The organism is Mycobacterium sp. IDUB_24 (genome assembly GCF_055419385.1).
In genome coordinates this window covers 1-53,677 of the sequence record NZ_JBVAXO010000005.1, presented here as the reverse complement: position 1 = coordinate 53,677, position 53,677 = coordinate 1, and the positions used below count along the sequence as shown (strand labels likewise).

At 66.3% G+C, this 53,677-nt stretch carries 64 protein-coding genes, 4 tRNA genes and 1 pseudogene (1 of these 69 cut by a window edge); 33 read left to right on the top strand and 36 right to left on the bottom strand.

The window, feature by feature from the left end:
- Both ACZYZF_RS18250 and ACZYZF_RS18245 read right to left on the bottom strand, forming a co-directional pair.
- On the bottom strand, positions 1-275 hold the beginning of the coding sequence (locus ACZYZF_RS18250) for a propanediol/glycerol family dehydratase large subunit (RefSeq protein WP_463836621.1). It extends 1,945 nt beyond the left edge of the window; only the first 275 of its 2,220 coding nucleotides appear in the window; the start codon lies at positions 273-275; the stop codon falls past the left edge of the window.
- 87 nt (positions 276-362) lie between these two features.
- A complete protein-coding gene (locus ACZYZF_RS18245; protein WP_463743760.1) occupies positions 363-1,718 on the bottom strand; it encodes a WS/DGAT/MGAT family O-acyltransferase in 1,356 nt (451 codons plus the stop codon).
- Positions 1,719-1,840: 122 nt separating this feature from the next.
- On the opposite strand from ACZYZF_RS18245, the gene ACZYZF_RS18240 reads away from it, so the two are divergent.
- From ACZYZF_RS18240 to ACZYZF_RS18210, 7 genes are all read left to right on the top strand, one after another.
- On the top strand, positions 1,841-2,251 hold the full coding sequence (locus tag ACZYZF_RS18240; protein WP_463836411.1) for a hypothetical protein: 411 nt from the start codon (positions 1,841-1,843) through the stop codon (positions 2,249-2,251).
- The gene (locus ACZYZF_RS18235) at positions 2,211-4,004 is read left to right on the top strand and encodes a peroxidase family protein (RefSeq protein WP_463836410.1); all 1,794 of its coding nucleotides are present in this window, start codon (positions 2,211-2,213) and stop codon (positions 4,002-4,004) included. Before ACZYZF_RS18240 ends, ACZYZF_RS18235 begins: the two co-directional genes overlap by 41 nt.
- Positions 4,001-4,471, top strand: a complete 471-nt coding sequence (locus ACZYZF_RS18230) for a hypothetical protein (protein ID WP_463743757.1) — start codon at positions 4,001-4,003, stop codon at positions 4,469-4,471. The genes ACZYZF_RS18235 and ACZYZF_RS18230 overlap by 4 nt, the downstream gene beginning before the upstream one ends.
- 5 nt (positions 4,472-4,476) lie before the next feature.
- The gene (locus ACZYZF_RS18225; protein ID WP_463836409.1) at positions 4,477-5,826 is read left to right on the top strand and encodes a hypothetical protein; all 1,350 of its coding nucleotides are present in this window, start codon (positions 4,477-4,479) and stop codon (positions 5,824-5,826) included.
- Positions 5,823-7,238, top strand: coding sequence for a Dyp-type peroxidase (locus ACZYZF_RS18220; protein ID WP_463836408.1), 1,416 nt, complete (start codon positions 5,823-5,825; stop codon positions 7,236-7,238). The genes ACZYZF_RS18225 and ACZYZF_RS18220 overlap by 4 nt, the downstream gene beginning before the upstream one ends.
- Positions 7,235-7,672, top strand: coding sequence for a DoxX family membrane protein (locus tag ACZYZF_RS18215; protein ID WP_463836407.1), 438 nt, complete (start codon positions 7,235-7,237; stop codon positions 7,670-7,672). The genes ACZYZF_RS18220 and ACZYZF_RS18215 overlap by 4 nt, the downstream gene beginning before the upstream one ends.
- Before the next feature lie 164 nt (positions 7,673-7,836).
- A complete protein-coding gene (locus ACZYZF_RS18210; protein ID WP_463836406.1) occupies positions 7,837-8,709 on the top strand; it encodes an SAM-dependent methyltransferase in 873 nt (290 codons plus the stop codon).
- A 179-nt stretch (positions 8,710-8,888) separates the two neighbouring features.
- Here ACZYZF_RS18210 and ACZYZF_RS18205 read toward each other — a convergent pair.
- From ACZYZF_RS18205 to ACZYZF_RS18195, 3 genes are all read right to left on the bottom strand, one after another.
- A tRNA-Ser gene (locus tag ACZYZF_RS18205) sits at positions 8,889-8,979 on the bottom strand.
- A 71-nt stretch (positions 8,980-9,050) separates the two neighbouring features.
- Positions 9,051-9,506, bottom strand: a complete 456-nt coding sequence (locus ACZYZF_RS18200; RefSeq protein WP_463836405.1) for a nucleoside deaminase — start codon at positions 9,504-9,506, stop codon at positions 9,051-9,053.
- Complete coding sequence (locus tag ACZYZF_RS18195; RefSeq protein WP_463743750.1) at positions 9,503-10,009, bottom strand: tRNA adenosine deaminase-associated protein; 507 nt, start codon at positions 10,007-10,009, stop codon at positions 9,503-9,505. Before ACZYZF_RS18195 ends, ACZYZF_RS18200 begins: the two co-directional genes overlap by 4 nt.
- A 98-nt stretch (positions 10,010-10,107) precedes the next feature.
- Between ACZYZF_RS18195 and ACZYZF_RS18190 the strand changes: the two genes are divergently transcribed.
- Positions 10,108-11,052: a prephenate dehydrogenase gene (locus ACZYZF_RS18190; protein WP_463836620.1), complete on the top strand. Its 945-nt coding sequence runs from the start codon at positions 10,108-10,110 to the stop codon at positions 11,050-11,052.
- Here the strand turns inward: ACZYZF_RS18190 and ACZYZF_RS18185 are convergent.
- The 5 genes from ACZYZF_RS18185 to ACZYZF_RS18165 are packed head-to-tail and all read right to left on the bottom strand — an operon-like array spanning position 11,015 to position 15,091.
- A complete protein-coding gene (locus ACZYZF_RS18185) occupies positions 11,015-11,605 on the bottom strand; it encodes a putative glycolipid-binding domain-containing protein (protein ID WP_463743749.1) in 591 nt (196 codons plus the stop codon). The two genes, ACZYZF_RS18190 and ACZYZF_RS18185, sit on opposite strands and share 38 nt — an antisense overlap.
- Positions 11,602-12,384: an ABC transporter permease gene (locus ACZYZF_RS18180; protein WP_463743748.1), complete on the bottom strand. Its 783-nt coding sequence runs from the start codon at positions 12,382-12,384 to the stop codon at positions 11,602-11,604. The genes ACZYZF_RS18185 and ACZYZF_RS18180 overlap by 4 nt, the downstream gene beginning before the upstream one ends.
- Entirely contained in the window at positions 12,381-13,052 is a 672-nt protein-coding gene (locus ACZYZF_RS18175; RefSeq protein WP_463743747.1) for an ABC transporter permease, read from the bottom strand. The genes ACZYZF_RS18180 and ACZYZF_RS18175 overlap by 4 nt, the downstream gene beginning before the upstream one ends.
- Before the next feature lie 3 nt (positions 13,053-13,055).
- Positions 13,056-14,162 carry an ABC transporter ATP-binding protein gene (locus ACZYZF_RS18170; RefSeq protein WP_463836404.1) on the bottom strand — a complete coding sequence of 369 codons (1,107 nt, stop codon included), beginning with the start codon at positions 14,160-14,162 and terminating at the stop codon, positions 13,056-13,058.
- Positions 14,159-15,091 carry an ABC transporter substrate-binding protein gene (locus ACZYZF_RS18165; RefSeq protein WP_463836403.1) on the bottom strand — a complete coding sequence of 311 codons (933 nt, stop codon included), beginning with the start codon at positions 15,089-15,091 and terminating at the stop codon, positions 14,159-14,161. Before ACZYZF_RS18165 ends, ACZYZF_RS18170 begins: the two co-directional genes overlap by 4 nt.
- A gap of 118 nt (positions 15,092-15,209) precedes the next feature.
- Between ACZYZF_RS18165 and ACZYZF_RS18160 the strand changes: the two genes are divergently transcribed.
- Complete coding sequence (locus ACZYZF_RS18160) at positions 15,210-15,608, top strand: LapA family protein (RefSeq protein WP_463743744.1); 399 nt, start codon at positions 15,210-15,212, stop codon at positions 15,606-15,608.
- A gap of 4 nt (positions 15,609-15,612) precedes the next feature.
- On the opposite strand, the gene ACZYZF_RS18155 is transcribed toward ACZYZF_RS18160, so the two are convergent.
- Positions 15,613-16,635 carry a phosphotransferase family protein gene (locus ACZYZF_RS18155; protein ID WP_463743743.1) on the bottom strand — a complete coding sequence of 341 codons (1,023 nt, stop codon included), beginning with the start codon at positions 16,633-16,635 and terminating at the stop codon, positions 15,613-15,615.
- Positions 16,636-16,644: 9 nt separating this feature from the next.
- Positions 16,645-17,286: a histidine phosphatase family protein gene (locus ACZYZF_RS18150; protein ID WP_463743742.1), complete on the bottom strand. Its 642-nt coding sequence runs from the start codon at positions 17,284-17,286 to the stop codon at positions 16,645-16,647.
- Between the two features lie 48 nt (positions 17,287-17,334).
- Here ACZYZF_RS18150 and ACZYZF_RS18145 point away from each other — a divergent pair, with 48 nt between their 5' ends.
- Together ACZYZF_RS18145 and ACZYZF_RS18140 are read left to right on the top strand one after the other, a co-directional pair.
- Positions 17,335-18,090, top strand: coding sequence for an SDR family NAD(P)-dependent oxidoreductase (locus tag ACZYZF_RS18145; RefSeq protein ID WP_463836619.1), 756 nt, complete (start codon positions 17,335-17,337; stop codon positions 18,088-18,090).
- 59 nt (positions 18,091-18,149) lie between these two features.
- Positions 18,150-18,896, top strand: coding sequence for a GntR family transcriptional regulator (locus tag ACZYZF_RS18140; protein ID WP_463743741.1), 747 nt, complete (start codon positions 18,150-18,152; stop codon positions 18,894-18,896).
- Between the two features lie 50 nt (positions 18,897-18,946).
- Here ACZYZF_RS18140 and ACZYZF_RS18135 read toward each other — a convergent pair whose 3' ends face one another.
- The 5 genes from ACZYZF_RS18135 to ACZYZF_RS18115 all read right to left on the bottom strand — a co-directional run bounded on the left by ACZYZF_RS18135 (position 18,947) and on the right by ACZYZF_RS18115 (position 24,164).
- Positions 18,947-20,281: an MFS transporter gene (locus ACZYZF_RS18135; RefSeq protein ID WP_463836402.1), complete on the bottom strand. Its 1,335-nt coding sequence runs from the start codon at positions 20,279-20,281 to the stop codon at positions 18,947-18,949.
- 176 nt (positions 20,282-20,457) lie between these two features.
- Positions 20,458-21,156, bottom strand: coding sequence for a phosphonatase-like hydrolase (locus ACZYZF_RS18130; RefSeq protein ID WP_463836401.1), 699 nt, complete (start codon positions 21,154-21,156; stop codon positions 20,458-20,460).
- A gap of 29 nt (positions 21,157-21,185) precedes the next feature.
- A complete protein-coding gene (locus ACZYZF_RS18125; protein ID WP_463836400.1) occupies positions 21,186-22,328 on the bottom strand; it encodes a TIGR03364 family FAD-dependent oxidoreductase in 1,143 nt (380 codons plus the stop codon).
- Between the two features lie 88 nt (positions 22,329-22,416).
- A complete protein-coding gene (locus tag ACZYZF_RS18120; protein WP_463836399.1) occupies positions 22,417-23,292 on the bottom strand; it encodes an NAD(P)-dependent oxidoreductase in 876 nt (291 codons plus the stop codon).
- Entirely contained in the window at positions 23,289-24,164 is an 876-nt protein-coding gene (locus ACZYZF_RS18115) for an NAD(P)-dependent oxidoreductase (protein WP_463836398.1), read from the bottom strand. Before ACZYZF_RS18115 ends, ACZYZF_RS18120 begins: the two co-directional genes overlap by 4 nt.
- Before the next feature lie 103 nt (positions 24,165-24,267).
- On the opposite strand from ACZYZF_RS18115, the gene ACZYZF_RS18110 reads away from it, so the two are divergent.
- Positions 24,268-24,606: a winged helix-turn-helix transcriptional regulator gene (locus ACZYZF_RS18110; protein ID WP_454792813.1), complete on the top strand. Its 339-nt coding sequence runs from the start codon at positions 24,268-24,270 to the stop codon at positions 24,604-24,606.
- A 17-nt stretch (positions 24,607-24,623) separates the two neighbouring features.
- Here the strand turns inward: ACZYZF_RS18110 and ACZYZF_RS18105 are convergent, their stop codons facing one another.
- Positions 24,624-25,124, bottom strand: coding sequence for a metallophosphoesterase family protein (locus ACZYZF_RS18105; protein ID WP_463743735.1), 501 nt, complete (start codon positions 25,122-25,124; stop codon positions 24,624-24,626).
- 94 nt (positions 25,125-25,218) lie between these two features.
- Here ACZYZF_RS18105 and ACZYZF_RS18100 point away from each other — a divergent pair, with 94 nt between their 5' ends.
- Positions 25,219-25,575, top strand: a complete 357-nt coding sequence (locus ACZYZF_RS18100; protein ID WP_463836397.1) for a Fe-S protein — start codon at positions 25,219-25,221, stop codon at positions 25,573-25,575.
- A gap of 107 nt (positions 25,576-25,682) precedes the next feature.
- Positions 25,683-26,096, top strand: coding sequence for a hypothetical protein (locus tag ACZYZF_RS18095; protein WP_463743733.1), 414 nt, complete (start codon positions 25,683-25,685; stop codon positions 26,094-26,096).
- Between the two features lie 149 nt (positions 26,097-26,245).
- Here the strand turns inward: ACZYZF_RS18095 and ACZYZF_RS18090 are convergent.
- Together ACZYZF_RS18090 and ACZYZF_RS18085 are read right to left on the bottom strand one after the other, a co-directional pair.
- Positions 26,246-26,318 (bottom strand) — tRNA-Arg (locus ACZYZF_RS18090).
- 37 nt (positions 26,319-26,355) lie between these two features.
- A tRNA-Ser gene (locus ACZYZF_RS18085) sits at positions 26,356-26,447 on the bottom strand.
- An 88-nt stretch (positions 26,448-26,535) separates the two neighbouring features.
- Here ACZYZF_RS18085 and hisC point away from each other — a divergent pair.
- Both hisC and ACZYZF_RS18075 read left to right on the top strand, forming a co-directional pair.
- Positions 26,536-27,618 carry a histidinol-phosphate transaminase gene (gene hisC, locus ACZYZF_RS18080; protein ID WP_463836396.1) on the top strand — a complete coding sequence of 361 codons (1,083 nt, stop codon included), beginning with the start codon at positions 26,536-26,538 and terminating at the stop codon, positions 27,616-27,618.
- On the top strand, positions 27,615-28,076 hold the full coding sequence (locus ACZYZF_RS18075) for a DUF4334 domain-containing protein (RefSeq protein ID WP_463836395.1): 462 nt from the start codon (positions 27,615-27,617) through the stop codon (positions 28,074-28,076). Before hisC ends, ACZYZF_RS18075 begins: the two co-directional genes overlap by 4 nt.
- Here the strand turns inward: ACZYZF_RS18075 and ACZYZF_RS18070 are convergent.
- Positions 28,073-28,618 (bottom strand): TIGR03086 family metal-binding protein, encoded by a 546-nt coding sequence (locus ACZYZF_RS18070; RefSeq protein ID WP_463836394.1) that lies wholly within the window; start codon positions 28,616-28,618, stop codon positions 28,073-28,075. The two genes, ACZYZF_RS18075 and ACZYZF_RS18070, sit on opposite strands and share 4 nt — an antisense overlap.
- 19 nt (positions 28,619-28,637) lie before the next feature.
- Between ACZYZF_RS18070 and ACZYZF_RS18065 the strand changes: the two genes are divergently transcribed.
- Positions 28,638-29,453 (top strand): crotonase/enoyl-CoA hydratase family protein, encoded by an 816-nt coding sequence (locus ACZYZF_RS18065; RefSeq protein WP_463743729.1) that lies wholly within the window; start codon positions 28,638-28,640, stop codon positions 29,451-29,453.
- On the opposite strand, the gene ACZYZF_RS18060 is transcribed toward ACZYZF_RS18065, so the two are convergent.
- Positions 29,440-30,348: an NAD-dependent epimerase/dehydratase family protein gene (locus ACZYZF_RS18060; RefSeq protein WP_463836393.1), complete on the bottom strand. Its 909-nt coding sequence runs from the start codon at positions 30,346-30,348 to the stop codon at positions 29,440-29,442. The genes ACZYZF_RS18065 and ACZYZF_RS18060 overlap by 14 nt on opposite strands.
- Entirely contained in the window at positions 30,349-30,771 is a 423-nt protein-coding gene (locus tag ACZYZF_RS18055; RefSeq protein WP_463836392.1) for a hypothetical protein, read from the bottom strand. It abuts the gene before it with no gap.
- 46 nt (positions 30,772-30,817) lie between these two features.
- Here ACZYZF_RS18055 and pdxR point away from each other — a divergent pair, with 46 nt between their 5' ends.
- Positions 30,818-32,215: a MocR-like pyridoxine biosynthesis transcription factor PdxR gene (pdxR, locus tag ACZYZF_RS18050; RefSeq protein WP_463836391.1), complete on the top strand. Its 1,398-nt coding sequence runs from the start codon at positions 30,818-30,820 to the stop codon at positions 32,213-32,215.
- 13 nt (positions 32,216-32,228) lie between these two features.
- On the opposite strand, the gene ACZYZF_RS18045 is transcribed toward pdxR, so the two are convergent.
- The 3 genes from ACZYZF_RS18045 to ACZYZF_RS18035 all read right to left on the bottom strand — a co-directional run bounded on the left by ACZYZF_RS18045 (position 32,229) and on the right by ACZYZF_RS18035 (position 34,220).
- Positions 32,229-32,378, bottom strand: a complete 150-nt coding sequence (locus ACZYZF_RS18045) for a hypothetical protein (RefSeq protein ID WP_463743725.1) — start codon at positions 32,376-32,378, stop codon at positions 32,229-32,231.
- Positions 32,379-32,436: 58 nt separating this feature from the next.
- A complete protein-coding gene (locus tag ACZYZF_RS18040) occupies positions 32,437-33,162 on the bottom strand; it encodes a cutinase family protein (RefSeq protein ID WP_463836390.1) in 726 nt (241 codons plus the stop codon).
- A gap of 140 nt (positions 33,163-33,302) precedes the next feature.
- Positions 33,303-34,220, bottom strand: a complete 918-nt coding sequence (locus ACZYZF_RS18035) for an acyl-ACP desaturase (protein ID WP_463836389.1) — start codon at positions 34,218-34,220, stop codon at positions 33,303-33,305.
- A gap of 229 nt (positions 34,221-34,449) precedes the next feature.
- On the opposite strand from ACZYZF_RS18035, the gene ACZYZF_RS18030 reads away from it, so the two are divergent.
- Positions 34,450-35,472 carry a linear amide C-N hydrolase gene (locus ACZYZF_RS18030; protein WP_463836388.1) on the top strand — a complete coding sequence of 341 codons (1,023 nt, stop codon included), beginning with the start codon at positions 34,450-34,452 and terminating at the stop codon, positions 35,470-35,472.
- 8 nt (positions 35,473-35,480) lie between these two features.
- Positions 35,481-35,980, top strand: a pseudogene (locus ACZYZF_RS18025) (DUF1990 family protein).
- Between the two features lie 6 nt (positions 35,981-35,986).
- Here ACZYZF_RS18025 and ACZYZF_RS18020 read toward each other — a convergent pair.
- Positions 35,987-36,616 carry a hypothetical protein gene (locus ACZYZF_RS18020; protein WP_463743720.1) on the bottom strand — a complete coding sequence of 210 codons (630 nt, stop codon included), beginning with the start codon at positions 36,614-36,616 and terminating at the stop codon, positions 35,987-35,989.
- A 115-nt stretch (positions 36,617-36,731) separates the two neighbouring features.
- Here ACZYZF_RS18020 and ACZYZF_RS18015 point away from each other — a divergent pair, with 115 nt between their 5' ends.
- The 4 genes from ACZYZF_RS18015 to ACZYZF_RS18000 all read left to right on the top strand — a co-directional run bounded on the left by ACZYZF_RS18015 (position 36,732) and on the right by ACZYZF_RS18000 (position 38,669).
- Entirely contained in the window at positions 36,732-37,040 is a 309-nt protein-coding gene (locus ACZYZF_RS18015) for a hypothetical protein (protein ID WP_463836387.1), read from the top strand.
- Positions 37,041-37,182: 142 nt separating this feature from the next.
- Positions 37,183-37,461, top strand: a complete 279-nt coding sequence (locus ACZYZF_RS18010) for a hypothetical protein (RefSeq protein WP_463836386.1) — start codon at positions 37,183-37,185, stop codon at positions 37,459-37,461.
- Between the two features lie 52 nt (positions 37,462-37,513).
- Positions 37,514-37,795 (top strand): hypothetical protein, encoded by a 282-nt coding sequence (locus ACZYZF_RS18005; protein ID WP_463836385.1) that lies wholly within the window; start codon positions 37,514-37,516, stop codon positions 37,793-37,795.
- A gap of 103 nt (positions 37,796-37,898) precedes the next feature.
- Positions 37,899-38,669 carry a hypothetical protein gene (locus ACZYZF_RS18000; protein ID WP_463836618.1) on the top strand — a complete coding sequence of 257 codons (771 nt, stop codon included), beginning with the start codon at positions 37,899-37,901 and terminating at the stop codon, positions 38,667-38,669.
- Positions 38,670-38,828: 159 nt separating this feature from the next.
- On the opposite strand, the gene ACZYZF_RS17995 is transcribed toward ACZYZF_RS18000, so the two are convergent.
- Complete coding sequence (locus ACZYZF_RS17995) at positions 38,829-39,080, bottom strand: hypothetical protein (RefSeq protein ID WP_463836384.1); 252 nt, start codon at positions 39,078-39,080, stop codon at positions 38,829-38,831.
- Between the two features lie 255 nt (positions 39,081-39,335).
- Here ACZYZF_RS17995 and ACZYZF_RS17990 point away from each other — a divergent pair, with 255 nt between their 5' ends.
- From ACZYZF_RS17990 to ACZYZF_RS17980, 3 genes are read left to right on the top strand one after another with little or no spacing between them, the layout of a single operon-like run.
- The gene (locus ACZYZF_RS17990; RefSeq protein ID WP_463836383.1) at positions 39,336-39,461 is read left to right on the top strand and encodes a hypothetical protein; all 126 of its coding nucleotides are present in this window, start codon (positions 39,336-39,338) and stop codon (positions 39,459-39,461) included.
- Between the two features lie 4 nt (positions 39,462-39,465).
- The gene (locus ACZYZF_RS17985) at positions 39,466-39,699 is read left to right on the top strand and encodes a hypothetical protein (RefSeq protein ID WP_463836382.1); all 234 of its coding nucleotides are present in this window, start codon (positions 39,466-39,468) and stop codon (positions 39,697-39,699) included.
- Positions 39,699-40,157, top strand: a complete 459-nt coding sequence (locus tag ACZYZF_RS17980; RefSeq protein ID WP_463836381.1) for a hypothetical protein — start codon at positions 39,699-39,701, stop codon at positions 40,155-40,157. Before ACZYZF_RS17985 ends, ACZYZF_RS17980 begins: the two co-directional genes overlap by 1 nt.
- 162 nt (positions 40,158-40,319) lie before the next feature.
- On the opposite strand, the gene ACZYZF_RS17975 is transcribed toward ACZYZF_RS17980, so the two are convergent.
- From ACZYZF_RS17975 to ACZYZF_RS17950, 6 genes are all read right to left on the bottom strand, one after another.
- Positions 40,320-41,234: a tetratricopeptide repeat protein gene (locus tag ACZYZF_RS17975; protein ID WP_463836380.1), complete on the bottom strand. Its 915-nt coding sequence runs from the start codon at positions 41,232-41,234 to the stop codon at positions 40,320-40,322.
- A 7-nt stretch (positions 41,235-41,241) separates the two neighbouring features.
- Positions 41,242-41,379, bottom strand: a complete 138-nt coding sequence (locus tag ACZYZF_RS17970) for a hypothetical protein (RefSeq protein WP_463836379.1) — start codon at positions 41,377-41,379, stop codon at positions 41,242-41,244.
- 21 nt (positions 41,380-41,400) lie between these two features.
- Positions 41,401-42,123 (bottom strand): hypothetical protein, encoded by a 723-nt coding sequence (locus ACZYZF_RS17965; protein ID WP_463743715.1) that lies wholly within the window; start codon positions 42,121-42,123, stop codon positions 41,401-41,403.
- Between the two features lie 17 nt (positions 42,124-42,140).
- Positions 42,141-44,696, bottom strand: a complete 2,556-nt coding sequence (locus ACZYZF_RS17960; protein WP_463836378.1) for a hypothetical protein — start codon at positions 44,694-44,696, stop codon at positions 42,141-42,143.
- Positions 44,697-45,016: 320 nt separating this feature from the next.
- Positions 45,017-45,106 (bottom strand) — tRNA-Ser (locus tag ACZYZF_RS17955).
- A 19-nt stretch (positions 45,107-45,125) separates the two neighbouring features.
- A complete protein-coding gene (locus ACZYZF_RS17950) occupies positions 45,126-45,638 on the bottom strand; it encodes a MarR family winged helix-turn-helix transcriptional regulator (RefSeq protein WP_463743712.1) in 513 nt (170 codons plus the stop codon).
- Positions 45,639-45,705: 67 nt separating this feature from the next.
- Here ACZYZF_RS17950 and ACZYZF_RS17945 point away from each other — a divergent pair, with 67 nt between their 5' ends.
- A complete protein-coding gene (locus tag ACZYZF_RS17945; protein ID WP_463836377.1) occupies positions 45,706-46,713 on the top strand; it encodes an NAD(P)H-quinone oxidoreductase in 1,008 nt (335 codons plus the stop codon).
- On the opposite strand, the gene ACZYZF_RS17940 is transcribed toward ACZYZF_RS17945, so the two are convergent.
- Positions 46,680-47,876 (bottom strand): cysteine desulfurase-like protein, encoded by a 1,197-nt coding sequence (locus ACZYZF_RS17940; RefSeq protein WP_463743710.1) that lies wholly within the window; start codon positions 47,874-47,876, stop codon positions 46,680-46,682. The two genes, ACZYZF_RS17945 and ACZYZF_RS17940, sit on opposite strands and share 34 nt — an antisense overlap.
- 125 nt (positions 47,877-48,001) lie before the next feature.
- Here ACZYZF_RS17940 and ACZYZF_RS17935 point away from each other — a divergent pair, with 125 nt between their 5' ends.
- Genes ACZYZF_RS17935 through wzm form a run of 5 tightly spaced genes read left to right on the top strand, consistent with a single transcriptional unit; the run spans position 48,002 to position 53,067 of the window.
- On the top strand, positions 48,002-49,963 hold the full coding sequence (locus ACZYZF_RS17935; RefSeq protein WP_463836376.1) for a DUF6541 family protein: 1,962 nt from the start codon (positions 48,002-48,004) through the stop codon (positions 49,961-49,963).
- Between the two features lie 30 nt (positions 49,964-49,993).
- Positions 49,994-50,512 carry a bacterial proteasome activator family protein gene (locus ACZYZF_RS17930; protein WP_463743708.1) on the top strand — a complete coding sequence of 173 codons (519 nt, stop codon included), beginning with the start codon at positions 49,994-49,996 and terminating at the stop codon, positions 50,510-50,512.
- 8 nt (positions 50,513-50,520) lie between these two features.
- Positions 50,521-51,315, top strand: a complete 795-nt coding sequence (gene wzt, locus ACZYZF_RS17925) for a galactan export ABC transporter ATP-binding subunit Wzt/RfbE (RefSeq protein WP_463743707.1) — start codon at positions 50,521-50,523, stop codon at positions 51,313-51,315.
- A gap of 22 nt (positions 51,316-51,337) precedes the next feature.
- A complete protein-coding gene (gene glfT1 / locus ACZYZF_RS17920) occupies positions 51,338-52,240 on the top strand; it encodes a galactofuranosyltransferase GlfT1 (protein ID WP_463836617.1) in 903 nt (300 codons plus the stop codon).
- On the top strand, positions 52,237-53,067 hold the full coding sequence (wzm, locus tag ACZYZF_RS17915) for a galactan export ABC transporter permease subunit Wzm/RfbD (protein WP_463743706.1): 831 nt from the start codon (positions 52,237-52,239) through the stop codon (positions 53,065-53,067). Before glfT1 ends, wzm begins: the two co-directional genes overlap by 4 nt.
- 4 nt (positions 53,068-53,071) lie before the next feature.
- Here wzm and ACZYZF_RS17910 read toward each other — a convergent pair whose 3' ends face one another.
- Positions 53,072-53,491, bottom strand: coding sequence for a pyridoxamine 5'-phosphate oxidase family protein (locus ACZYZF_RS17910; RefSeq protein ID WP_463836375.1), 420 nt, complete (start codon positions 53,489-53,491; stop codon positions 53,072-53,074).
- Positions 53,492-53,677: the final 186 nt, after the last annotated feature.

The following is a 53,677-nucleotide window of genomic DNA, read 5'->3' as shown; positions in this document are numbered from 1 at the left end:
GGCACGTTGAGGTCGACGGTCTTGCGCGCGAGTTCGACGTCGGAGCAGGCCATGGCCTCGGCCGCGACGTCGAGGTCCAGGCCGTAGCGGGCGATGAACTCGTCGATCACGTCGAAGTCGGCGGCGGCCTTGCCGTCCAGCTCCACGACCTTTCCGTCACAGATGACCAGCGACGGTTCCGGATCGTTCGGACTGCGCATCGCGACCAGGCCGAGCTCAGGGTTCGCGACACTGAACCCGTCGAGGTTCACCGGTTTCGCATCGAGGATCCGCATCCTGCCGAGGTAGGCCCCGCCGTCATCCGTCACGGCGACCATTTTGCGGGACGAACGCTATTTGGTCTACCCATTACGCCTTTTGGATCAGGCCCCGGACGCGACCTCAAGCGCCTTGAGGGAGTCCTCGAGATGGCTGAGCATGCGTTGCAGATGCGGCACACTGCGCCGGCAGCCGACCAAACCGAAATCCAGGTTGTCGGCGTTGTTGGCCAAGGTGATGTTCATGGCCTGGCCATCCAGGGCGATCGACAGCGGGTAGTTGCCGTCCAGCCGAGCGCCCTTCCAGTACAACGGTTGTCGTGGCCCGGGCACATTGGAGATGACCAGGTTGAACGGCGGCGCCGTGGCCCTGACGAACCCGGGGACCGCAGCAAGGCCCAGCGGGGCGATCATCATCGCCGACAGCGCCAGAGCCTGAACCCGCGGCAGCTCGGAGAACACCTTCTTGTTGCCCCGCATCGACTCAGCGACCGCGTTCAGCCGATCCGCTGGATCTTCGATGTCGGTACCCAAATTGCACAGCACCGTGCCGACCAGATTACCGCCGGCGTCCGCCTCGTGTTCGGTGCGCAGGCTCACCGGAACCATCGCAATCAACGGCTGGTCCGGCAGTGCCTCCTGCTCCAACAGGTAGGCGCGCAACGCACCGGCGCACACCGCGAGCACCACATCGTTGACCGTGAACCCGGCCGCCCGTGAGATCCGCTGGAACCGCTCCAGCGGCCAGGACTGCGCCGCGACCCGACGGGCACCGCCGATCTTCACGTTGAACATGGTCTTGGGTGCCGCGAACGGCAAGGTGAGCTGCTGTTCGAGCAGCGCCGACCGGGCCAGCCGCAGCGTCGACGGCGCCAGCCCCGCGACCGACCCGGCCGCATCGGTGACCGTCCGCAGCAGCGACGAACTCTGACGCGGACGCTTCCTGCGCGGCAGCGCCCACGGCACCCGCACCTCGGTGTCACCGGGATCCTCCGACAGCGTGCGCGTCAACAGTTTGAGCGCCGACACCCCGTCGATCAGCGAGTGGTGCATCTTTGTGTAGACCGCGAACCGGCCGTCGGCAAGCCCCTCGATCAGATGCGCCTCCCACAGTGGACGGTGCCGGTCGAGCAGGCTGCCGTGCAGGCGCGAGGTCAGCTCGAGCAGGTCACGGACCCGGCCCGGCGACGGCAGCCCCGAGCGGCGCAGGTGGTAGTCCAGATCGACCTCGTTGTCGTAGGTCCAGCCGACGTTCGCGATGCCGCCCAGAATCGTCGCCGGGTGCTTGCGGAACACCGGTTCGACGTCGGTGTGGGCGACCATCTCGTCGTACAACTCCCGCACGAATTCGCGGCCCGCACCCGCCGGTGGTTCATAGAGCGCGAGGCCGCCGACGTGAAACGGGTGCTCCCGTGTCTCGGCGATCAGAAACATCGAATCGGTCGGCGACATCAGGTCCATGGACCCATTCAACGCGCACCCGGGTCGCGGGGCGACAAAACAAGTAGCCGACTACTCGCGCACGCACCCGGAATCAGCAGCACGATCTATCCACAGCCCCGTCGTTGAGTGGAGGTGTCACGGTGCAGGTCCCAACCGCAGCACGCAAGGCGCTCGCCGTGATCCGAATCGTCAACGGAGCGGCCGGATTGTTCGCGCCCGAGAAACTGCTCGGCCGCCTGGGCGTCGATACGGCCCAGGATCGTTCTGGCACCTACCCCTTCCGGATGTTCGGAATCCGAACCGTCCTCATCGGGCTCGACCTCCTGGTGCTGCACGGCAAGGAACTGCGTCGCGCCGAAAGGCTCGCGGTTCTCATCCACGCCGCCGACACCGTCTCGGCCACCGTCACCGCCGCCCGCGGCGACCTGCCCCGCAAACAAGGGCTGATGACCATCGTCATCTCCGCGATCAACACCACACTTGCCGTCACCGCATGGAAAGGAGGCCGGGATGCCGTCACTACTCACGAGGTGGTTCCTCAAAGCCACTGAGGTCGTCGACCGCCGGATCGGGTGGGACAAGCTCCCGCCCTGGCTCGGACTCGGCGTTCTGATCGGGGTTCGCGACGCACTGCGCGAACACAACCTCTACGACGCGTATCGGGGCAAACCCCCGGCGGCGCCGAGCCACACCCCAGCCGAGTACCTCACCGTCCGGACAGTCGACGGCTCCTACAACGACCTGTCCGCCCCCTCGATGGGTATGGCCACGACCCGGTTCGGCCGCAACGTGCCGCTCGACGAGGGGCACGCCGAGCAACCGCCACACCTGATGGATCCGAACCCGCGCACCATCAGCAACGAGTTGCTGCGCCGCGACACGTTCAAGCCGGCCACCACACTCAACGTCCTGGCGGCGGCCTGGCTGCAGTTCGAGACCCGCGACTGGTTCAGCCACGACACCGACCCCAGCAAGATGATCGAGATCCCCGTGCCCGAGGGCGACGACTGGGACGAGGCGACAATCCGGATTCCGTCCACACCCGCGGACCCGAACCCGACACCCGGCGAGACCACGTTCATCAACACCGAGACCCATTGGTGGGATGCGTCGCAGATCTACGGCAGCAACCAGCCGTTCCAGGACGCGATCCGCACGCAGAACTCGAATGACGGCAAGGTACGTATCGACGCCGACGGCTTCATCGATCTGGATCCGGCGATGCTCGGTGCCTCCGGCGGTGCGGACGGATGGTGGCTCGGCCTGGAGCTCATGGGCACGATCTTCCTGCGTGAACACAACGCCATCTGTGACCGGCTGAAGGCCGCCTACCCGACGTGGACCGGCGACCAGATCTTCAACAAGGCGCGGATGATCAACGCCGCATTGATCGCCAAGATCCACACCATCGAGTGGACGCCGGCGATCCTCGGCCACCCGACGCTGCAGATCGGTATGCGGGCCAACTGGTTCGGGCTCGCCGGCGAACGCGTCAAGCAACTGTTCGGGCGGATCAGCTCGAGCGAGGCGATCAGCGGCGTCGTCGGATCGGCCACCGATCACCACACCGCGCCGTACTCCATCACCGAAGACTTCGTCACCGTCTATCGCATGCACCCACTGGTGCCCGACGACTACGAATTTCTCAACCTCGCCGGAAATGCCGAGCCGCAGCAGCTTTCGTTCGACAGCATCCACGGCGGCGCCAACTCGCGCGGCGCACTCAAGAGCATGGGGGTGTCGAACTGCATCTACTCGCTGGGCGTCGCGCATCCCGGCGCGGTCACCTTGCACAACAGCCCGAACTTCATGCGCCGCTTGGACCGCACCGACGGCCACGTCATCGACATGATCTCGACCGACATCATCCGCTCCCGCGAGCGGGGCGTGCCGCGCTACAACGAGTTCCGCCGCAGGCTGCGGTTGAACCCGGCGACATCGTTCGATGAGGTCAGCGGAGGGGACCGCGACACCGCCCTCAAGATGAGCGAGATCTACGGCGGTGACATCGAGAAGGTCGATGCCATGGTCGGCATGTTCGGTGAGAAGCTGCCGGCCGGATTCGGCTTCAGCGACACCGCATTCCGCATCTTCGTGCTGATGGCGACCCGGCGACTGAAGAGTGACCGGTTCTTCACGACCGACTTCACCCCGCGGGTCTACACACCAGAGGGCATCGCGTGGATTGCCGACAACGATATGTGCTCGGTGCTCATCCGCCACTATCCCGAGCTGGAACCGGTGCTGCGCGGGCACGGCAACGCATTCGCACCGTGGCCCCGCCTGAGTCAGGAACGACGATGACACGACCCGATCCGGAGCTGAGCCGGGCGGCGAGCCTCGACGAGTCGCTGTTGCTCGCCTACCCCAACAGCGCGTTGGACCTGCTGTTCCGGCAGTCGAAGGCCGGACCCATCCCCGACGGGGATACCCGGGGCACGCTGCTGGCCTGGCCGGGGACGTGGCTGGCGAAGCCACTTGCCCGGCTGGTCCGCGTGCTCATCTGGCAGGGCAAGGTGCTCGACCGTCGCGAGGGGGTACTGCGCAACAAGGTCACCCCGTTCGGCCTGCGGCTTGTCAAAGCCCGGCTCTCGATCGCTTCGAGCTGGGTGGACTGCGGTGACTGCGTGCTCATCGACTACTCCGAGACGTCGTTCCTGGCCCGCATGGTGCGCGACGAGATCCGCCAGGTCGGTCCCGGCTTCTACCTCGGCGTCGTATGGCTGGGGCGGAAACGCATCGGGTGGTTCACCATTGCATCGACCGGGTGATCCCGATGCCACACCAGGAAGCTTTCACCGTGCTCGCCGAGGTGAGCGGCGACCGGCTGGCATCACTGCGAGACCTGCTGGGACGCATCCCCGACCACGTCGAACGGTGGGACGTGCTGCCGTTCGAGAAGCTGAGTGGTCTGCACTTCGCCAGACTCGTCCTGTTCGACCCAGCTGAGGATCTCGACGGCCGTCCGGTACCTGCTCAACTCGCATTGCTGACCGATGTCGACGCGCCACTGCGCGGGCATCTCGACGAACTCACGACCCTCTGCGGCGCCGGGCTCGACGCGGTGTTCTCCCACTGCGTCGGATACCCGGACGTCACGTCAGAATCTGCGCGGCGGGCGTTCCTGCGGGGGCACCAGGTCAAAACCGCTGCGGCACACATCAACCGACGGGGCAGATCAGTCAGCCAGATCCGGCAGGAGGATCTGCTGCAGCGTGAGATCAACCGGTTCCTGGATGCAGGCGACCTCGGGTCGCTGGATCCGGGGAAGATCAAGAGCGCGATCGTCGACTTTGTGCGCGACCGCAAGGATCTGGCCTGGGCTTTGACACAGGCGGAGGGGCCGTCCTTACGGTGGCGGGCCAAAGAGGCTGTGCACAAGTACTTCTGGATTGCCGTACTGGCGGTGGTGACGGTGCTGTTCCTGCCGCTCGTGGCGCTCGGCCTCGGATTGTTCACGCTCGTGCTCCGCTACCACGAGAAGCGCGACATCCCCGACACCCGCGGGGCCGCACCCGAGGTGGTCCGGGCCTATCGCGACGACGAGGACTACTGGGCGCACAACCAGATCGTGGCCGTCGGATTTCTCAAACCCGGGATGTTCCGGCGGCTGACCACGACCGCCATCCTGTTTCTCACCGACTACGCAACCCGCCATATCTACAACCGCGGAACGCTGTCCGGGCTCAACACAATTCATTTCGCGCGGTGGGTACGGATGAACGGCAACCGCGGCCTGTTCTTCTCGAGCAACTATGACGGCAGCCTGGAAAGCTACATGAACGACTTCATCGACAAGGCGTTCTGGGGGCTCAACGCCATCTTCAGCAACGGCGACGGTTTCCCGCGCACACGATTCTTGTTCCTCGGCGGCATCACCGACGAGAAGGCCTACAAGAAGCTGCTGCCCACCCGTCAAGCCCCGAGCAATGTCTGGTACAGCGCCTACCCACATCTGACCACCAAGAACATCGCCAACAACGAAGCCATCCGACAGGGCCTCTCCGACCACATGGACGATGCCGGGACGCGGCGCTGGTTGCGCCGGTTCGGTTGCGGCAATGACCTTCCCGAGTCCAACTGGGCGGCCCGAAAGCTCGACAGCATTCCCTGGGACCGGCTATGACACTCCAACTGGACGACATTCAGGGCGTCATCCTGCATGGCTATGGCGCGCTGGACGACGCGGCGTTCCTGCTTATGACGATCGACGACGTCGCGGCGGCCAAACGGTGGCTGTCGAGCTTGGAGTTGCGCAACAGCACAGTCCGGCCCGAGGTTACCGACACGTGCACCAACATCGCCTTCACGCCGTCGGGCCTGGCGCGGCTGGGGCTGGGGCCCGAACACCTCGGAATGCTGGCCGGTGAGTTCCGCGAGGGGATGTCCGGCACCGAGCATCGCCGTCGCATTCTCGGCGACCACGGTGACAGCTCCCCGTCGACTTGGCGATGGAACGGCGACGACATCCACGCGCTGTTGCTGCTCTATGCGCGTGACGCTGCCGCGGTCGGGGCGCTCGAAGACAGCCACGACCTGCCCGGCTCAGGGATGCGCGTCGTCAGGCGGCTCGATTCGGTGACGCTCCCTGGACGCAAGGAGCACTTCGGTTTTCGAGACGGCATTTCGCAACCCCTGATCGACGGCTACGACGAGAGCGGACCGGCGGGAAACACGGTGGCCCCAGGCGAATTCGTGCTCGGGTATCCCAACGCCTATGGGCAGTACACCGACCGGGTTTTGGTCGATCCGTCCGCCGACCCGCAAGACCTGTTGCCCGCCGCGGCCGACGTGCCGGCGCAGCGCGACCTCGGCAAGAGCGGAAGCTACCTGGTCTTCCGGCAGCTCGAGCAGGATGTGGCCGGATTCTGGAACAGCCTCGCCGAACGATCCGGCGATACGCTCGACCGGGTGCCGGCCTGCGTGGGGTTGGCGACCAAGATGGTGGGTCGCTGGCCGAGCGGCGCGCCGCTGGTGAAGGCGCCCACCGCCGACAATCCGGCACTTGCCGACGACAACGACTTCATGTACTTCCGGTCTGGAGATTCCGACGGTCTGAGCTGCCCGATCGGCTCGCACCTGCGGCGGTCCAACCCACGCGATGCGCTCGATCCCGTACCCGGATCCGACCGCTCGATCGATGTGGGCAAGCGCCACCGCATCATTCGCCGCGGCCGGGCCTACGGGCCGCCGTTGGCGCCTTCCATGGAGCCCGCCGACATGATCGGGGCGGCTGACGACGGCGTCGAGCGCGGTCTGCACTTCATCTGTTTCAACACCCAACTCGGGCGCCAGTTCGAGTTCATCCAGCACACCTGGGTGAACAGCACCAAGTTCGACGGCGGCTACACCGAGGACGATCCGATCATCGGCGCCCGCGGGAATGGAAACGGTAACGGCAACGGGACATTCACGGTCCAGCAGGAGCCGATCCGCCGGCGCGTCACCGGCTTGCCCCGCTTTGTTCACACCGTCGGCGGCGCGTACTTCTTCATGCCCGGTGTGGCCGCCACACGCTATCTCGCGGCCCTGCCATGACGTCCTGGCGGGAATGGGCTCCGCTGCCTTTGCGATTGTTCCTCGGTGGCGGGCTGATCCTGCACGGCGGCATCAAACTCTTCGCGTCCGGTGGGCACGCCAACATCGCCTACCTCGTCGGGCAGCTCGGAGTGCCGTTCGCCGATTTTGTCGGCTGGATCGTGGGCGTCGTCGAGTTCGGCGGCGGGCTCGGCATCCTGCTGGGTGTTTTCTTCCGGCTCGCCACGGTGGTCAACGCTCTCAACGTCGCGGGCCTGCTGGTGCTCGGGTTCAGTGCCGGCGGCATTCCCGAACCGCTACCGGGCGGTGACCCGCTGCCCGGTTTCCGCGAGGCACTGCTGATCCTCGCGGGCGTGGCCAGCCTGTTGCTCAGTGGACCGGGCCGGCTTTCGCTGACCGGGACGTCGGAACGTCACCAATTGCTGCGCTCGTAGATGTCCGACGCGATCCCGCCAGATCACCCCGTCATCGCCACGCTCCACGAGATCGTCAGCGGCCACGACCCGAATCTTGTCGCCCGGTAAGGGATGAGCTTAGCGTGGTCGCACGATTACTTACCGGCCGTCAAGTAATGAATACGCCGCATCGAGGGGGATCAATGCACGGATCACAGCTGCCCACAACCCTGACTGGCCCCCCGCTCACCGCCGTTGGGGTCGCCGTCATCCGGGCTCGGGAAACCGAACGGGACGACCGCCTCTACGCCGATCCGTATGCCGCCCGGTTCGTCGAGGCGGCACAGCAGGCATATCTCGCCCCGACCGCGCCGGAGGGCGCCGCCGATACCTGGGCGACCGTGATGCAGCTGGCCGATGTGATGTACGAATCCCGCACCGTCGGCGTCCGCCTCGTCGACGACGCCCTGACCGAAGCCGCAGCGGCCGGGCGCCCCCAGATCGTGTTGATCGGGGCCGGGCTGGACACCCACGCGTTCCGGCTGACCTGGCCCGAACCCGTGCGCCTGTTCGAGGTCGACCTACCCCAGCTGTTCGCATTCAAGGAGCCGCTACTGCGCGACGCCGTCGCCACGTGCGAACGCCACATCATCGAAGCCGACCTCTCCGACGAGGGTTGGGCGGAATCCCTGGTGTCCAACGGGTTTGATCCCGCCATCCCGACGCACTGGGTCGACCATGCACTGATGACACTGCCGAGGGCCGCGGCTCGCGCCGGGGTCGAGTCGGTCACGCGCCTGTCCGCACCGGGCAGTCGCTACGAATACCCCACGATGGGCGGCCAGAGCTTCAACACCACCCTGAAATCGGTCGAGGGGGCCGCCGAGCTCTACCGGAACATGCCCAACGTGGACCGCGGCCTCGGTGATGACGCCCGGCAATGGATCGAAAGCCTGGGATGGGCAACGTCTTTCAACAGCTTTGCCGATCTTGCCGCGCTCTATCCCCGCAACGTCGGTTCAGACACCGGCAGCGGAACCGTCACCGCCCTGCGGTTGGAGGCGCCGGCGCGATAACGGGCTCTTCTGTGATGTCGTGCTCGGGTCCCTGTGACGAGCGTGCAGCTTATTATCGCGATTTCTGGGTCTGAGGCGGCAAAGACTGCACGTTCGACACAGTGCGCCGGACGATGGTTGCGATCCACATCCGTCGGCATGAAAAAACCCGCTACCTGCGATAACAGGAAGCGGGTTTATGGCGGTGGCGGAGGGATTTGAACCCTCGGACGGGGGTTACCCGTCACACGCTTTCGAGGCGTGCTCCTTAGGCCGCTCGGACACGCCACCGTGTGGCAGCTTACCGGGCGAGCGCCGCAAGCCCTAATCGTGCTCGGCACGGGTGCTGCGACGCACAGAACTCACCGCTGGGCGGCGAAGAACTCCTCCAGCAGGGCCGCGCACTCGTCGGCCAGCACTCCCCCGACCACCTCGGGGCGGTGGTTGAGCCGGCGATCGCGGACCACATCCCACAGCGAGCCGACCGCCCCGGTCTTGGGCTCCCATGCGCCGAACACCACCCTCGCCACCCGGGCCAGCACCAGCGCGCCCGCACACATCGTGCACGGCTCGACGGTCACGGCCAGCGTCGCGCCTTCCAGCCGCCACCCGTCTCCGAGCACCCGAGCGGCCTCCCGTATCGCGACGATCTCGGCATGCCCGGCGGGATCGCCGGACGCCTCGCGGACATTGGCGGCCCGGGCCAGTTCGGTGCCGTCGGCGGCGAACACCACTGCGCCGATCGGTACGTCACGCGGACCGGCCATCCGGGCAGCATCAAGCGCAGCGCGGATCAGGGTTTCGTCGGAAGAACTCACCGACCGAGCCGGTCGAGCACCGCCGACAGCTCATCGGCGAAGCCCATCTCGCGGGCGATCCGCCCGATCTGCTCGTCGGCATACAGATCGGTTTCGGACAGGATCACGCCGAGCACGTCCTCGTGCAGACCGATATCGGACAGCACCGACATGTCGCCCTCCTCGAACGGGTCCGCGTCCTCAAGATCCTCTTCGTCGAGGTCAGCGTCCAGATTCTCCAACGCCTCGGCGGCGATGTCGTAGTCCAGGGCCGCCGTGGCGTCCGACAGCAGCAGCCGGGTTCCGGCCGGCGCGGGCCGAACGATCACGAAAAACTCGTCGTCCACATCGAGCAGCCCGAAGACCGCCCCGGCGCTGCGCAGCTCACGAAGCTCGGTCTCGGCCGCGGTCAAACTCTTCAACGAGGACGACCGCATGGGGGCGCACCGCCACTTGCCGTCCTCCCGGACAACGGCCACCCCGAAGCCATCGGGAAGGTCTGCCGGTGCACGCTGTGCCTCCATGCCCGCCTACGGTAGTCGCCGACCAGCGATTTTGACAGGGATCACCCTCGGCCCCGGCTGGGCCGGTGTGCCAACCTTGATGCGTGACGAACACACCCGTGTGCGTGGTGGGCCTCGGCCTGATCGGTGGCTCGCTGATGCGTGCCGCCGCCGGGGCCGGCCGTGAAGTCTTCGGCTACAACCGGTCGATGGAGGCTGTCGCGGCCGCCAAGTTCGACGGGTTCGACGCCACGGCGAACCTCGACGAGGCGCTGCGCCGGGCCGCCGACTGCAACGCGCTGATCGTGCTGGCGGTGCCGATGCCCGCGCTGCCGCAGATGCTCGACCACATCCGCAGCATCGCACCCCGGTGCCCGTTGACCGACGTCACCAGCGTCAAGGGCGCGGTGCTCACCGAAGTAGGCAACTTCGGGTTGCTGCAGAACTTCGTCGGCGGGCATCCGATGGCCGGGACCGCGCACTCCGGCTGGTCCGCCGGGGATGCCGCCCTGTTCACCGGCGCCGCGTGGGTGGTCAGCGTGGACGACCACGTCGACGCGGACATCTGGTCACAGGTGGCCCAGCTGGCCCTGGACTGCCATGCCGTTGTGGTGCCGGCCCGCTCAGATGAGCACGATGCCGCCGCGGCCACGATCTCGCACCTGCCCCACCTGTTCGCCGAAACCCTGGCCGTGATCGCCGGCGAGGTGCCGCTGGCCTTCGCCCTGGCCGCCGGATCTTTCCGCGACGGCACCCGGGTCGCAGCCACCGCGCCGGACCTGGTGCGGGCGATGTGTGAGGCCAACGCCGACCAACTGCTGCCCGCGCTCGAGCACAGCATCGAACTGCTGACCCGTGCCAAGAAGACACTGGCGGCCACGGGATCGGTGGCCGAGCTGGTCGACACCGGCCACGCCGCGCGGATGCGCTACGACAGCTTCAGCCGCCCCGAGATCATCACCACCGTCGTGGGCACGGACAACTGGCGGGCCGAGCTCGCTGCCGCCGGACGAGCCGGCGGGGTGATCAGATCCGCTCTGCCAGTCCTGGGTAATCAAGGATGAAACCGTCGGAATCCACCGTGACGGTGGTGTCGGAGAGCGGTGAGCGCAACTTCACCCCGGGAACGTCGGGTCCACCACTCGTATAGCTGATGCTCGCGGTCTCCACCGCGAAGTCGGGCAACCGCACATAGACCACCGGCACGGTGATCGACGTCGCGATCTCATGCAGGCCGGTCCGCCGGATCGGCAGGGCATTGAAGAACGGGCTGAACACCACATCGACATCGAGCGCACCACCGAAGTCCGAGCGCTTGGTCTGGGTGTGATCCTGAACCAGCCACATGTTCTCCTCGTCGCGGGCGATGGAGAGCTGGCGTTCCCGCTCGGCCAGGGTGACGGTGAGCGAAAGCCGCTTGGTGGCGCCGGTCTCGTCGGTGACCAGGTCATAGGAGGCCGAGAACGCCGGGTGGGATTCGGTGGCGGCGGCCACGATCCGGCCGTAGGCCTTGATCCTTTTGCCCGACAGCTGAACCCGCGCGGACTCCATCCGGGGTTCATCGTGCGCCTGCCACGTCAACACCGCTGGCCAGGCACCGTCCTTCTGGTCGCTCACCCTTCTACCGTATGCGACGACGCTCGGCGTTCGTAGCCGACTCCGGAACTCCCCGCCGAGCGTGACTCGAGCTCCACCTCGTCACCGAGCAACGGCTGCGGAATCCGTCGTCGACCGCTCAAACGGCCACTCCCGGGCACCGACAGCCACACGGCGAACGCCAGCGCGGCATCGAGAATCAACGCCAACGCCGTGACCATCAGCGCACCCACCAGCGCGATGTGAAACTGCCGCACCTTGATGCCGTCGATCAGATAGCGGCCCAGCCCACCGAGGCTCGCGTATGCGGCCACCGTCGCCGTCGCCACGATCTGCAGCGTCGCGGTGCGCAGGCCGCCGACGATCAACGGCAGCGCGTTGGGCACCTCGACCCGCAGCAGAACCCGCCGCTCGGTCATCCCCATCGACCGGGCCGCGTCCACGACGGCGCGGTCGACGTTCGCGATTCCGGCGTAGGTCCCGGCCAGCAGCGGTGGAATGCCCAGCAGCATCAGGGCGACCGTCGGCGGCACCAACCCCAGCCCCCACAACAGCACCCCGAGCAGCAGCACCCCGAGCGTGGGCAGGGCACGCAACGCATTGACCCCGGTGACGACGAGGAAGGTACCGCGCCCGGTGTGCCCGATCAGCAGTCCGACCGGGATCGCGATCACCGCGGAGGCCACCACCGCGATGACCGTGTACTGCAGGTGCTCGACGATGCGGGCGGTCAGGCCGGCTGGCCCGGCCCAGTTGGCGGCGGTGAAGATGAAGTCGAGTGCCTGCTGCAGGAAGTTCATGCGGCCGCCTTCAGCCGGGAGATCCTCGGTGCGTGAGACGCCCGGGTCCAGGGTGTGATGGCCCTGCCGGCCAACATGATCAGGGTGTCGATGACGACAGCGAGCACGAAGATCGCGATGATCCCGGCGATGATCTGGTCACTCTTGTTGGACTGATAACCCTCGGTGAACCAGGTACCGAGGCCGCCGATACCGATCACCGAACCCACCGACACCATCGAGATGTTGGTGACCGCGACGACCCGCAGGCCCGCCACCAACACCGGGATGGCCAGCGGGAGTTCCACCTTGAGCATCCGCACCAGCGGCCGGTATCCGATCGCCGTCGCCGCGTCACGCACGTGCTCGGGCACCGCGTCGAGCGCCTCGGGCACCGCCCGCACCAACAGTGCAGTGGTGTAGAGCGTCAGGGCGACAATGACATTCGCCTCATCCAGGATGCGGGTCGGAATGATCAACGGCAGCACCACGAACAATGCGAGCGACGGAATGGTGAAGATGATGCTCGCGGTGAGCGTGGTCATCCGACGCAGTGCCGTGGTGCGCTGAACCGCCGCGCCCAGCGGAACGGCGATCAACAACCCCAGCACGATCGGCACCAGTGACAACCGCAGGTGCACGATGGTCAGCACCCACAGGTCGTCGAGGTGGTTCAGCAGATATCGCACGAGCTACCTCAGCTCCGGGACGCGGCGCTGCTCCTTGAGTGCCGCGAGCACGTCGTCGGCACGCACGCCCCCGACGAGCTTGCCGTCTTCGTCGACCGCCACCCCGAGCCCGCTCGGTGAGGACAGTGCGGAGTCCAGCGCCTGCCGCAGGTTGCCGTCGGGTGGAAAGAACGAACCGCCGCCGATGGTGCTGTCGTAGAGCTCGTTGCCCTTGCGATACACCTCGACACCCTCGGCGTTGATCCACGCGAACGGCGTGCCGGATTTGATGACCAGCCGCCACTCCCCCGGGCTCAGGTTCAGCGCATCGATGTCGTTCTCGTCGACGTGTTGAATCTGGTGCAGTGGCAGGCCGGTTGCGTGGAAGAACTGCAGCCCGCGATACCCGCGGTCGGCGCCCACGAACCCCGATACGAGTTCGTTGGCCGGATTCGACAACACAAAGGCGGGATCGGCATATTGCAGTAACGCTCCGCCACGGCCGAACACCGCGACCTTGTCCCCGAGCTTGATCGCCTCGTCGACATCGTGGGTGACGAACACGATGGTCTTCTGCAATTCGCTCTGTAATCGCAGGATTTCGGCCTGCAGATCCTCCCGCACGACCGGGTCGACCGCACTGAACGGCTCGTCCATCAACAGGATCGGCGGGTCCGCGGCCAACGCGCGGGCCACCCCGACCCGCTGCTGCTGCCCGCCAGACAGTTGGGCCGGATAGCGGTCGGCCAGCTTGGGGTCGAGCCCCACCCGTTCCATCACCCCGATCGCAGCCTTGCGGGCGTTGCGCCGTGACTCGCCTCGCAACACCGGCACCGTCGCCACGTTGTCGACCACCCGCAGATGTGGCATCAGCCCGGCGCTCTGGATGACGTAGCCGATGCCGAGGCGCAGCTTGACCGGGTCGACCGTGCTGACGTCTTCCCCGTTGACCGTGAGGGTTCCGGAGGTGGGGTCGATCATCCGGTTGATCATCCGCATGGAGGTCGTCTTGCCACAGCCGGACGGGCCGACGAACACCGTCAGCGTGCCCTGCGGCACTTCCAGATTCAGGTTGTCGACCGCGAGCGTGCCGTCGGGATACTGCTTGCTGACGTTCTCGAAGGTGATCACTTGATCATCGCCTTGTCGAATCCGTTGTCCCTGATCCACTTTTCGGCGGCCTCGTCAGGGTCGACGCCGGCATTGCCCTCGACCGCTGTGTTCAGTTCGATCAGGGCTGCGGTGGTGAGTTTGGCCGACACCGCATCCAGCACGGTCTTGAGTTCATCCGACATCTTCTGCGAAGCCACCAACGGAACGACATTGGCGGCCAGGAAAGCGTTCTCGGGATCCTCCAGCGGCACGAGGTGGTGCAGCCCGATCGCCGGTGACGTGCTGAAGATGTTCGCGGCCGTGACGGCACCGCTGTTCAGCGCCGCAACGGTGGCCGGCCCGCCACCGTCGCTGATCGCGACGAAGTTGACCGGCGCGATGTCCAGGCCGTACCGGGACTTCAGGCCTACCAGCCCGGTCTGGCGGGTCTGAAACTCCGATGGGGCACCGACTTTCACCTCCTCCGAATGCGCGGCCAGATCCGCGATGGTCTTCAGGTTCCAGCGCTGGGCGGTCGCGGCGGTGACGGCGAGGGTGTCCTTGTCCTCGGCCGGTGAGGGATACAGAATCGACAAATCCCCGGGCAGGGCCTTGAACAGGGCGATCAGCACCTCGTCCGGAGTGGTGGCAGTGGTGTCCTTCTCGAAGTACTGCAGGAGATTTCCGGTGTACTCAGGGATCAAATCGATCGAATGATCCTGCACCGCAGGAACATACGTCTCGCGGCTACCGATACCGAACTGCCTTCTGATCTGAAAGTCATTGGCCTCCAGAGCCTGGGCATAGATCTCGGCGATGATCTTGGACTCCGGGAAGTCAGCCGATCCGACGACGATCGATTTCAGGTCACCTGAGATTTCTCCGCCGCCGAGCGGATTGGAGCTTCCGCAGGCAGACAACAAAAGTGCAAGCAAAGTCGCCAGTATTGCCAGGGTTTTGCGCTGCATCCGCACGTCCTTTCGGCGTGTTCAGCCTTTCTCCAGACCCTAACGGCACACCCGACATGCCGCCGCGCTTTAACCCACGGTGGTTTGCTTTGGCGCCTCGACGGGCAAAGATGACTACATGACCAGCGATCCGTCTGCATCGCCCGATTTGCCCGAGCCCACTGCGGCCATACCGGACCCGGCGGCGCCCGACCCGGCCAAAGCGCCCGAACCCGGTAAGAACACCCCGGCCAAAACGGGTAAGGCCACCGAGCCCAAACTCACCCGCGCCGGAGCTTTGTGGTCAGCACTGATCCTGGGCTTCCTGGTGCTGATCGTGCTGCTGATCTTCATCGCGCAGAACACCGATCCGGTGCCGATGACGTTCCTCAGCTGGCACTGGTCGCTGCCGACGGGCGTGGCGATCCTCGGTGCCGCGGTGGCCGGTGGGTTGCTGACCGTCGCCGCCGGGTCGGCACGGATCTTCCAGTTGCGCCGCGCGGCCAAGAAGAACTTCAAGGCCGCCCAGCGCAGCTGACGCGTCAGCCGATGGCGCGCAGACCCGAGGCAATCGCCGGGGCCACCGCCTCGCCGACGCTGGAACCACCCGGCGATTCAGAACCCTGGCGGGCGCGGAAGTCGATACCCGCGGCGATGATCGCTGCCTTGAAGTAGGCCAGCGCCATGTAGAAGTCCCAGTGCGCCAGCTCCTGGCCGGACTGCAGCGAATAGCGGTTGGCCAACTCGTCGGCCGGCGGCATCTGCGGTGAACTCCACGCGGCTTCCATGCTCAGGATCAGATTGAACATCGGGTCGCGGTAGACGCACATCAGCGCGGCATCGCTGAGCGGGTCGCCCAACGTCGAGAGTTCCCAGTCCAGCACCGCAAGGACCTTCGTCGGATCCTGCGTGTCCAGGATGGTGTTGTCGATGCGGTAGTCGCCGTGCACGATCGAGTTGCGGCTCTGCGCCGGAACAGAATCGGCCAGGGCCTGATGCAGGCGCTTGACGTCGTCGTCCCGGGGATCGTCGGGGAGCCGGACCAGGTCCCACTGCGAACCCCACCGGCGCACCTGGCGCTCCAGATAACCCGCGGGCTTGCCGAAATCGCCGAGACCGACCGCCTCGGGGTCCACCGCGTGCAGGTCGGCCAGCACCCGGATCAGGGCGTCGACGCTGTCGCTGATCACCTGCTCGTCACCGAGTGCCTCAAGTTCCGAGGCGCTGCGGACCACCAGGCCGTCGACGTTCTCGACCATCTGGAACGGAGCACCCAACACGGAGTCGTCGTTGCTCATCGTCACCGCACGGGCCACCGGAACGGCGGTGCCGGCCAGCGCCGCCACCACCTTGTACTCGCGGGCCATGTCGTGCGCGGATGGGGTGAGCCCATGTAGCGGCGGGCGGCGCAGCACCCATGCGGACGCGTCGTCGCACACCCGGAAGGTCAGGTTGGAGCGACCACCGGCGATCAGTTCGGCACGGAGATCACCGCTGCGGGCGATGCCCTCCGAACGCAGATGCCGGTCCAGGGCGGTGAGGTCGAGACCCTCCAGATTTGTCACCGTCACTGTTTACCACTCGGCTTGTTGCTCTTCGCGCGAGCGCTCATCGGGACGATTTCTGGGCAGCAGGTCCCACACATGCTCGGTGCCGTTGACCGACGCGACGGCCAGCTTGCCCGAGCGCGACGACAGCAGCCGGGTGACCGATGCGTAGTCGACGTGGAAGGACAGCAGCCGCTGGGTCTGCAGGATCTGGTGCAGCAGCACGTTGATCACCCCGCCGTGGCTGAACACCGCGACGGTGCCGTCATGGTCGCCGGCTGCCACCAGGTCCTCGACCGCCGCGCCGATCCGCGCCATGAAGGCATCCTCGTCCACGCTGCTGGGCAGGTGACCGTTCACCAGTCGAGCCAGCTCCTCGGGGTTCTCCTTGGCGATCTCCTCGATCGGCACGTAGTGCGACATGTCCCGGTCGTACTCGGCGAGCCGCTCGTCGACCTCGACCTGCAGCCCCAGTTCCTCGGCCAGCGGTCCCGCGGTCTGGATCGCGCGTCGCTGTGGGCTACTGACCAGCCGGCTGATGGGAAACCGGGCCAGGGCGGCGGGCAGGCGCTGCGCCTGGGCGATGCCCTCGGCGGACAGATCGGGATCGGACCCTTGACCGGGCTCGCTGCGGAGCGGTAGAGCATGTCGGACGAGAAGCAGTTGCACCGTGTCACCATAGGGCCGCGGTGCGGGACGGCCGGAGAGGGCTGCGACATGGGCTATGCCGACGAACTGTTCGATCTCACCGATCGGGTGGTGCTGGTCACCGGTGGCAGCCGCGGACTGGGCCGTGAGATCGCGATGGGTGCCGCGCGCTGCGGCGCCGACGTCGTGATCGCCAGCCGCAATCTGGACTCCTGTGTGGCCGCGGCCGACGAGATCACCGCCGCCACCGGCCGCGCCGCCCTGCCCTATCAGGTTCATGTGGGCCGGTGGGATCAACTCGACGGTCTGGTCGAGGCCACTTACGAGCGGTTCGGCAAGGTCGACGTGTTGGTGAACAACGCCGGCATGTCACCGCTGTACGAGTCGCTCGGCTCGGTCACCGAGAAACTCTTCGACTCGGTGTTCAATCTGAATCTCAAAGGGCCGTTCCGGCTTTCGGCCCTGCTCGGTGATCGCATGGTGGCCGACGGCGGCGGGGCGATCATCAACGTCAGCTCATCCGGATCGCTGCGGCCCGACCAGTACATGCTGCCCTACGCCGCGGCCAAGGCCGGGCTGAACGCCATGACCGAAGGGCTGGCCAAGGCATTCGGCCCCACCGTGCGGGTCAACACCCTGATGGCCGGGCCGTTTCTCACCGATGTCAGCAAGGCCTGGGACATGGCCGGTGACCCGTTCGGACACCTCGCCCTGCAGCGGGCCGGCAACCCCACCGAGATCGTCGGCGCCGCACTGTTTCTGATGTCGGATGCGTCCAGCTTCACCACGGGATCCATCCTGCGGGTGGACGGCGGATTGCCCTGAGCGCGGCACGGTAATGTAGCTGGATAGCAAACTTGTCATGACAACTTGACCGAAGGGTGATGCGGATGGCGGGGCCGGTTTCGCGCCACGAGCACGTCGCCGCCGAACTGCGCCGGCGCATCAGGCGCCGGGACTACGCCATCGGAGCGCCGCTGCCGACCGAGAGTGCGCTGTGCGCCGAGTTCGACGTTTCCCGCGGTCCGGTACGCCAAGCCCTGGCCACCCTGAAGAACGAAGGCCTGATCCGGGTCTCGCGCGGCAAACCTGCGGTGGTGCGCAGCCACGATGCCACACAGACGCTCGACACGTTCACACCGTTTACCCAGTGGGCCGAGCGCGCCGGACGTACCGCGGGTAACCGCACGATCGAGGTGGCGCGCCGACGCGCCTCCGAAACCACCATCGAGGCACTGGGTTTGACGGCCGACGACTTCGTGGTCGAAGTGCTGCGCGTACGCCTGCTCGACGGTGAGCCCGCGATGCTCGAACGCAGCACGTTCATCGACTCCGTGGGTTCCCTGCTGTTCGAGTTCGACACCGACTCGGGCTCGATGACCGACTACCTCGCCAGCCGCGGCGTCTACTTCGACTCCATGGAGCACGTGCTCGACGCCGTGGCCGCCGGCCCCGACGATGCCGCGAACCTCGGCATCGCGCCGGGCAGCCCGTTGCTCCGTGAGCGCCGCGTCTCACGCGATCAGCACGGCGTCGTCTTCGAATGCGCCGACGACCGCTACCGGCCGGACATGGTGGCGTTCAGTATCGTCAACGCCCGCACCAAATTTTCCTCCGCCGAACAGACATAAAACTGCCCCTTTCACGTCGGAAAGGGACAGTTTTGTGTCTGCTCGCGGGATCAGTCGGCGGCAGGCATCCGATTCCAGTGCGGGATCAGTAGCAGCATGGAAAGCAGAGCGGCGCCGGCGAATCCGTAGAACAGTGTCGACGTGTTCAGGTAGCCGGGCAGCAACCCGCCCAGGATCGCGCCCACCGAACCGCAGCAGTTGATGAATCCGGCCGCGGTCCCGGCATGCTTGGAGGTACCGAAGTCGACCGCAGCGACACAGGAGATCATCGCGTCGGCGCCATAGACGCTCAGGCCGATCAGACCGAGCACCACCACCATGACCCAGGCGTTGCCGGTCGCGGTGAGCGGACCGAACAGCGCCAGCACCGCCACCAGGATTCCCAGACTGATCACACAGGCCGGCACCCGGCGCGCACTGAACACCCGATCCGAGATCCGGCCGAGCAGGATCGGGGCGATCACACCGGCGACACCGAACGCCACCGGGATGGCGACGGCCTGGAACTTGTCGCCGTCAACCAGGCGCTCGGCGACGATCACCGGGCCCCACAGCAGGATCGCATAGCGAGCCGGCTTGAGCAGGAAGTACGACGCGCCAAGGGTTCTCACCATCCGGTCACTCAGCACCGCCTTCAGCGATTCCTGCCACGAGGGCTTCGGCTCGGCAACAGCCTCCGCTTCGGGCGAGTCATCGAGCTCGACACCCTCTCGAGCGTCCGCCGAGGCCCGGTACTCCTCGATCGGCGGCAACCCGACATCTTGCGGCCCGTTGCGCTGGAACAACAGCACGAGCACGAACACCCCGACCACCACTGCGGCACCGGTGAAGAACGACGCGCGCCACGAGCCGAACACGTCGTAGGCGGCCCAGCCCAGAATCGGAGCGGCCACCAGGCCGCCGAATGCGTAGTTGGTGCTCCACAATCCGAGTACGCGACCCCGTTCTCCGATCGAGAAGAACTGGGCCATATTGCTCAGAGTCGGGGACCAGCCGGTGGACTGGGCCAGGCCCTGCACGATCATCAGCGGCAAGAGGAACACCAGCGCGGGCAGCAGGCCCATGAACACCGTGGCGATGGCCGATATCGCCAGGCCGCCGAGGATGACCACTCGCGGACCGAAGCGGTCCGAGACCTGGCCCCACACAAACTGGCCGGCGGCGTAGGCCGCGAGGTAGGCGGCGTCGAGGTTGGCCAGGGTGCTTTTGGTCAGGCTGATAGAGAGGATGGGATCTTCGAGAATGCCCAGCTTGGCGACCGAGAAGGCCTGCCGGGTGAAATAGAAGCCGGCGTAGGCGATCCAGGTGACGGCGAAGATCTGGATACGCCAGCGCTTGTAGCGCGGAGCGATAGTCGGACTGGCGGGCGTCGTTATTTGGGTCATGAGAATGCACCTAATGTGGGCGTGCTGCAGGCGGTGTGCTGACGGGCCGGGGCAGATTGCCGAGAGACTGTGGCCGAACGTCAAGAGCAGGTTTCTCGAAAGAGAACGACGTGAGAGCGGTGCGGCGGTCGGGAGGCAGGCCTACGACCGACCGCCGCAAGAGCTGTTCTGTTGAGTTACCGCAGCGCTGCCACCAGCGATGGAAGATCGGCGACGCTGTTGAGGATGTGCGTGGCGCCCGCCTCGGAGAGCTGGGCCTGGTTGTGCGCACCGGTCAGCACGCCGATCGAGGCCCGCGCGCCCGCGCGCAATCCGCTGATGACATCGGAAGAAGTGTCACCCAGCACGATCATCGAACGCACCGAATCGGTTTCGGTCTGCATCAGTGCGGCGAGCGGCATGTCCGGATAGGGCCGGCCCCGCACTCCCGGCGACGGGCACAGCACCACGTCGGCGAGGTTCTGCCAGCCCAGCGTCTCGATGATGGCCGACTGGGTCTCCTTGGCGAATCCGGTGGTCAGCGCGGTCTTGATGCCGCTGGAGCGCAAAGATGTAATGACATCTTCGGCACCGGGGATGGGGCTGCAGTTACCCTCGGCGACCAGCTGGGCGTAGCAGCGTTCGAACTCCTTGTTCGCGGCCTGCGCCTGCTCCTCGTTGCCTTTCGCCAGATGACGGAAGACCACGATCTTCGACTGCCCCATGGTGTCGGAGACGTAACGCAGCATCTCCTCGCGGTCGGCGTCGGTCTTCGACAGACCAGCGTGCTTGTCGGCCGCCAGGAACGACTGTTGGACCAGCCCGGTGTCCTCGACAGTGGTTCCGGCCATGTCGAATACGACGAGGCTGATTGAGTCAGTTGCGTTGATGCTCATTGGTTGTCCCTTCTGTTCAGGTGGATCGTTCAGGCGTGTGCGACAACTTTGTCGCGGTCCAGGGCATTGCCGACGGTGCTGTAGGCGAGGCCCATGCTGGTGGTCATGCCGATGCCGGTGGTGACGGTGACGACGTGGGTGCCCTCGATGGGCTGTTCGATCAGGAACTCTTTTCCGGGCGCGGAGGTGTAGACGCCCTGCCAGCGCTCGGTGACCTCGATGTCATTGACCCCGAACAGTTTCCGGGCCTCTTCGAGGAGAACGGCAAACCCCTCCTCGGATTGGAACGGCGGCGCGGAGACGTCGCGGTAGTGGGTGTCGCCTATGAGCAGTGAACCGTCGGGCTGCGGGGTGTACATCTGATGCAGGTCGATGGCGACGTAGTCGGGATGTTCGGCGCGCAACCGCTCGGCCACGGCCGCGGTGGCAGGCAGGTTCTCGAAACCGGCGTAGCGCAGCAACGACCAGCCGGTGAACAGCGGCGCGGGAAGGGCGAAGCCCAGCGGTAGCCGAGCCCGCAACATGTGCAGCCGGCACCTCAGCAGGCCGTCACGTTCGGCCAGCGCCGGGAACAATCTGTCTACGTCGTAGTTGACCGTGACGAACGTCGTTCCCGCGCGGAGCGGTCCGCGCGACGTGTGCACGATTCCCGGTTCGAATCCGGACGCCGCGGTCCGCCAATGGAAGTCGACGCCCTCACCGGCGAGCCACCGCGCGATCGACGGCGCTGCCGTGCGCGGGTCGACCTGCAGGTCGTTCGGCAGGTACATACCACCGGTGACGCCGGACGCCACTACCGGGATCTGTTCGAGGATCTGCTCGCGGCTCAGTAGCCGCACCTCGTCGGCCTCTCGAGTGGCGGCGAACTCATCCATCACGGCGAGTTCGTCGTCGTGGCGGGCGATGCAGAAGGTTCCCGCCTCCGCCGACCAGAACCCTGCCTTGCGGGACAGGTCCAGCCAGTGCCGACGCCCGGCACGCCCGTATTCGAGCGCTTCGCCGGACTGGGCGGTGATGCAGGCGTGACCGAAGTTCTGGACCGACGCACCGACGACACCGTCGGCGTGATCGACAACGGCGACGCTGAGTCCCCGCTGATGCGCGTGATAGGCGTGCGCCAGGCCGACGATGCCTGCACCGACGACGACGACGTCGTAGCTGTGATTTCCCATGCGGATACTGTGGTCCACATCACCACAACTTGTCAATACAAGTTTGTAGTTGTTACCTCGTGTCTATATATGTAAAGTCCCGTTCACCTCAGCGGCGTGACGACGTTGAAGTTCGGGTCGGGATGATCCGACTGATCTCGTCGGCGCCGTGCCCAGCGGCGACAGTGGCGTCCACGTAGCCACGGAATGCCTCCAACGCACCGGCATCGAAGCCTGCCGACCGTGACGCCGCGATCAGATGCCGGACCGAGGCAGCCACCGAGGACACCGACGCACTGGCATCACCGTGCCGATCTGCCTCGATGCGCTCGGCGATCTCACCGAATACCGGCGGCAGGATCGCGGCGATGTTCCCCGCATGCGGCAGCAACTCAACGGGCGCGATGCCATGTGCACCGGCCACCGCCAAGGCATGCACGAAACCGCTGACCGACGTCCAGAACACGTCGAGCAGCGCCATGTCGAAAGCTGCGGCACGTCCGACGTCCGCGCCGACCCAGCTGACAGTCGCGAGCGCATCGAAGACCGGCCGGTGCGCTTCGAACAGATCTCGTGGTCCGGCGAAAAGGATACTGGCGCTGGGCGTTCCGATGGTGTCGGTGGGTGTCATGATCGCGCCGTCCAGGTAGCGTCCGCCGCGCGCGGCCACCCGTTCCGCCGTACGGTGTGCCGAATCGGGAATGTCGGAGGCCAGGCCCACGATCACCCGGCGCGCGACCGCGTCTCCCGCGGCGTCCAACACCGCATCCACCACGGCCTGATCGACGACGTTGATGAGGATGAGATCGCCGGCGGCGACCGCCTTGGCAGGTGTGTCGGCCCACACCGCGCCGCGGGTACGCAATGCGCCGGCTTTGGCAGCCGTCCGATTCCACACTGTGGTGGGGTAATTCACCTCCAACAGTGCCCCGGCGAGGGCCTGTCCCATCGGCCCGAGGCCGAGCACGCTGACAGTGGTGGTCATGCGGCGGTCCCCTTCTTGATGCTCTCGATCACCCGGGCGAAGCCGTCGCTGCCGTGGCCCGCATCGATCTGTCGGTGGATCAGCCGCTGCACGACATCGACGACTTCTGTGCTGATGCCCTGGTCCCGGCTCGCGTTGACGACGTCGCTGATGTCGGAGAAATCGAGGCTCTGCTGGCCGGGCACGGTGTAATCCCCACCGTCGATGACGGTCGCGTACTCAGCGATGGAGGGCATCAGCGCCGGCAGCCACGCGGCGGTGCGCGCGGCGAACTCTTTCGCCGGCACTCCGGCCGCCCCCACCATCGCAGCACCGTGGAAGAACCCGGCGAACATCACGTACATCGCGGAAAGAAGTGCCAGGTCGTACAACGACGCCATGCCCGCGTCGTCACCGAAATACTCAGTGCTACCCCACAGTTCGAGGAACGCGCGATAGTCCTCGAACAATGCTGCCGAGCCGCTGTAGAGGATCGCCGACTGCGCCGTTCCGATCATCTCGGGCGTCGCCATGATGCCCCCGTCGAGGTAGTCGGCCCCGTGGCCGGCAGCCCACCCGGCCAGCTCGCGCGCACCTTCCGGCGATGTCGTCGTCAGGTTGACCAGCCGGCGCCCCGCCAGCAGGTGCGCGATCGGATCGAGAACCTCGTGCACCGAAGCCTGGTCGAACAGGCAGACCACCACGAGGTCCGCGTCGAGAGCCTCGGCCAGATCGTCCGTTGAGGTGGCGCCCTCCTCGACGAGCGCGCCCGCCCGCGCGGCGGTGCGGTTCCAGACGACGGTCGGGTGCCCCGCGTTGATGGCTCTGCGGGCCAGCTCTGAGCCCATCGCACCCAGACCGAGAAAACTGACCGAATGGCGTGTGGTTGTCATGCCACCATCGTTGGAGAGACACTGACTGAAGGACAAGTACCCACTAAAAAGTGGGGTACTTACCTTTTTGAAACTATTGGCCTTGAACTGCGAGGATTCTGTCATGAGCCAGCTGGGCAAGTACACCTGCGGACTCGATGCGGCGTTCGCCGTGGTCGACGGAAAGTGGAAACCGCTCATCCTCTGGGAACTTCAAGCCGGACCGAAGCGGTTCAACGCGCTGCACCGCAGCCTGCCCGGGGTATCCCAGAAGATGCTGACGCAGCACCTCAAGGAACTCCAGCGTCACGGCGTGGTGCATCGGGAGAGCTACCACGAGGTGCCCCCTCGGGTGGAGTACTCCATGACGCCCGCGGGCCAGGAGCTACTCGAATCACTTGAACCACTGGGCGATTGGGCCACCAAGCACATCGAACTCATTTGCGCCGACGAGGCCGGATAGGTGGGCGCCGGGTTCGGTCACGGCCGGTCGAGAGTGTGCAGGCTGACGTCGGACAACACTCCGGCGGCGATGCGGGCCGTCATGTACGTGCAGTACGGCTGACGTCGGCGGTCGGTCGGCGATCCCGGATTCAACAGGCGTAGACCGGTTTTCGCGGTCGTGTCCCACGGAATGTGACTGTGCCCGAAGACCAGGACGTCAGTTCCGGGGTAGTCCCTGGCCATCCGGGCCTCCCGCCCCGTGGCCGCACCGGTCTCATGCACGACGGTCAGCCGCAGCCCGCCCAAGGTCACGTCGGCACGCTCGGGCAGTCGCCTGCGCAACTCGGCTCCGTCGTTGTTGCCCCAGCAGCCGACGAGATGCGCCGCACGCGAGCTGAGCGCGTCGAGCAGGGCGAGGTCGACCCAATCACCGGCGTGGACAACGACATCCGCCTGGTCCACCTCGTCCCATACCTGAGCCGGCAGATCCTTGGCGCGCTTGGGTACATGGGTGTCGGCGATCAGTAGCAGCCGCATGCCAGCCGAGCCTACGTGACCGCGGCCAACGGGCCCGGGAAGCAGATCGGCGGGTTCGAGCGTCCCGCGCTGTCGCGGCGCTTACACTCCGACCATGGATCTACTACGCAACGTAGTTGTTTATGCGCATCTGCTCGGTTTCGCAGTCATGGTCGGCGCCTGGATCGCCGAGGCCGCGGCCCGACGATTCCTGATCACTCCGGTGATGACGTACGGCATGACGCTGTCTCTCGTCACCGGCCTGGCCCTGGCCGCACCGTGGCCCGCCGGCATCGTCCTGAACTACCCCAAGCTCGGCACCAAGCTGGTCATCCTGATCGCGCTCGGCGCGGTACTGGGCATCGGCACCGCACGGCAGCGTCGCGCGGGCGGCCAACCGGTCATGGGACTGTTCATCGCCGCGGGCGTGCTGCCACTACTGGCGTCGGCGATCGCGGTGCTGTGGAACTGAGCCCCAGGCCAGGGCCGAACCTGAGCTGAACCTGAGACCTTCCCGTAAAGTTAACTGGCAAACAACAATTGTCGGCAGGTACGGGAACGATGGGTCATAGACACGCCATGGCAACCGCCAGGGTCATGCGCACGGCGGCATTCACCGGATGCGATACACCGCGCGGTGAGATCCATGCCCGGGCCAGGACGCGTCCCGCGGAGTCCGCACGTCAAGCCCACCACGGCGTGTTCGAGAGGCCTCGGCAACGGCGCTACATCGGTCAGCTGAAGACCTCGACATTCGCAGTGGCGGGCCGGTCCCCGTGGATGAACGATCGCGTCACCGTGCTGCGCGGCTTCCTTGCCGATCTGCACGGGCTGCACCTCCCGCCGGAGCTGGCCCGGGTCCAGGTGGCCGGCCACATCGAACTCCTGGTCTCCGTGCTGCGGCTGGACCGTCAGACCGCGCGTCAGTTCGTCACCGACGACGTACTGCGCGAGATGGCCGTCGACATCGCGGCAGCCGTCGCCTCCGAGTAAGCCCGGCCGCCGACGCCGACGCGCCGAGATCGACGCCGGGGTCGTTGTGTCGCCGGAATCGCAGCCCTGATGTCGATCTCGATGCACCAAGGCCCTCGAACAAACAAATCGAGGCGCGGTCTGATGACCGCGCCTCGATTTTTCTAAAGTGCGCCCGAAGGGATTCGAACCCCTAACCTTCTGATCCGTAGTCAGATGCTCTATCCGTTGAGCTACGGGCGCCTAGCGTTATTCAGTTGTGCGGTTGACAAGTCAACCGTGGCGGAGGCGAGAGGATTTGAACCTCCGGTCCCCTTTAAGGGGGACAACTCATTAGCAGTGAGTCCCATTCGGCCGCTCTGGCACGCCTCCTTCGAACTTCTGTGAGGGTACCGGACTCCGTCCTGTCGCCCGAAACCGCCGAGGGCACACAGTACACAGCCTCCCCTATTCTGGCCAAGTGAGTATCCGATTGCGCCCCGAAATGGCCGACCTCCCGGCGTACGCACCAGGCAAAACCGTTCCCGGCGCAATCAAGATCGCGAGCAACGAAACGGTGTTCCCGCCGCTTCCCAGCGTGCGCGAGGCGATCCTGCGGGCCACCGAGAACATCAACCGCTACCCCGACAACGGTTATCTTGACCTGCGCGAACACCTGGCCAAGCACGTCGGCTTCGCGCCGGAGAACATCGCCGTGGGCTGCGGTTCGGTGAGCTTGTGCCAGCAGTTGATACAAATCACATCCGCTCCCGGCGACGAAGTCGTGTACGGGTGGCGCAGTTTCGAGATCTATCCGCTGCAGATCCGCACCGCCGGCGCGACGGGCGTCCCCGTGCCGTTGCGTGACGAGACTCACGATCTCGACGCCATGCTCGCGGCCATCACCGACCGCACCCGGCTGATCTTCGTCTGCAACCCGAACAACCCGACTTCCACCGTGGTCGAACCCGAGGCGCTGGCCCGGTTCGTGGCGGCGGTGCCCGACGACATCCTGATCGTGCTCGACGAGGCCTACGTGGAGTACATCCGCGACGGGCTGCTGCCCGACAGCCTCGGCCTGGTCCGCTCGCACCGCAATGTGGTTGTTCTGCGCACCTTCTCGAAGGCCTACGGGCTGGCGGGCCTGCGGGTCGGGTACGCGATCGCCGACCCTGAGATCGTGACCGCGCTGGGCAAGGTCTACGTGCCGTTCAGTGCGACGAGCGTGTCCCAGGCCGCGGCCATCGCCTGCCTGGAGGCCGCCGACGAACTCCTGGCCCGCACCGACGCCGTCGTCGCCGAGCGCATCCGCGTCAGCGCGGCCCTGCGTGACGCGGGATTCGAGCTCCCGCCCTCGCAGGCCAACTTCGTCTGGTTGCCGTTGGCCGAACGCACCCTGGACTTCGTGGCCAGGGCCGCCGACAACCGCATCATCGTGCGCCCGTACGGTGAGGACGGCGTGCGGGTCACCATCGGGGCCCCGCACGAGAACGACGCCTTTCTGGAGTTCGCCCGACGCTGGATCGCGGGTGACGCCGGGACTCGGACAGGAGATACCAAGTGAGCGACGCAGGCGGCACGTTCGACCGATTCGTCAGCCGCGAGGGGCAGATCCCCGACGCTGAACTCGACGCGTTCTGGGCGCTGCTCCGGCCCGCCGGCATCGACTTCATGCTGGGCGAGTGGAAGGGCGGCGAGTTCCAGACCGGACACAAGGCCAACGGATTCATGAACCGGCTCAACTGGTTCGGAAAGACGTTCCGCTCGGCCACCGAGGCCCAGCCACTCGTGTGCCTGGATGCCGACGGCAACAAGTTCTCCAACACCGAGGCCATGAACGGCGAGGCCAGCCTGTGGCTGGAGGAGTTCCGCGGCGAGGTGACCGCGACCATGGTCTACGACGGCCGGCCCGTGCACGACCACTTCAAGGTGGTCGACGACAACACCGTCATGGGCATCATGAACGGCAAGGGTGCCGTGGTCGACGGTCGTTACCTGTACTTCTACCTGCAGCGCGTCTAAAGCGTTGGCCTGCGGCCGGTGAAGGCCAGCAGTCGGTCCAGCGGCTGCGCGTCTTCGCCGATCTCGACCGGGTCATCGAAACCGGCGCGCACGCGCCCGTCCGGCGTGATGATCTCCCGCGCCCACCCCAGGACGCACTCCGGTTGCTGATCGGCAACGTCGACCGTCTGTCCGGTGGCCGCGGCGTAATCCCAGGCGTGCACCAGGAATTCGAGTGACAGGATCCGAGCCATCATCTGCGCCGGCGCCTCGCCCGGCCCGAACGGCACAGTGCCGTCGACCCCGCGTCGCCGCCATGCCGCCACGGCCGGCCGCGCCGCGCTGAGGACCTGATCCTCCACCGAGGCGGCGGCGTCGCGGTCAGGAAGCTGCGCACCCGCCGCCGAGCCGATCATCGTGATCGAGTTCAGAAGATGGTCGGTCAGCCCCGCCACGTCGAACTCGCGGCATGGTGTCGGACGGGACAGATCATCCGCGGTGACACCACTCAGCACGCGTTGCAGCACGTCGAGGGTGGCCTCGGCACTATCGAGTTCATCCATACTCGGTAGTGTCCACCCCATGTCTGACACGTACGAGTCCGTTTCCGTCGAGATCAAAGACCACGTCGCCCAGGTGACGCTGCTGGGTCCCGGCAAGGGCAACGCGATGGGCCCGGCGTTCTGGTCCGAGACACCCGACGTGTTCGGCACCCTTGACGCCGACCCCGAGGTGCGCGCAATCGTGCTGACCGGTTCCGGCAAGAACTTCAGCTACGGCCTCGACCTGCCTGCCATGGGTGCGACGCTGCCCGGTCTGGACGCCGGCGCCAAGGCCCGGGCCGACTTCCACGCCACGCTGCGGAAGATGCAGGGCGCCATCACGGCCGTCGCCGACTGCCGCACCCCGACCATCGCTTCCATCCACGGCTGGTGCATCGGTGGCGGTGTGGACCTGATCAGTGCCACCGACATCCGCTACGCCAGCACCGATGCCAAGTTCTCGGTGCGTGAGACCAAGCTGGCCATCGTCGCCGACGTCGGCAGCCTGGCCCGCCTGCCGCTCATCCTGTCCGACGGACATCTTCGGGAGCTGGTCCTGACGGGCAAGGACATCGACGCCGCGCATGCCGCGCGCATCAACCTGGTCAACGAAGTCCACCCCGACGCCGACGCCTCGCTAGCGGCCGCGCACGCCACGGCCGCCGAGATCGCCGCCAACCCGCCGCTGACCGTCGCGGGGGTGAAGGACGTGCTGGACCAGCAGCGCACCGCCCGCGTCGCCGAGAGCCTGCGGTACGTGGCCGCGTGGAATTCGGCGTTCCTGCCGTCGAAGGATCTGGCCGAGGCGGTCACCGCGATGTTCCAGAAGCGCCCGCCCCAGTTCACCGGGGAATAGGCGTCCAGCCGAGCTCGGCCTTGGCCTTCGCGTTCGACAAGGGCAGCCAGGCCTGCCCGAACGCGGTCGCCGGGTACGAGGCGACCAATCCGACCAGCCGATGCGAGATCGGCACCGGTCGCGGCCGGTGCAGCTTGCGGCTCAGCTCTCGAACGTAATCGCCGAACGACTGCGGACGGTCATCCACGATGTTGTAGATCTCGCCGCCACGTCCCCGGTCCAGGGCATCGGCCGTCGCCCGGGCAACGTCGTCGATGTGTACCCAGGACACGATCCCGGGGCCGGTGAGGGCAGGCATAGCCCACCACTTCGCGAGCCGGGTGAACAATTCGTCGTGGATCACACCGGGCCCGTAGAAAACGCCGTAGCGCAACACGATTCCCTCGGTATCGCTGTGTTCACCCGAACTCAGCACGGTGCGTTCCATCCCCCGCAACGCCTCAAGGAACTCAGCTCCGTGCGGCGGTGGCGGCCCGGGATAGGGATCGGTCTCGTCGATCAGCGCCGGCCCGCCTGCGCCATAGCCGTAGGCGAAGACCACCGATTCCGCGACCACGCGGCGCACGCCCGCGCGTTGGGCCGCTGCCACCAGGTTCGGGGCTCCGCGGCTCCACAGTTGCGTCGCGGGGCCGAAATCCTTGGGCCGCTTCGGTCCCCACTTGGGCAGCGTCGTCAGCAGGCTCACCACCGTCTCGGGCGCGAACTCGCTGAGCACGGCATCAATCTGCGTTCTGTCGAGTACATCAGCCACCACGGGCTTGGCCCCGGCCTCAGAGATCTGGGCGGTCTTGCCGGCTGAGCGGGTCACCCCGATCACCTCGTGGCCGCGCCGGTTGAGCTCACGCAGCAACGGGATTCCGGGAACACTCGTCGCACCGGCCACCAGGACACGCATCTATCGTTCTCCCACTCTCTCGTCGGACAGACTGGTACGCAACGCAATTGCCAACAGCACCGTGGTCACCACCAGGCCCGCGGCCTCCAGCCAGCCGACCCAACTGCCGGCGGCGTGGTTGGTGTCGATCAGGTGACTCAACGAATGCAGGGCCCAGTGCGCAGTGGCGAAAGCCAGCGCGGGCACCCGCCAGCGCGGCCACTTGAGCGCCGCGAGCATCATCAACCCGAGCGGCAACTCGAACGACGCGTTGTCGAGGATGAAGTGATCGTTGCGCACGCCGAATGCGCCGATCGTGTCGAAAAACACGCCCGGCGCCAACAGCATGAACAGGCCGAGGGTCACCGAGTAGATGCCGAACACGGCGAGGACCACTTCGGGGTAGCGCCGGGTGCGCGTCACCGGCGGCACGGCGTTGGCCATGTCATCACGCTAACGCCGAGGTGGTCTCCGAGTAGGCTCCAATTCCATGGCAATTTCGGGTACCAGTGCCGGTCCGGAGCTGCTGGTCGAACTGGACCGGGACAGTAAGCAGCCGCTGCATCGCCAACTCGCCGACGGGCTGCGCAACGCCATCCGTTCCGGCCGCCTGACCCCCGCCTCCCGCATGCCGTCCACCCGCGTGCTGTCGGCCGACCTCGGGGTGTCACGCCGCCTGGTGGTCGAGGCCTACAGCCAGTTGGCCGCCGAGGGGTTCCTGCACAGCAGCCAGGGTGGCTGCACCCGCGTGGCCGCCGTCGACCCCGTCCCCGCAGGCCGCTCCGATCCCGATCGCGCCCGCCCCCGCTTCGACACCGACTTCGCCCCGGGCTCACCGGATCTCGCCAGCTTCCCGCGTCAGGCCTGGCTTCGGGCCATGCGTCAGGGCCTGGCCGAGATCGAATCCAGCGCATTCGGCTACGTGGCACCGCACGGACTGCCGGCCGCCCGGACCGCGGTGGCCGACTACCTCCGCCGTACCCGTGGCGTGGTCGCCGACCCCCGCCTCATCGTGTTGTGCTCGGGCGCAACGCAAGCCATCGCCCTGCTCGCCCAAAGCCTGGACGGCCCGGTAGCAACGGAGGATCCCGGATTCTGGCTGCATCGAATGGTGTTACGGCACCACGGTGTCGATCCGGCGCCGATCCCGGTGGACGACAACGGCATCGACGTCGGGGCGCTGGCCGCCAGTCCCACGACCACTGTGCTGACCACGCCTGCCCACCAATCACCTACCGGGGTGGTGCTCTCGACCGCGCGGCGCACCGCGCTTCTCGAATGGGCCCAGCCCGGGCGGTTGATCATCGAGGACGACTACGACGCCGAGTACCGCTACGACCGGGCGCCGGTGGGCGCACTGCAGGGGGTCGCGCCGGACCGGGTGGTCTACCTCGGCTCGACCAGCAAGACGCTGGCGCCCGGCCTGCGCATCGGCTGGATGGTGGTGCCCGCCCATCTGATCGACCGGGTCAGAACCGCCAAAAGCCTGGCCGATACCGGGAGCTCGGTGATGGATCAGATCGCATTCACGCAGTTCGTAACCTCCGGCGGCTACGACCGTCACCTACGTCAGATGCGCCGGCGCTATCCGGGCCGACGCGATGCGCTGCTGGCGGCCTTGGCGCGGCACCTACCGCAGGCCGAGGTTCTGGGTGCGGCCGCAGGCCTCCACCTGACCGTGCGGTTCCCGGCCGGCTTCCCCATCGACGACCTGACCCGTCGCGCGGCCGAGTTACGCATCCGACTGGAGCCCCTGGCCCCGTGTTACGCCGATCCCACGACTGCACCACCCGGACTGATTCTGGGCTACGCCAACCTCACCGAATCCCAGATCGCGACCGGGGTGGAGATGCTCGGTCAGGCCGCGCGCCAATTGGGGGCGGCCTGACCGTAACGCCGTGTCAGCCTGCCTCTTTGGCCGACTTCCGCTCTGCCAGCTTGTACTTCACCAGAGCGACCAACGCCTTGGGATTGCGCGCGAACGCACCTGCGGCCTGAAGGTAGAGCTTGGCCTTCTGGCCCGGCGTCAACTGCTGCTCTTGTTCCGTCACTGACTCTCCCCTATCCGAGAACGTGCCCGAACACTAGCGTGCGTCAGCTTGGGAGCTCCTACCGCCCGGCGGCCTGATCGACACTGCGGTCGGCGGGCTTGATGCCCAGTTTGCCGACCACGTAATCGGCAGCCTGATCGGTCAGCCCGTTGACTGCGTACAAGTTGTGCGCATTGTTGTCACTGCCAGTGGGCGAGCACACCGGATCCTCCGGGATGCACAGATCGTCGGTCTTGCCCGTGTACCGGGAACCGACCGTGATCGGCGGTGCACCGGTGTAGATCATCTGCAGGAAGCCACTCGACGGCTTGCCGAACAGGGCCACTGCGGAGACGTGATCGGCCACGTCCGCGGGCAGCGGGCCACTGATGCTCGGCGGCAGCACGAACCCCTGCGGCACGGCATCCTCGGTAAGGTAAGCAGCCACCGCAGCACCCTGCGAGAAACCGCCCAGCACGATCTTGGTGTCGGGACACGCGGCCACCGTGGCTCTGACCTTGTTGCTCGCGTCGGCGACGCCGTCTGCTGCAGTCGCAAAGTCAAGTGACGCTGGGTAATTCACCGCGTAGACATCGATGGACTTCCCGCCCGTCCTGGCCTGCAGCGCATTCACGAACGCGTCCCCGACGCCACCGACGCCCGGTGGCTCGAACGTCCCCCGCGCGAAGACGACCTGCACGTCCGCACACGATTCCGCGGAAGCCTGACCGGCCGCGGCGATGCACCCACCCGCCACGAACGCCGACGATGCCACCGCCGCCAACCAACGACCAATCCGGTTCATTCTCGACCCCACACTCGTTCCGACCCGCGACAACTTTTCGTACCGACTACTCCTCGATACCCAAGATCAAGGCCGGGCGAATCCACCCGGGTGTGTGATGTACGACACGTTTAGCGAACGCGGCGGAGGCGTTCTCGTTGCTACGACGCGGCCCCGACGCGCTGACGCTCGCGTTTCTCCTCGTAGAACCGGGCCCGTTCGTCGACCGCCTCGAGGAACTGAGCTAGCTCCTCGCGCGCCTTCTCACCTTCGGGCCCGAAATCTGTGCGATCGAAGATCCGCCAGAAGCGCAGCACCGGCTGCACCACGTCGTCGTGATGGACACGGAGGTCGTAGATGCCGGCCTTGGCGATGGTGATCGCGTTCTGCGCGAAGTCGGCCATCCCGATACCCGGCATCGCGAAGTTCATCACCTCGTCGCGGATCGCGGTCATCGAGGCGTCGGGCGAAATGTCCAGCGCCGCTGCCATGAGATTGCGGTAGAAGACCATGTGCAGGTTCTCGTCGGCGGCAACCCGCGCGAGCAACTGATCGGCGATGGGGCAACCGGACGCTCGCCCGGTGTTGCGGTGCGACACCCGGGTGGCCAGCTCCTGGAACGACACATACGCCATCGCCGCAAGCGGCGTCTTGTCACCAGAGTCGTACCCGGCCACGGTATGGGTCATGCGAAGGCGTTCCAGGGCAACGGGATCCACTCCGCGTGTGACGACGAGGTAGTCGCGCAATGCGATGCTGTGGCGGCCCTCTTCGGCTGTCCACTGCCCGACCCAGGTACCCCACGCGCCGTCACGGGAGAACCGCGTGGCGATCTCACGGTGATAGGAAGGCAGGTTGTCCTCGGTCAGCAGGTTGACCGTCATGGCCACCTTGGCGACGTGGCTCAGCGGCGAATCCTCGGGTTGCCAGTCCTCTCCGTCCAGGAAGGCGAAGTCGCGTCCGCGGCTCCACGGAACGTAGTCGTGGGGAAACCACTCCCGGGCCATCGACAGATGACGGTCGAGGTTGCTCGCGACAACCGGCTCCAGTTCGTGGAGCACTCCGCTCTCGGTGTCCATCAGTCCTCCCAACATGTGTGGCAGCGCGTCGACGTCAGCGAGACATCCGTAACCTACGGTAGCGTAGGTTACGGAACCGTAGGTTAATTTTCGGTAAGAATGGTCCTCAGTTTTCGGCCACCATGGGCAATCAGCGCCGCCGACGACCTGGACCAGCGAAAATGCCTGCCACACTTTACGTTTCGGTGACATACCGCCGGTGGCAGAGCGCCGCACTAGGCTCGCCGGCATGTGCACACGAGTCATCTGGCCCGAAGCGGGCGATGCTGTCCTGGTCGGCAGGAACATGGACTTCCACAAGGACCTGATGACCAACCTGTGGAAGCAGCCCCGGGGCGTCGAGCGCGACGACGCGGTTACCGGCAGGCTCACCTGGACCTCGAAGTACGGCAGTGTGATCGCGACCGCGTACGACCTGACCTCGGTGGACGGCATGAATGAGGTAGGGCTGGCCGGGCACATCCTGTGGCTCGCCGAATCAACCTATGGCGAACCCGATGCCTCGCGCACCCAGCTCGGGCAGGCCATCTGGCTGCAGTACTTCCTGGACAACTTCACCACCGTCGCCGAGGCCGTCGCGTGGGTCGAGGAGACCGATGTACAGGTGGTGCAGATGGACGATCCCACCGGCGGCGTCCGGCCCGGCCTGCACCTGGCTCTCGACGACGCGGCCGGCGACTCGGCGATCATCGAGTACGTCGACGGCAAAGCCAAGGTCTATCACTCTAAGGACTACACGGTGATGACCAATTCACCGACCTTCGACCAACAGCTGGAACTGGTGAAGTCGTTCACCGGCCTCGGCGGCGACCAACCGATCCCGGGCTCGACCCTGGCCAGTGACCGCTTCGCCCGGGCCACCTACTACGCCGGCCGGCTGCCCGCACCGTCCAGCCAGGTGGAGGCCATCGCGAGCATGTTCTCGGTGATCCGCAACGCCGCGCAGCCCTTCCGCATCCCGGACCCGGGCAAACCCGATGCCTCGCAGACCATCTGGCAAGTGGTGCTCGACCTCACCAACAAACGCTACGTCTACGAGTCGACGACCCGGCCCAACATCGTGTGGATCGACCTGGCGGATCTCGATTTCTCCGAAGGCAGCCCGCAGCTCAAGCTCGACCTGATCGGCGAGCTCGCGGTGCAGGGCGGAATCGCCGGCAACGTGGCCGACAAGTTCGTGGACAAGGGCGCCATGACCTTCCTGTCCGCGAAGATCATGGAGACGCTGGAGGCGGCGGCGAAAAAGGGGTGAGTGCCGAACTGACGTATGGCTGGGCAGGCCTCACCGATCCAGCGTGCGAAAACTGGACAGCCAGCCCACCGGGCTTCCGCCGCTTCGAATGCACGATCGTCGTCGGCCACGGAGATGACGTGTGGAATTTCGCGACGGCCGAACTAATGAGATGGGGCATCAAGCGGCGCAGCGGTTTTCAGGTCACCCCGGACAATGTTGCATCTGAGGGTGCCGACTACCTCATCACGGCAAGGTGGGGGCCAGTCGTCGTGCGTGAGCCGGTACGGGTGGTCGCTGTCGTCAACGAAAACGATCGTTGCGGGTTCGCCTACGGCACCAAACGCGGCCACCCGGTCAGCGGCGAAGAGGCATTCATCGTGCACCGAAACACCACCGCACAGTAATTCTGACACTACGTTCCCTCACGCGACCAGCACCCGATGGCCCCTGGCGGCTGCTGTTTCCGGCCTTGCTGATCGCACAGCGGTACTTCCGTCACCGCTACCTGCAGGCACTCACCGCCTGAACCTTGTCAACACCAGCAGCCACCGAACGATGAGGTGTGCTCGTCGGTCTCGATCGACTCCTCGCGCACCACGGCGCTGCCGCCCCGCGGGTCGAAGTGCAATATCGAGCTGACGGGGTCGTGCCGGATCCACACGGCCACCGACAACGGATGCCCCGGGCGGAAAATGTAGGAGACGAGTTCGATGTCACCGGGCTTCCCGAGAGCCCGCACATCGGTCACCGCTGCTCGTATCCGCTGCCCCGACAGATCCGCCGCGGTGAACGCCGTCTCGCCCGCGTGCAGGTCGGGCATCGAGTTCATGTCCTCCACCTCGCCGTCGCGCACCCAGTAGAGGTGCAGCTGGCCGTCGGTGGCGACAGCCTCGACCGAGACCAAGTTCGAGGTCACGTCCACTCGCCGCAGCGGCAGGTCGCCGAGCCGTGCGCGCACGAGGTCCAGCTCCGCGTCCATCCGCTGCGAGGAGAACAGGTCCTCGCTGGTGCCGCCTAGCGCACGGCTGATCCGGCCGGGAACGTCGCCGACGACCACGACCACCGCGGCGATGGCCACGAGAACCGAGGCGACGACGACAGCGACGTACTTCGCCCGGTGGTCCGGTTGTGATGCGTCCGGTTCGGGTTCCATCGCGGTCATCACCGAATGCTTCCACAGGACATGCGTGACGCGGCTGCGTCGCCGACGGTGACTCGCCTAGGTTCACGTAGTTCTACTGATCCGGCAGGCCGTCCGCGCGGCCCAGGATGGAGCCATGAGTCCCGAACGGCGCCGCAACCCTGGGCTATCGATGATGGGGTTTGTGGCGATGGTCATCGCATACTTGCTGGCCTTCACCGTGCTCTCCGATACGGGCTTGGCGTCGAAGTTCGAGAACGGTGTCGCGCCGCCGGGGACTGACGTGATGGGCCTTCGTGTCACGGCCGTCGCGAGTGTCCTCGCCGCTGTAGGTGCGTGGGCGTCCGTGATCGCCGGCCGCGCGGTGATCCCGATCGTCTTGGTGCTCATCGCCTCCGCACCGTTCGGGTTGCTGTCACTCGTCACACTGCTTTTGGTGTTCTGATCGACGGGGACGTCCAGGCGCAGCGCGCACTCGGGCGCAGAAGTCGCGAGACAACGTCGAACGGTGGAACACCACCATGGACAGCAACATCGCCATTCGCTCCGTCATGCGATCCTAAGTGCACAGACATACACTCAAACCCATGTTCAGCAACCTGCAGATCTTCCGGGACTCGCCCATCGATTTAACTTCCGCGCAGGAGTCCTCGGCAAGGAACGCGGCCCGGCGAGCTGCGCGGGAGGCTCGACGTTCGCTGCGCACTGCTCGCGGGCAGTACCGGCGCTACCGTGCGGTCGCGGGAGCCGTTTACCTGGACTGGCCCCGGTGGCACGGGGAGTACCTCAACGAGTATCACGGTGGCGGCGGGTTCAACGAGGGTGGCCTCCAGGTCGGCACAAACGTTCCCGGGGACGCGATCTAACTGTCCCCCGAGCACGCCGACGCGAAGCAGTTACCCGCTATTGTTCATCAACATGCGTCCCACGACGCGGGTTAGGCCGCCTCGCGCCTTTGCGGCAAAGCCGCGCGCAGTCATCGCAGTGATCACCGCCGCGCTCGTCGCTGCCGTGGTCCTACCCGTTGCCGCCCCAACCGACGCTGAACCGATGACGGTGTGCCCGCCGAACCAGTCGACGTACTGGAATGGGCAGCCGTGCTTCCCGCAGCCGTGTGTGCCACCGTACGCGCCGGGCATCCCGCCGTGCTTCATGCCGCCGCCGCAGATCGGGCCGAACGGCGTGCCAGTGTTCGGGTGAGGCTCGTCGAGCTTCCCGGCAGGCGATTCGCCACTGCGAGAGTCGCCCGCATCGTTGGTGACTCGTCGTGGTGGGTGAAGGCATGGGAGGACGGCGGTACGAGATGAGTCCGATTGAGCCACAACACTGGCCCGCCGATCCCGCGTCCGCATGGGCACAGGCAGTCGCGGCTCCGGTGCCCACGGCACGGTACGGCGATCCCCCGTCGATCAAGCCGCTTGAGAAGATTGCGGAGAACATGCGCCGACAGCGCGTGTTCGTACCGACCATCGCGCTCGTCCTCACGGTGGTCGGGGCGGTCCTCCTCGGAGGACTGCTCGCCGGGGTGCTCCCGCTGAGCGGGCGCAGCACTTCCGCGGTCGTGCAGTGGATCTCCGGGATCGTGCTGCTGGTCTCGGGACCGGCGCTGTGGATCACGCATAGGCAGTGGAGAACCCGTCAGGAGCGGCGAGGTTTCCCGCCGGCCCGCGGTGTCCTGTGCGAGATCTATCCGACGACATTCCGCATCGGCGACGGCGACGGCTACTGCGGCACGTCAGTCGCTATCGATGCACGGACCCCGGACGAGCAGGCGTCGAGGATCGCGGCCGCGTTCCGGATCTGGCTGGCCCGGCTCGAAGCCGACAAAGAAGCCGACTCCGCCGCGGAGAACGCATGGGGGTCGGGGCTCCGGCGGCGAGTCGTCAATGCCTTTGCATCCGAAGAGATTTTCGGCCCCGAGGCCGCCGGCGCATACCTCGTCCGCGGTACCGCCAGTGGTTCCCGCTGGGCGCTGCTACTCGACTGGCGAGCACCCGAAGATCCTGCGCACCCGATGCGGAACGCACTCGTGCTCGCGATCACGGACCAGGGCGGCTCAGGAGCTACGGGGTAAATCTCCTTCGGCCGCAAGCCTCGTCATCGACGATGTACGGCCCTCCGCCGGACTAGAGGTTTTCAGCTTGCGCGACATCAGTTTTCGATTCTCTTCAGGAGTACTCGACGCGTACACGTACGCGACCTGAGGAGCGCCTGCACGCCGAGACCGGTCGCGTCAGTCGATGAGGCTGATGAGCTCCGGATCGGCGAATAGCGCCGTCGGGATCCCGAGAACCTGCTTGGGGCGGACCCGCAGCACGATCAGCGCACCGGCCGGGCGGACCGAGATGATGTTGCTGCGGCTGATGACCAGAGTGGACGCCGGTGTGTCGATACGGATTCGGGCTTCGTCGCTGCCGGTCCTGCAACTGCGCGAAGCGGACTTCGCCTCCGGGTCGATACCGCTCACGGAGGTCGACGCGTTCATCCCCTACCTCACCCAGAAGCGGCCGGGCGACGGCCGCCCCCACCGCGTAGAACTCCGACGAGACGGCCGGCCCAACGCTAAGTCGACAGATGATTGGGTGGTGTTCCGCGTCCCGCCGCCCGAGCCGGACCCGACAACAACGCGGAGGGTGACGGTCGACTGGTCGAAGTTGCGCCCGAAGATCCCGCCCTAGAAACGGAAGCCACAGCCGGAGGAGAAGAACGCTCGTCGTACCCCGGCGCTACCGTCCACGCCGTGGGCATCACCCGGTACGCGGTCAGGATCCGCCTCCGCACCCGCACCGACCCGGCCGGCCTGATGGTATGGATGGTCGAATACACCGTACATCCGCAAGACCGGCGGGCCGCAGTGGCAAGCTGAGTCGGTGCGCTACTTCATCGGACACCCGCACGAGGGGAACCTACCGCTGGACGTCGCGATCCCGCTGCCCATCGGCACCGAGTTCGTCAGTGCCGCAGAGGTGTTCGAGGCCGAGGAGGCAGCGGACATCTTCATCTCGTACCACAAGACCGGGGAGATCCCGCCCGGCTACGTGCTGCGCCCGGTGGAGGGATACACGGCCAACGGCGACCTGATCGACCTGCGAGGAGTGCCATGATGGATGAAGCGTTTGCGCACAAGCTCTTCGGGGACTGGAGCGACGATCACTGGAACCGCGCCGTGGCCGTCGACACCGACTTTGCGCCGGACGACCGGGCGCAGGAGTGGGTGGAACAGCTGCTGACAGGTGCACTCGCAGCGATGTCGAACGCGGGCGTCGTGGTGACTCGTACAGCTCTGCGCGCCGCTGACGGCAAGATCTACGTGTCGCTCGACGGGCAGGAGCTCATGGCCCGCGATGTCGACAACGGTTCACCTGATGCCGCAGTGAGCCACCTCCTCGGAAAGCTCGATGCGACCGCCGCGGCCCGCGGTCGCCGCGAGCGCTGGAACGTCTGCGGAGACCCTGTTGGCGTCGGGTACTTCGTTACACCCGAGGAGCTGATCACCCCGACGGGGGTCGACGTGCGCGAGCTGAGCATCGGCGAGTCATGGTTCCGGGCCAGCGACGTCTGAGCCTCTGGCGGGTCACTTCGAAGGTACCTTCAGCACGATGTCCTGGGGACCTGGTTCAGTATCCTAAATAGCCTGTGCAGCACACTAATTAGAGGTGTACCGCCCGTTATTAGGTTAGCTCCCAGTACTTCTCGGCGTGCTTAAGGCACGTTGCGTGTGGCATCAGTCGCGCGGCCCGAGCCCCATCGCGGCCAAGCGCTCCTGCACTACACCCTCGCCGAGGAGGTAGTCCGCCTGCATCAGCAGGTCGGCGGCGCGGTCAGGATCCGGTGTCAGCCCGCCGTCGCCTACGAGAAGCATCACCCCGGCGGTGAACGCGGCCTGGGCGTGGTTGGCCGCGGCGGCCTTGAGGTACCACTGCAAGGACATCTCCGCGTCGCGCGCCAAGCCATTCGTACCTGCGCCGTAGAAGGCGCCCAGGTTGTACTGCGCGCGGGTGCTGCCCAGATCGGCGGCCCAGAAGAACCATCCCAACCCGGCGTCTTCGTCGCGCGGCATGCCGATGCCGGACTGGCGCATCAGCCCCAGCTCGAACGCGGCATCCGCGTTGCCGAGGCCAGCTGCAGCATGGAACTTGTGCACCGCCGCGACCGGGTCTGCAGGGACACCAAACCCGGCATTCAGTAGGTAGCCAACGAACACGAGGACGTCGGCGCGCTCGGGCACGGAGCTGGTTAGCGTCTCCGCGCGCTGCCAGACCTCAGCGGCGAGATCGGTGCGCCGGGCGAAGTACGCCGTCTGTACGAGCTGCAGCGAAGCTTCGGGGTGTCCGAGCAGTTCGGCCAAGCGATATAGCTCGATCGCGCGGCTGTCGTCCTTGGGGAGGAGAGGTGCGCGCCACGTCCCGCCATACTGGTACAGCGCTGCGAGCTCCATGTAGGACTCTGCCAGGCCCGCGTCGCCCGCCCGCTCAAAGCCCAGCACCATCGCATCCGTGGCGTCGGGCGGCAACAGCCCGGTGCGATGTTCGTTGCGCACGAAGGACGCCGACAACTCCCGGGCGTCCTCGAACAACGCCTGCGCGTCCGAACCCGGATCCGACAGTGTCTGCATCAACTTCGTGTATGCGACCGACACCACCGCGTCACCACTCGTCGTCTTCGTCGTCCGCTTCCTCAAGCGGCGGGCGCGGCTTTCGCATCACCGACACCGTCCAGATCACGCCGCCGATCAGCGCCGCGATCAGCGCGAAGAAGAGCAGCTGTCCCGCCATGTAGGCCATCGTCATCCCCCTCGGAGCAGATCAGTGAGGCACGTCGTCGAGACCGTTGGCGCTCAGCGTCTCCACCATCGCGGTGACGACCCGCTCGGCCGGCCAGTCGTCAGGCGCCGAGATCAACGTTCCCCCAGCCAGTTCCGTTGCCGTCAGCCCACTGGCGACCCGACTGACGGTTCCCACCTCGGCGCTGATCCAGGTGCGGTAGCCGGCTCCGATCTTCCAACCGCCGCGGCGCGCAAGGCGATTGGCGGCGGAGTCGGTCAGTGTCAGCGTCGCAGGTCGCCAGGCGGACGCGACGGCCGCGCATACCGCGTCGCCCACTTCGCTGGTGATGCCGCCGGACGAGATCTCCCGCAAGTCGATATGGAGATTGTGCTTGGGCACCCTTCTGCCGACACCGATGGACCCGGCATGTACCGATACGTTCACGGAGACCGACGGACTGGCACCGATCAGAACCATTGAGTAGCCCTCGGTTGGAAGGACCTCACCACCCTCCTCGCCTTCGGGGAGCGCCTCGTGCACCGGGTTTCTGCGGACGATGTCGGCCAACGCCTCGGCGGTACCTTCCCAGCGATCACCCCTAGCGGTGTCCCACCGCGTGATCCCCAGGGCTTCCCCCATTTGCGTCAGAAGCGCATCAGTGCGCCCGGCGATCCACTCGGGAGACTCACCGGTCGCGACCCAAGCAGAGTTCACGAACGCGGCGCCCGCCCACACGGGCTGTACGGGAGACGTGGATGTCATGGCTGTCGACCCTACTTTCATGGCTTCTGAGGGGTGTAGACGACGCGGACGTCGTACAGCCCGCGGCTCTCCAGGAGGTCGCGCATGATCGCCGCGCTCTGCGGATTCGCGACATGCCACTCCAGAATCGCCCCAGCGGGCAACGCATCGAGCTGCCGCTGTGCCTCGTCGACAAGACCCTCGCGGATGCTGGCGACCCACGTCGCTTCCGGGTGCTTGAACAGCGGCTCGTATTCACGCTTTGCGTCGAGGAACACCTCTTGATCGCCCCGCATGATCGGGCCGCTGTCCATTCTGACCGGTGCGCCCGTATCCGGGTCGATCAGAACGTATTCAGGGATCCGTCCGTCGGGCGTCCGTTCGATACCGGTGATTTGCTCCTGGTAGGGCATCCACGGCTTCTCCGGCCCGCGGTTCATGTGATCCCAGCCAGGTGTGGTGTCGCCCTTGGTCCACGTCGGATCAGGAGTGCTTGGGGGCCATCCACCAGGGTGGTAAGGATCACCAGAGTTGTAGTGCATCCCCTGGTGCGGGTCGAACACGTCCGGAGGAGGGAGCGGATGTGACGGCACCGCGTCGGGCACGTGGTGTGCCGCGGTGTCAGGCGCCGGGGCAGGGTGTTCCACCGGTGCGTCGGCGGAAGGCGTGTGGTGCCCGGCAGGCGGGTCTGCCGTGTGCGGGATGGGAGGTGCCTCCGCACTGTGGGGAACCACCGGCTCCACCGTGTACGGGACGGGAGGCGGTTCCGCGGTGTGGGGAACGACCGGTTCGGCAGTGCGGGGGACCACCGGCGACTCGGGTGTGTGCGGAACGACCGGTGGCGCCCCATGTTCCAGGGTGTGCGCGGCCCCCGGCAGCGCACCACGTTCCAGCGCACCGAGCTCGGGCAGCATCGACTTGCCCAGCAACCCCTCCGCCCCCAGAGGTGCCGTGGCGGCCATGGCGGTGGCGTCGAACATCTTGTCGCCGGCGTATTTTCCTGGGTTGTCGATCATTTCCGGTATGTCGTGCACGACGTCGTTGACGGCGCCCCACGGTCCCAGCGGCCCGATCGGGCTGCGCAGATGCAGCGGGTCTTCCTTCTGGTGTTGGACGGCCGCTTCCCCCAGCTGTTGCCACGACTCGGCGACGCCGGGGTGGCCCTCCCCTCCGGTGCCGGTGAGGTTCTGCAGCGTCTCCACCGTGGAGTCGAGCCGGTTGTAGAACTGGTCGTGGGCTTCGTTGACGAAGTTGTTGAACTTGTCGCCGAGCTTCTCGCCCAAGCTGCGAGTGTCGGCGGGCGCGGGACCCGGCGTGGTGTCCGGCTTGGTCGGCGTGTGAGCAGCTGAGTCCGCGAGCGCGGCGTTCACCCGCTGCGCATCGGCAACCATCGCGGTGACCCGCGACTCGATCTGGTCGGGCGGTACACCCTGTTGCCGCAACAGGTTCCGAGCCTGACTCTTGAACTGCTCGACCTGCTGCGGGCTTATCTGCGCCGCCGCGGTGGGTTTCGGCTCTGCCCCTGCGGTCGCAGGATCGTGGGCGCCCAGCAGGTCTCCGAGGTCGCCCCCGACGTCCCCGGTGGTAGCGGGCTTGTCCCCGGGCTTCTTCGCCGCATCCTGCACCGACTTGGGCACCGCGAACGGACCGATCTGACCGGGTGCCTGAGCGGGAACCTCAGGCTTCTTCTCGCCCGGCTGGCCCTTGCCCTCAGCGTCGTGCTTGACCTCGTGGTCGGCCAGAAACACACGGCCGGACGAGTTGTCCTCACCTTCGCCGTCGAACCGGATCCCTTCCAGATCAGCGGCTTTCGCCTCCAATTGGTTGCCGACGAGCTGGTCTGCCTGCACGAGTTGTTGGGCTGCCCAGCGGATGTCTTCGGCGTGCTCCGCGGCAGCCTTGTTCCGGTCGGCGACCGTGTTGATGTCGTAGCTGCGGGAGTCGGTCACCGACAAGTCTTCGGCGACGTTGAACCCGTCGTCCACGGCGGCGGTGATCGCCTCGACGGCCTTGTCCTGGGCGGCCTGGACGTCGTAGCTTCCGTTCTCGGCTAGGTCGGCAGCCTCACGCAGAACACCGCTCTGACGGCCCACCACGCCAATATCCGCCGTCACCCGGTCGAGGGCGGCATCCTTCGCGTTGCCCTCCCACGTGGTGCCGCCGGGAGACGAGACGTTCTGCCGGTGCTCATCGAAGGCGTTCTCGGATCCTGTGGCCGCGGTCCGCCAGGTGGTTGCCGCCTCGGAGAGGTGCGAGGTGCTCCACTCCTCGATCTCCGACTTCGTGGGTAAGGGAGCGGGCGAGGCCGCAGGGCTCACACCGACACCGCGGTGATGGCGTCCCCGCCATCGGTGTCGGTGCCTGTCGTAGCGGGCGCTACTCACCGAGAGGTCATCGGCCTGGCCGGTCATCCGCGCCGACTGGCGGCTACGCACGGAGGTGAGCGCGGCGTTCACGGCGGCCACGCCCGCGCCGCTCGGCTGTGTCGAGAGCGCGGAGTCGAAGGACCCACTCGTGAGCCCCGCGGCGAAACCGTCACTGGCGGCAGCGGCTACCCGCAGACCGCGTGCGTCGACTTCCAATCCGTTTGCCATGCCAATCCCCCAACCGGCGAACACCTGGCCGTGAGGCTACCTCAGGATTGCGTCGTGGTGCCGGTGCGGAAGCGCGCCGACGAAGCTCGGCGAGCTCCTCGTCCACCTTCGGCCAGCCCGTCGTCGTGTGCGGCGATACAGCCTCGGCGTTCACGGAGCGGAACTGCGCGTCCCCCTGCCGATCCAGCTCCGCTTGAACTGGGGCGAACAGCCCTTCAAGCAGATCACGGCGCGCCTGCCACGACTTGTAACAGCCGTTGCGAGCCGATGCACCTTGAAGGCGTGCCCGGCGTGAGGCTCAACGCCGGAAACCACCCTGATGGCGGTGGCGGAGGGATTTGAACCCCCGGACGGTGTTAGCCGTCTCTCGCTTTCAAGGCGAGTGCATTAGGCCGCTCTGCCACGCCACCGCCGACAAGCGTACGGGTTTCACACCCTGCCGATGTGGGCGGGAGGCGATCCGTTCTTCAGCGCGACGCTGATGCGGCGACAGTTCTCCCCCATCGCCGCGATCTGCGGACGTGAGAGCCTGCCGAGGAAGTGCGAGCGGACGCCCTGCCCGTACGTGACCATGGCCTCGCGGACCGCGACCCGGCCTTCTTCGGTGATCGCGGCGACCACTCCGCGTCCGTCGTCCGGACTGGCGCACCTGGTCACCAGGTTCTGAACTTCCAGCCGTCGGATCTGCCGGGTCACCCGGCTGGGCAGAGACATCAGCCGCTCGGCCAAGTCGCCCATCCGCGCCGACCCGGTCGACGACTTGTCCAAGATGTCGAGCAGGCGCACATCATTCAGCGTCAGATGATGCGCATCTACCAGCGACCGGTTCAAAGTCGCATACATTCGCAAAGCCGAATCGAGGTAGTTCTGCCATGACCTCTGCTCGGCGATGTCCAGGCCCGGCATGTCACCCGCCGTGCGCCCCGCAATCATCCCCACCATGGGCGCAATCGTAAGCGACGTCAGTATTGCTGCGCGCGCAAATTAGCAGGCTTGTAGCGTTGAATAAATGCATGCAATTGCCGCTTCCGTCGATGGCCATCTGACCTGGGAAAACGTCGCTGATATCTCCCCAGCAAACGACGAGATTCTGATTCGGGTTCACGCCGCGGGCGTCAATCGGGCCGATCTGCTGCAAGCGGCGGGCAAGTATCCGCCCCCGCCAGGGGCCAGTGAGGTCATCGGCCTGGAGGTGTCAGGCACCGTCGCCGAGGTCGGCGCGAATGTTACCGACTGGTCAGTTGGGCAATCGGTATGCGCATTGCTCGCCGGCGGCGGCTACGCCGAATACGTCGCGGTACCCGCCGCCCAGGTGCTGCCATTGCCCGATGGCGTTGCTCTGAGCGACGCCGCAGGACTGCCCGAAGTGTCCTCCACGGTGTGGTCGAACCTCGTGATGACCGCAGGCCTGACGGCCGGTCAGCTCGTCCTGCTGCACGGCGGCGCCAGCGGCATCGGCACCCACGCCACCCAGGTGGCCCGCGCGCTCGGCGCCAGGGTGGCGGTGACTGCGGGCTCCGCCGACAAACTCGCCCTCTGCCGCGACCTGGGCGCCGACGTCACCATCAACTACCGGGACGAGGACTTCGTCGAGCGGGTCCGGGCCGAGACCGGCGGCGCGGGCGCCGACGTGATTCTCGACATCATGGGAGCCGCCTACCTGGACCGCAACGTCGACGCCCTGGCCAGCGGCGGACGCCTGGTGATCATCGGCATGCAGGGCGGTATCAAGGCCGAACTCAACATCGCCAAGCTGCTCGGTAAACGGGCCGGCGTCATCGCCACCTCGCTGCGCCCGCGGCCCGTCGACGGACCCGGCGGCAAGGGCGAGATCGTGCGGGCTGTGCTCGACAATGTCTGGCCGATGATCGCCGACGGGCGGGTACGGCCCATCATCGGCGCCGAACTGCCCATCCAGCAGGCGCAGCGCGCCCACGAACTGCTGGCCTCCGGCGAGGTGTCGGGGAAGATCGTGCTGACGGTTCAGCCGAGCGAGGCCAGCGCCCGCACCAGCTGATCGACCTCGGCGCCCGTCGAGTAATGCGACAGCCCGACCGTCACCGCGCCGCCGATGTCGTTGACGCCGATCACGTCGAGCACGCGGGAGCTGGCGTTCGAGATGGCCAGAATGCCGTTGTCGGCCAGCCGCTGCACCACCCGCTCGGCTGGGATGTCGCGCACCACGAAGCTCAGCACCGGAATCTGCGACTCCGGCCTGCCGATCACCATCACCAACGGCAACGAGCGCAGCGAGGCCACCAGGTACTCGAACAGCCGGTCCAGGTACGCATTCGCCGACTGCATCGACACGGCCAACCGTTCGCGCCGCGAGCCGCTGGCCGAATCATCGAGGTTCGACAGGTACTCGATGCTGGCCACCACGCCACCCAGCAGGCCGTACTGGTGCATGCCCACCTCGAGGCGGGCCGGACCGGTCGCCTGGGGATTCAACGAGACCGAGGCCAGCGAGTCGATCACCGACGGGTCGCGGAACACCAGGGCACCGATCGGCGGGCCACCCCACGGCACCGCGTTGAGGGCGAGGACGTCGGCGTCGATCTCGTTGATGTCGATGAGCCGGTACGGGGCCGCAGCCGAGTGGTCGACCACCACCATTCCCCCGACCTCGTGCGTGAGCTTTGTCACCTCACTCAAATCGGTGACCGTCCCCAGCGTCGACGACGCCGACGCGATCGCCACCAGTCGGGTCGGCTTGTCGATCAGCCCTTCCCACTGCCAGGACGGCAGCTCACCCGTCTCGATGTCGACCTCGGCCCACTTCACCTTGGCGCCATAGCGATTCGCAGCCCGCAACCAGGGCGCGATGTTCGCCTCGTCGTCCAGGCGGGTGACCACCACCTCGTAGCCGAGCCCGACCCGGCTCGAAGATGCCTCGGCCAGCGCGGTCAGCAGCTGGGCGCGGTCGGCACCCAAAACCACCCCCCGCGGATCGGCGTTGACCAGGTCTGCGACTGCTTGCCGGGCAGCGGTGAGGACAGCCGCGCTGCGGCGTGCCGATGGGTGGGGTCCGACAGCGGACGGCATCGAGCCGCGGAAGGCAGTAGAAACCGTCGTCGCGACGGAATCGGGCACCAGCATGCCGTTCTGGGCATCGAAGTGGACCCACCCATCGCCCAATGACGGGTGTAACCCCCGCACCCGGGCGACGTCGTATGCCATGCCAGCCACCTTAGAGCGTCCGCGGATATCACAAACCGACACGATTTGGTGGGTGCCCGACCGCACGTTTCCACTAGAAGAGACCGTGCTCGGACCGGGTCACCCTGGGCAGCCATACTAGTCCAGTGGGCTTCGGGTTCGGAGTGCTAATCGCACTGTTGTTGCTGGTGATACCCGGGGCGTTGATAGCCAGGGCGGGCGGACTGACCGTTTCGATGGCGGTCGCAGTGGGTCCAGCCTTGACCTACGGCACCGTCGCATTGACGATCCTTCCCCTCGGGGCCATCGGCGTGCCGTGGAACGCGTGGTCAGCGCTGTTTGCTGTAGCCGTCGTTGCTGCCATTGCGGCCGGCCTGCGCCGGCTCCTTGCCCGCTTCCGTGACCGCGACGCCGAGGCGTCCGCCATGGCGCGGCGGCCCGCAGCGGTGGTTGCGGTGGGAGTGCTGCTGGGCGCCGCACTGATTGCTGCCGCAGCCTTCGCCGGTCTGGTGCACTGGCAATCCATCCCCAGCACCTGGGACTCGGTGTGGCACGCCAACACCATCCGATGGATCCTCGACACCGGTCAGGCCTCGCCGACCCACATGGGCGAACTGCGCAACGTCGAGACCCACGAGGCGCTCTACTACCCGTCGGCCTTCCACGCGCTGGCCGCCGTCTACTGCCAGCTCACCGGCGCCGCCGCGACCACCGCGTACACCGTGAGTTCGGTCACCGCTGCGGTGTGGCTGTTCCCGGTCAGCGCCGCGGTGCTGACGTGGAAGATGCTCCGCCCGCACACCTGCGAGATGCACACCGCTGTCGCCGCGGGCACAGCCGCGGCACTCGCCGCGTCGTTCACCGCGGTGCCCTACGTCGAATTCGATGTCGCGGCGATGCCCAATCTGGTGGCCTACGGACTCGCGGTACCGGTGTTCGTCCTGATCGCCTCGACGCCGGCCCATCGCGACCGCATCGGCCTGGCCGTACTCGCCACGGTCGGTGTCTTCTCGGTACACCTCACCGGCGGGGTGGTGACGGCGCTGCTGGTGGCCGTCTGGTGGCTGGCGGATGCGTTGTGGCGGCCGGTGCGCGGCCGACTGTCCGACTTCCTGGCACTGGCCGGCGTCGCGGTGCCGACCCTGCTGATCCTGCTGCCCCAGTTTCTCGGTGTCCTTCAGCAGGCCGACATCATCGTCGGCCACGCCTTCGTCAACCACCTCGGCAAGAAACACTCGCTGTTCGCAGCCATCGTCCAGCACACCCGTCACCTCAACGACTTCCCGATCCAGAACGCACTCATCGCGCTGGCGGCCATCGGCGGACTGGTCATGCTGGTGAGGAAGATCTGGTGGCCGCTGGCGGTGTGGCTGCTCCTGATCGCGTCGATCGTGCATTCCGGCGCCCCGTTCGGCGGGCCGCTCGGCGCCCTCACCGGCAAGTTCAGCGACCTGTTCTACAGCGATCCGCGTCGACTGTCGGCGGTGGTCACCATGCTGTACGCACCGATGGCGGCCATCGGTCTGGGCGCGCTGGTCCTGCTGGGTGCCGCTGTCCTGCGCCGGACCGGCGCCCGGCCGGCGTGGATCCGCGCGACGGCTGCCGTCGCACTGATCGCCACCACGGTGGGGCTGGCCTGGCACTACTTCCCCCGGCACAAGTACCTGCTGGGACAGAAGTACGACTCGGTGATGATCGGCGCCAAGGACCTCGAGGCCTTCGCCTACCTGGCCGAGCTCCCCGACGCCCGGACCACACTCATCGGCGACGCCAACACCGACGGCACCGCCTGGATGTACGCGGTTTCGGGCCTGCACCCGCTGTGGACCCACTACGACTACCCCGTGCAACAAGGGCCGGGGTATCACCGGTTCATCTTCTGGGCATACGCAGATGATGCCGATACCGATCCCAGAGTTGCCCAAGCGATCGAGGCGCTCAACATTCGCTACGTGATCACCAGTACACCGGTGGTGCGAGGGTTCGTCATGCCCGACGGACTAGTGTCGCTAGACAGCTCACGGTCGTGGGAGAAGATCTACGACAACGGTGAGGACCGCATCTACCGCTGGAACGGCGAGAACGCGGCGGTCAAAGCGGCGAACTGACACGACCCAGAACTGACTGAAGGAAAGGCGATGACCATCAACCCCGACGATGACAACATCGAGATCCTGGCCAGGGCGGCCGAAGAGACCGATGCCGACGCCGACGCCGACGGCAAGGCGTTGACTGACCTCGTCGAACAACCGGCGAAGGTTATGCGCATCGGCACCATGATCAAGCAGCTGCTCGAGGAGGTGCGCGCGGCACCGCTCGACGATGCCAGCCGCAACCGGTTGCGCGACATCCACCGGACCAGCATCCGCGAACTCGAGGACGGCCTGGCCCCCGAACTGCGTGAAGAACTCGAGCGGCTGACCCTGCCCTTCACCGAGGAGAGCGTGCCGTCCGATGCCGAACTCCGCGTTGCGCAGGCACAGCTGGTGGGCTGGCTCGAAGGCCTGTTTCACGGTATCCAGACAGCCTTGTTCGCCCAGCAGATGGCGGCCCGTGCCCAGCTCGAGCAGATGCGCCAGGGCGCCCTTCCGCCAGGAATTCAGGTCCCGGGCGGTCAGCGCGGCGGCTCGCACCCCGGCACCGGCCAGTATCTGTAGGTTGCCTGTTGTCTGATCCGTTTATCTCGACGCGCGAAGCATGGGTGGAGTTCCCCATCTTCGATGCCAAGACGCGCTCGCTGAAGAAGGCGTTCCTCGGCAAGGCCGGCGGCGCCATCGGACGCAACGAGTCCAACGTCGTCGTCATCGAAGCGCTGCGCGACATCACGATGTCGCTGAAAATGGGTGACCGGGTCGGACTGGTCGGCCACAACGGTGCCGGTAAATCCACACTGCTGCGGCTACTTTCGGGCATCTACGAGCCGACACGAGGCTCAGCCACGGTGAGCGGCCGGGTGGCTCCGGTGTTCGACCTCGGCGTCGGGATGGACCCCGAGATCTCGGGATTCGAGAACATCGTCATCCGCGGTCTGTTCCTCGGGCAGACCCGCAAACAGATGCTGGCCAAGGTCGACGAGATCGCCGAGTTCACCGAACTGGGCGAATACCTGTCGATGCCGCTTCGCACCTACTCGACCGGTATGCGGGTGCGCCTGGCGATGGGTGTGGTCACCAGCATCGACCCCGAGATCCTGCTGCTCGACGAAGGCATCGGCGCTGTCGACGCGGAATTCCTCAAGAAGGCGCAGTCACGCCTGCAAAGTCTGGTGGAGCGGTCCGGAATCCTGGTGTTCGCAAGCCATTCCAACGAGTTCCTGGCCAGACTCTGCAAGACCGCGATGTGGATCGACCACGGCACCATCAAGATGACGGGTGGCATCGAGGAGGTCGTCGGCGCCTACGAAGGTCCGGATGCGGCCCGGCATGTGCGTGAGGTGCTGGAAGAGACGGCCCGTGGCTGACGAGCGCTTGCGCGAGGAACCGATCAGCACAGCGCCTGAGTCAGTAGTTGCCGTGATCGTCACGCACCGACGTCGTGAACTGCTCACCACGTCGTTGACCGCCGTGGTGAACCAGGACCGTAAACCCGATCACCTGATCGTGGTCGACAACGACGACGACGAGGCCGTACGCGATCTGGTCCTCGACCAGCCGGTACCGGCGACCTATCTCGGTTCCCGCCGAAATCTCGGCGGCGCAGGCGGTTTCGCGCTGGGTATGCTGCACGCCCTGGCTCAGGGAGCCGACTGGATCTGGCTGGCCGACGACGACGGCCGCCCCGCCGACAACACCGTCCTGTCCACCCTGCTGGCCTGTGCCGAGCAGTACAGCCTGGCCGAGGTCTCACCCATGGTGTGCAACCTCGATGACCCCGACCGCCTGGCGTTCCCGCTGCGCCGCGGGCTGGTGTGGCGGCGACTGGTCAGCGAGTTACGCACCGAGGGTGAGGGTGACCTGCTGCCCGGTATCGCCTCACTGTTCAACGGCGCCCTGTTCCGGGCTGCGACGGTGGAGTCCGTCGGTGTCCCGGATCTGCGCCTGTTCGTCCGCGGGGACGAGGTTGAACTGCACCGGCGCCTGGCGCGGTCCGGCCTGCCGTTCGGAACTTGTTTGACCGCAAGCTATCTGCACCCGTGCGGGACCGATGAGTTCAAACCGATCCTCGGCGGCCGGATGCACACCCAGTATCCCGACGACGAGACGAAGCGGTACTTCACCTACCGCAACCGCGGCTTTCTGCTGTCCCAGCCAGGTCTGCGCAAACTGCTGCCGCAGGAGTGGCTGCGGTTCGGCTGGTACTTTCTGGTCTCACGCCGCGACCCGGCAGGTCTGCGCGAATGGATCCGCCTGCGGCGGTTGGGCAGACGCGAAAGGTTCTCCCGATGACGTTCACCGACGCGGCGTCCGACTCCAAGACCATGGCCCGGGCTGTGCGCGATCTGTCCGACGGCTTCCACAAGCGCGAGCTGTGGCTGCACCTGGGCTGGCAGGACATCAAGCAGCGCTACCGCCGCAGTGTGCTCGGGCCGTTCTGGATCACGATCGCCACCGGCACCACCGCGGTGGCGATGGGCCTGCTGTACTCGAAACTGTTCAAGCTCCCCCTCGAAGAGCACCTGCCGTACGTGACGCTCGGGTTGATCATCTGGAACCTGATCAACGCCTCGATCCTCGAGGGCTCCGAGGTGTTCATCGCCAACGAGGGTCTGATCAAACAACTTCCGACCCCGTTGTCGGTCCATGTGTACCGCTTGGTGTGGCGGCAGCTGATCCTGTTCGGCCACAACATCGTCATCTTCGTGGTGATCGCGATCGTGTATCCGAAGCCGTGGAAATGGATCGACCTGGCGGTCATCCCGGCCCTGGCGCTGATCGTGCTGAACTGCGTATGGGTATCGATCTGCTTCGGCATCCTTGCCACCCGCTACCGCGACATCGGTCCGCTGCTGGCCTCGGTGGTTCAGCTGCTGTTCTTCATGACTCCGATCATCTGGAACGAGTCGACACTGCAGCAGCAGGGCGCCGGCTCGTGGGCCAAGATCGTCGAGCTCAATCCGCTGCTGCACTACCTCGACATCGTGCGTGCGCCGCTGCTGGGCGCCGATCAGGAAGCACGGCACTGGATTGTGGTGCTGGTCCTGACAGCGATCGGTTGGGGCTTCGCGGCGATCGCGATGCGCCAGTACCGGGCCCGCGTCCCGTACTGGGTGTAGGCCGCTACATATCCTCTGGTTCGGAGCCGAACACGAACCTGCGTCCGGAGATCTCTTTCGGGCGGATCCGGACGTAGCGGCGTTTCGTGGTGGCAATCCACGAGAGCAGCTGGCCATTCTCGGCCTCGGCAATCTCGTCCGGTGTCTCGAGAAGCTGCGGTTCGCCCCGCACGATCACACTCCACCCATCGGAGACGGTGTGATCGTCGGCTTCGAACAGCACGCGGTTGTTCCACAGGGCGCTGATCAGCTTGGTGCCCTCGGCGGTTCGGAACAACACGGTGCGGCGCTGAACGATGAAGTTGACCGGGAAGATCTCCAGCCGGGTGCCGATCGTCGTGACCAGCCGACCCAGGGTCACGCTGGACAACAGCTGCCAGCACTCGTCGTCCCCGAGCACCGAGACCGGTCCCTGCGGCGTCATGAGGCAACCGTAGCGCCGAAATGGCAAGCAGAAATGGCAATCGGCGCGTCCTGCTCTTCGAGAGAAGCAGGACGCGCCGACTGGGAAACCGACTACTGGACGATCATGTCGTGGCGTTCATGTGCTCAGTTCATGTTCCAAGGCTCGCCGTAGGTGGTGACACTGTCACCGGTCGAGGCGATCAGA

Coding starts and splice junctions, on each gene's coding strand:
- ACZYZF_RS18245 (WP_463743760.1), bottom strand. CDS start 1,718: ATGGACCTGATGTCGCCGACCGATTCGATGTTTCTGATCGCCGAGACA.
- ACZYZF_RS18235 (WP_463836410.1), top strand. CDS start 2,211: ATGCCGTCACTACTCACGAGGTGGTTCCTCAAAGCCACTGAGGTCGTC.
- ACZYZF_RS18230 (WP_463743757.1), top strand. CDS start 4,001: ATGACACGACCCGATCCGGAGCTGAGCCGGGCGGCGAGCCTCGACGAG.
- ACZYZF_RS18225 (WP_463836409.1), top strand. CDS start 4,477: ATGCCACACCAGGAAGCTTTCACCGTGCTCGCCGAGGTGAGCGGCGAC.
- ACZYZF_RS18220 (WP_463836408.1), top strand. CDS start 5,823: ATGACACTCCAACTGGACGACATTCAGGGCGTCATCCTGCATGGCTAT.
- ACZYZF_RS18215 (WP_463836407.1), top strand. CDS start 7,235: ATGACGTCCTGGCGGGAATGGGCTCCGCTGCCTTTGCGATTGTTCCTC.
- ACZYZF_RS18210 (WP_463836406.1), top strand. CDS start 7,837: ATGCACGGATCACAGCTGCCCACAACCCTGACTGGCCCCCCGCTCACC.
- ACZYZF_RS18195 (WP_463743750.1), bottom strand. CDS start 10,009: ATGGAGGCACAGCGTGCACCGGCAGACCTTCCCGATGGCTTCGGGGTG.
- ACZYZF_RS18180 (WP_463743748.1), bottom strand. CDS start 12,384: ATGAACTTCCTGCAGCAGGCACTCGACTTCATCTTCACCGCCGCCAAC.
- ACZYZF_RS18165 (WP_463836403.1), bottom strand. CDS start 15,091: ATGCAGCGCAAAACCCTGGCAATACTGGCGACTTTGCTTGCACTTTTG.
- ACZYZF_RS18160 (WP_463743744.1), top strand. CDS start 15,210: ATGACCAGCGATCCGTCTGCATCGCCCGATTTGCCCGAGCCCACTGCG.
- ACZYZF_RS18145 (WP_463836619.1), top strand. CDS start 17,335: ATGGGCTATGCCGACGAACTGTTCGATCTCACCGATCGGGTGGTGCTG.
- ACZYZF_RS18140 (WP_463743741.1), top strand. CDS start 18,150: ATGCGGATGGCGGGGCCGGTTTCGCGCCACGAGCACGTCGCCGCCGAA.
- ACZYZF_RS18135 (WP_463836402.1), bottom strand. CDS start 20,281: ATGACCCAAATAACGACGCCCGCCAGTCCGACTATCGCTCCGCGCTAC.
- ACZYZF_RS18130 (WP_463836401.1), bottom strand. CDS start 21,156: ATGAGCATCAACGCAACTGACTCAATCAGCCTCGTCGTATTCGACATG.
- ACZYZF_RS18125 (WP_463836400.1), bottom strand. CDS start 22,328: ATGGGAAATCACAGCTACGACGTCGTCGTCGTCGGTGCAGGCATCGTC.
- ACZYZF_RS18120 (WP_463836399.1), bottom strand. CDS start 23,292: ATGACCACCACTGTCAGCGTGCTCGGCCTCGGGCCGATGGGACAGGCC.
- ACZYZF_RS18115 (WP_463836398.1), bottom strand. CDS start 24,164: ATGACAACCACACGCCATTCGGTCAGTTTTCTCGGTCTGGGTGCGATG.
- ACZYZF_RS18110 (WP_454792813.1), top strand. CDS start 24,268: ATGAGCCAGCTGGGCAAGTACACCTGCGGACTCGATGCGGCGTTCGCC.
- ACZYZF_RS18105 (WP_463743735.1), bottom strand. CDS start 25,124: ATGCGGCTGCTACTGATCGCCGACACCCATGTACCCAAGCGCGCCAAG.
- ACZYZF_RS18100 (WP_463836397.1), top strand. CDS start 25,219: ATGGATCTACTACGCAACGTAGTTGTTTATGCGCATCTGCTCGGTTTC.
- ACZYZF_RS18095 (WP_463743733.1), top strand. CDS start 25,683: ATGGCAACCGCCAGGGTCATGCGCACGGCGGCATTCACCGGATGCGAT.
- ACZYZF_RS18070 (WP_463836394.1), bottom strand. CDS start 28,618: ATGGATGAACTCGATAGTGCCGAGGCCACCCTCGACGTGCTGCAACGC.
- ACZYZF_RS18065 (WP_463743729.1), top strand. CDS start 28,638: ATGTCTGACACGTACGAGTCCGTTTCCGTCGAGATCAAAGACCACGTC.
- ACZYZF_RS18060 (WP_463836393.1), bottom strand. CDS start 30,348: ATGCGTGTCCTGGTGGCCGGTGCGACGAGTGTTCCCGGAATCCCGTTG.
- ACZYZF_RS18055 (WP_463836392.1), bottom strand. CDS start 30,771: ATGGCCAACGCCGTGCCGCCGGTGACGCGCACCCGGCGCTACCCCGAA.
- pdxR (WP_463836391.1), top strand. CDS start 30,818: ATGGCAATTTCGGGTACCAGTGCCGGTCCGGAGCTGCTGGTCGAACTG.
- ACZYZF_RS18040 (WP_463836390.1), bottom strand. CDS start 33,162: ATGAACCGGATTGGTCGTTGGTTGGCGGCGGTGGCATCGTCGGCGTTC.
- ACZYZF_RS18035 (WP_463836389.1), bottom strand. CDS start 34,220: ATGGACACCGAGAGCGGAGTGCTCCACGAACTGGAGCCGGTTGTCGCG.
- ACZYZF_RS18030 (WP_463836388.1), top strand. CDS start 34,450: ATGTGCACACGAGTCATCTGGCCCGAAGCGGGCGATGCTGTCCTGGTC.
- ACZYZF_RS18020 (WP_463743720.1), bottom strand. CDS start 36,616: ATGACCGCGATGGAACCCGAACCGGACGCATCACAACCGGACCACCGG.
- ACZYZF_RS18015 (WP_463836387.1), top strand. CDS start 36,732: ATGAGTCCCGAACGGCGCCGCAACCCTGGGCTATCGATGATGGGGTTT.
- ACZYZF_RS18010 (WP_463836386.1), top strand. CDS start 37,183: ATGTTCAGCAACCTGCAGATCTTCCGGGACTCGCCCATCGATTTAACT.
- ACZYZF_RS18005 (WP_463836385.1), top strand. CDS start 37,514: ATGCGTCCCACGACGCGGGTTAGGCCGCCTCGCGCCTTTGCGGCAAAG.
- ACZYZF_RS18000 (WP_463836618.1), top strand. CDS start 37,899: ATGAGTCCGATTGAGCCACAACACTGGCCCGCCGATCCCGCGTCCGCA.
- ACZYZF_RS17995 (WP_463836384.1), bottom strand. CDS start 39,080: ATGAACGCGTCGACCTCCGTGAGCGGTATCGACCCGGAGGCGAAGTCC.
- ACZYZF_RS17980 (WP_463836381.1), top strand. CDS start 39,699: ATGGATGAAGCGTTTGCGCACAAGCTCTTCGGGGACTGGAGCGACGAT.
- ACZYZF_RS17970 (WP_463836379.1), bottom strand. CDS start 41,379: ATGGCCTACATGGCGGGACAGCTGCTCTTCTTCGCGCTGATCGCGGCG.
- ACZYZF_RS17965 (WP_463743715.1), bottom strand. CDS start 42,123: ATGACATCCACGTCTCCCGTACAGCCCGTGTGGGCGGGCGCCGCGTTC.
- ACZYZF_RS17960 (WP_463836378.1), bottom strand. CDS start 44,696: ATGGCAAACGGATTGGAAGTCGACGCACGCGGTCTGCGGGTAGCCGCT.
- ACZYZF_RS17950 (WP_463743712.1), bottom strand. CDS start 45,638: ATGGTGGGGATGATTGCGGGGCGCACGGCGGGTGACATGCCGGGCCTG.
- ACZYZF_RS17945 (WP_463836377.1), top strand. CDS start 45,706: ATGCATGCAATTGCCGCTTCCGTCGATGGCCATCTGACCTGGGAAAAC.
- ACZYZF_RS17940 (WP_463743710.1), bottom strand. CDS start 47,876: ATGGCATACGACGTCGCCCGGGTGCGGGGGTTACACCCGTCATTGGGC.
- ACZYZF_RS17930 (WP_463743708.1), top strand. CDS start 49,994: ATGACCATCAACCCCGACGATGACAACATCGAGATCCTGGCCAGGGCG.
- wzm (WP_463743706.1), top strand. CDS start 52,237: ATGACGTTCACCGACGCGGCGTCCGACTCCAAGACCATGGCCCGGGCT.
- ACZYZF_RS17910 (WP_463836375.1), bottom strand. CDS start 53,491: ATGACGCCGCAGGGACCGGTCTCGGTGCTCGGGGACGACGAGTGCTGG.